At 46.6% G+C, this 57,671-nt stretch carries 52 protein-coding genes (2 of these 52 only partly in view); 23 read left to right on the forward strand and 29 right to left on the reverse strand.

The window, feature by feature from the left end; all coding sequences use genetic code 11:
- A protein-coding gene (locus LAJLEIBI_RS10135; RefSeq protein WP_040434628.1) for a phosphoribosylformylglycinamidine synthase crosses the window boundary here: on the reverse strand, positions 1 to 2,442 show its 5' portion. Its footprint begins 1,356 nt before the window's first position; 2,442 of the gene's 3,798 nt are visible here — the first part of the coding sequence; the start codon lies at positions 2,440 to 2,442; its stop codon lies off the left edge, out of view.
- Between the two features lie 99 nt (positions 2,443 to 2,541).
- Positions 2,542 to 3,252, reverse strand: coding sequence for a TIGR01906 family membrane protein (locus tag LAJLEIBI_RS10140; RefSeq protein WP_006441740.1), 711 nt, complete (start codon positions 3,250 to 3,252; stop codon positions 2,542 to 2,544).
- 96 nt (positions 3,253 to 3,348) lie between these two features.
- On the opposite strand from LAJLEIBI_RS10140, the gene LAJLEIBI_RS10145 reads away from it, so the two are divergent.
- Positions 3,349 to 4,245, forward strand: coding sequence for a LysR family transcriptional regulator (locus tag LAJLEIBI_RS10145; protein WP_006441741.1), 897 nt, complete (start codon positions 3,349 to 3,351; stop codon positions 4,243 to 4,245).
- A 7-nt stretch (positions 4,246 to 4,252) separates the two neighbouring features.
- On the opposite strand, the gene LAJLEIBI_RS10150 is transcribed toward LAJLEIBI_RS10145, so the two are convergent.
- From LAJLEIBI_RS10150 to LAJLEIBI_RS10160, 3 genes are read right to left on the reverse strand one after another with little or no spacing between them, the layout of a single operon-like run.
- Positions 4,253 to 6,607 (reverse strand): ATP-dependent DNA helicase, encoded by a 2,355-nt coding sequence (locus LAJLEIBI_RS10150; RefSeq protein ID WP_040434629.1) that lies wholly within the window; start codon positions 6,605 to 6,607, stop codon positions 4,253 to 4,255.
- A 26-nt stretch (positions 6,608 to 6,633) separates the two neighbouring features.
- Complete coding sequence (locus tag LAJLEIBI_RS10155) at positions 6,634 to 7,401, reverse strand: TIGR03915 family putative DNA repair protein (protein WP_149301914.1); 768 nt, start codon at positions 7,399 to 7,401, stop codon at positions 6,634 to 6,636.
- Positions 7,402 to 7,424: 23 nt separating this feature from the next.
- Positions 7,425 to 8,759 (reverse strand): putative DNA modification/repair radical SAM protein, encoded by a 1,335-nt coding sequence (locus LAJLEIBI_RS10160; RefSeq protein ID WP_006441744.1) that lies wholly within the window; start codon positions 8,757 to 8,759, stop codon positions 7,425 to 7,427.
- A 202-nt stretch (positions 8,760 to 8,961) separates the two neighbouring features.
- On the opposite strand from LAJLEIBI_RS10160, the gene LAJLEIBI_RS10165 reads away from it, so the two are divergent.
- The 9 genes from LAJLEIBI_RS10165 (at position 8,962) to LAJLEIBI_RS18225 (ending at position 16,332) form a co-directional block, all read left to right on the forward strand.
- Complete coding sequence (locus LAJLEIBI_RS10165; RefSeq protein WP_040434630.1) at positions 8,962 to 9,369, forward strand: hypothetical protein; 408 nt, start codon at positions 8,962 to 8,964, stop codon at positions 9,367 to 9,369.
- A 21-nt stretch (positions 9,370 to 9,390) separates the two neighbouring features.
- Complete coding sequence (locus LAJLEIBI_RS10170; RefSeq protein ID WP_006441746.1) at positions 9,391 to 12,129, forward strand: RNA dependent RNA polymerase; 2,739 nt, start codon at positions 9,391 to 9,393, stop codon at positions 12,127 to 12,129.
- A 255-nt stretch (positions 12,130 to 12,384) separates the two neighbouring features.
- Positions 12,385 to 12,648 carry a phage holin gene (locus tag LAJLEIBI_RS10175; RefSeq protein WP_006441748.1) on the forward strand — a complete coding sequence of 88 codons (264 nt, stop codon included), beginning with the start codon at positions 12,385 to 12,387 and terminating at the stop codon, positions 12,646 to 12,648.
- 29 nt (positions 12,649 to 12,677) lie between these two features.
- Complete coding sequence (locus LAJLEIBI_RS10180; RefSeq protein ID WP_006441749.1) at positions 12,678 to 13,226, forward strand: hypothetical protein; 549 nt, start codon at positions 12,678 to 12,680, stop codon at positions 13,224 to 13,226.
- Entirely contained in the window at positions 13,226 to 14,017 is a 792-nt protein-coding gene (locus LAJLEIBI_RS10185; RefSeq protein WP_006441750.1) for a hypothetical protein, read from the forward strand. The genes LAJLEIBI_RS10180 and LAJLEIBI_RS10185 overlap by 1 nt, the downstream gene beginning before the upstream one ends.
- A gap of 46 nt (positions 14,018 to 14,063) precedes the next feature.
- Positions 14,064 to 14,795 carry a hypothetical protein gene (locus LAJLEIBI_RS10190; protein ID WP_006441751.1) on the forward strand — a complete coding sequence of 244 codons (732 nt, stop codon included), beginning with the start codon at positions 14,064 to 14,066 and terminating at the stop codon, positions 14,793 to 14,795.
- 431 nt (positions 14,796 to 15,226) lie between these two features.
- The gene (locus tag LAJLEIBI_RS10195) at positions 15,227 to 15,766 is read left to right on the forward strand and encodes a hypothetical protein (RefSeq protein ID WP_006441753.1); all 540 of its coding nucleotides are present in this window, start codon (positions 15,227 to 15,229) and stop codon (positions 15,764 to 15,766) included.
- A 60-nt stretch (positions 15,767 to 15,826) separates the two neighbouring features.
- Positions 15,827 to 16,024 (forward strand): hypothetical protein, encoded by a 198-nt coding sequence (locus LAJLEIBI_RS10200; protein ID WP_006441754.1) that lies wholly within the window; start codon positions 15,827 to 15,829, stop codon positions 16,022 to 16,024.
- Positions 16,025 to 16,041: 17 nt separating this feature from the next.
- On the forward strand, positions 16,042 to 16,332 hold the full coding sequence (locus LAJLEIBI_RS18225) for a hypothetical protein (RefSeq protein WP_006441755.1): 291 nt from the start codon (positions 16,042 to 16,044) through the stop codon (positions 16,330 to 16,332).
- A 580-nt stretch (positions 16,333 to 16,912) separates the two neighbouring features.
- Here LAJLEIBI_RS18225 and LAJLEIBI_RS10210 read toward each other — a convergent pair.
- The 12 genes from LAJLEIBI_RS10210 to LAJLEIBI_RS10265 all read right to left on the reverse strand — a co-directional run bounded on the left by LAJLEIBI_RS10210 (position 16,913) and on the right by LAJLEIBI_RS10265 (position 24,511).
- Positions 16,913 to 17,290 (reverse strand): hypothetical protein, encoded by a 378-nt coding sequence (locus tag LAJLEIBI_RS10210; protein ID WP_147570421.1) that lies wholly within the window; start codon positions 17,288 to 17,290, stop codon positions 16,913 to 16,915.
- Positions 17,291 to 17,549: 259 nt separating this feature from the next.
- Positions 17,550 to 18,185 (reverse strand): hypothetical protein, encoded by a 636-nt coding sequence (locus tag LAJLEIBI_RS10215; protein ID WP_040434632.1) that lies wholly within the window; start codon positions 18,183 to 18,185, stop codon positions 17,550 to 17,552.
- Positions 18,186 to 18,316: 131 nt separating this feature from the next.
- The gene (locus LAJLEIBI_RS19775) at positions 18,317 to 18,670 is read right to left on the reverse strand and encodes a hypothetical protein (RefSeq protein WP_006441762.1); all 354 of its coding nucleotides are present in this window, start codon (positions 18,668 to 18,670) and stop codon (positions 18,317 to 18,319) included.
- A gap of 143 nt (positions 18,671 to 18,813) precedes the next feature.
- Positions 18,814 to 19,194: a hypothetical protein gene (locus tag LAJLEIBI_RS10225; protein WP_006441763.1), complete on the reverse strand. Its 381-nt coding sequence runs from the start codon at positions 19,192 to 19,194 to the stop codon at positions 18,814 to 18,816.
- 111 nt (positions 19,195 to 19,305) lie between these two features.
- The gene (locus tag LAJLEIBI_RS10230) at positions 19,306 to 19,710 is read right to left on the reverse strand and encodes a hypothetical protein (protein WP_006441764.1); all 405 of its coding nucleotides are present in this window, start codon (positions 19,708 to 19,710) and stop codon (positions 19,306 to 19,308) included.
- A gap of 192 nt (positions 19,711 to 19,902) precedes the next feature.
- Entirely contained in the window at positions 19,903 to 20,298 is a 396-nt protein-coding gene (locus LAJLEIBI_RS10235; protein ID WP_006441766.1) for a hypothetical protein, read from the reverse strand.
- A 270-nt stretch (positions 20,299 to 20,568) separates the two neighbouring features.
- Positions 20,569 to 21,174: a zinc ribbon domain-containing protein gene (locus tag LAJLEIBI_RS10240; protein WP_149301915.1), complete on the reverse strand. Its 606-nt coding sequence runs from the start codon at positions 21,172 to 21,174 to the stop codon at positions 20,569 to 20,571.
- 152 nt (positions 21,175 to 21,326) lie between these two features.
- Positions 21,327 to 21,929 carry a hypothetical protein gene (locus tag LAJLEIBI_RS10245; RefSeq protein WP_040434635.1) on the reverse strand — a complete coding sequence of 201 codons (603 nt, stop codon included), beginning with the start codon at positions 21,927 to 21,929 and terminating at the stop codon, positions 21,327 to 21,329.
- 151 nt (positions 21,930 to 22,080) lie between these two features.
- Entirely contained in the window at positions 22,081 to 22,440 is a 360-nt protein-coding gene (locus LAJLEIBI_RS10250; RefSeq protein WP_147570422.1) for a hypothetical protein, read from the reverse strand.
- A 149-nt stretch (positions 22,441 to 22,589) separates the two neighbouring features.
- The gene (locus LAJLEIBI_RS10255) at positions 22,590 to 22,991 is read right to left on the reverse strand and encodes a hypothetical protein (RefSeq protein WP_006441759.1); all 402 of its coding nucleotides are present in this window, start codon (positions 22,989 to 22,991) and stop codon (positions 22,590 to 22,592) included.
- A 275-nt stretch (positions 22,992 to 23,266) separates the two neighbouring features.
- Positions 23,267 to 23,653, reverse strand: coding sequence for a PaaD family protein (locus LAJLEIBI_RS10260; RefSeq protein WP_147570423.1), 387 nt, complete (start codon positions 23,651 to 23,653; stop codon positions 23,267 to 23,269).
- A gap of 252 nt (positions 23,654 to 23,905) precedes the next feature.
- Entirely contained in the window at positions 23,906 to 24,511 is a 606-nt protein-coding gene (locus LAJLEIBI_RS10265; protein ID WP_149301916.1) for a hypothetical protein, read from the reverse strand.
- Between the two features lie 673 nt (positions 24,512 to 25,184).
- On the opposite strand from LAJLEIBI_RS10265, the gene LAJLEIBI_RS10270 reads away from it, so the two are divergent.
- Together LAJLEIBI_RS10270 and LAJLEIBI_RS18230 are read left to right on the forward strand one after the other, a co-directional pair.
- On the forward strand, positions 25,185 to 25,565 hold the full coding sequence (locus LAJLEIBI_RS10270) for a hypothetical protein (protein ID WP_006441770.1): 381 nt from the start codon (positions 25,185 to 25,187) through the stop codon (positions 25,563 to 25,565).
- 370 nt (positions 25,566 to 25,935) lie between these two features.
- On the forward strand, positions 25,936 to 26,226 hold the full coding sequence (locus tag LAJLEIBI_RS18230) for a hypothetical protein (RefSeq protein WP_040434637.1): 291 nt from the start codon (positions 25,936 to 25,938) through the stop codon (positions 26,224 to 26,226).
- 698 nt (positions 26,227 to 26,924) lie between these two features.
- Here the strand turns inward: LAJLEIBI_RS18230 and LAJLEIBI_RS10280 are convergent.
- A complete protein-coding gene (locus tag LAJLEIBI_RS10280; RefSeq protein WP_006441772.1) occupies positions 26,925 to 27,494 on the reverse strand; it encodes a zinc ribbon domain-containing protein in 570 nt (189 codons plus the stop codon).
- Between the two features lie 524 nt (positions 27,495 to 28,018).
- On the opposite strand from LAJLEIBI_RS10280, the gene LAJLEIBI_RS10285 reads away from it, so the two are divergent.
- The 4 genes from LAJLEIBI_RS10285 to LAJLEIBI_RS10300 all read left to right on the forward strand — a co-directional run bounded on the left by LAJLEIBI_RS10285 (position 28,019) and on the right by LAJLEIBI_RS10300 (position 41,453).
- Positions 28,019 to 33,436, forward strand: coding sequence for an Ig-like domain-containing protein (locus LAJLEIBI_RS10285; protein WP_170254063.1), 5,418 nt, complete (start codon positions 28,019 to 28,021; stop codon positions 33,434 to 33,436).
- A 66-nt stretch (positions 33,437 to 33,502) separates the two neighbouring features.
- A complete protein-coding gene (locus LAJLEIBI_RS10290; RefSeq protein WP_006441775.1) occupies positions 33,503 to 34,603 on the forward strand; it encodes a phage tail domain-containing protein in 1,101 nt (366 codons plus the stop codon).
- 2 nt (positions 34,604 to 34,605) lie between these two features.
- Complete coding sequence (locus tag LAJLEIBI_RS10295) at positions 34,606 to 39,207, forward strand: discoidin domain-containing protein (RefSeq protein WP_006441776.1); 4,602 nt, start codon at positions 34,606 to 34,608, stop codon at positions 39,205 to 39,207.
- Positions 39,208 to 39,269: 62 nt separating this feature from the next.
- The gene (locus LAJLEIBI_RS10300) at positions 39,270 to 41,453 is read left to right on the forward strand and encodes a DUF859 family phage minor structural protein (protein ID WP_149301917.1); all 2,184 of its coding nucleotides are present in this window, start codon (positions 39,270 to 39,272) and stop codon (positions 41,451 to 41,453) included.
- Here LAJLEIBI_RS10300 and LAJLEIBI_RS10305 read toward each other — a convergent pair whose 3' ends face one another.
- The 3 genes from LAJLEIBI_RS10305 to LAJLEIBI_RS19910 all read right to left on the reverse strand — a co-directional run bounded on the left by LAJLEIBI_RS10305 (position 41,454) and on the right by LAJLEIBI_RS19910 (position 43,469).
- On the reverse strand, positions 41,454 to 41,738 hold the full coding sequence (locus LAJLEIBI_RS10305) for a hypothetical protein (protein WP_149301918.1): 285 nt from the start codon (positions 41,736 to 41,738) through the stop codon (positions 41,454 to 41,456).
- Between the two features lie 65 nt (positions 41,739 to 41,803).
- Positions 41,804 to 42,796, reverse strand: coding sequence for a tyrosine-type recombinase/integrase (locus LAJLEIBI_RS10310; protein WP_006441780.1), 993 nt, complete (start codon positions 42,794 to 42,796; stop codon positions 41,804 to 41,806).
- Positions 42,797 to 43,187: 391 nt separating this feature from the next.
- Entirely contained in the window at positions 43,188 to 43,469 is a 282-nt protein-coding gene (locus tag LAJLEIBI_RS19910) for a gp53-like domain-containing protein (protein WP_465244890.1), read from the reverse strand.
- 211 nt (positions 43,470 to 43,680) lie between these two features.
- On the opposite strand from LAJLEIBI_RS19910, the gene LAJLEIBI_RS10315 reads away from it, so the two are divergent.
- The 6 genes from LAJLEIBI_RS10315 to LAJLEIBI_RS10340 all read left to right on the forward strand — a co-directional run bounded on the left by LAJLEIBI_RS10315 (position 43,681) and on the right by LAJLEIBI_RS10340 (position 49,467).
- Entirely contained in the window at positions 43,681 to 44,139 is a 459-nt protein-coding gene (locus LAJLEIBI_RS10315) for a hypothetical protein (RefSeq protein WP_006441781.1), read from the forward strand.
- A 4-nt stretch (positions 44,140 to 44,143) separates the two neighbouring features.
- Entirely contained in the window at positions 44,144 to 44,947 is an 804-nt protein-coding gene (locus LAJLEIBI_RS10320; protein ID WP_006441782.1) for a peptidoglycan recognition protein family protein, read from the forward strand.
- 224 nt (positions 44,948 to 45,171) lie between these two features.
- Positions 45,172 to 45,870, forward strand: coding sequence for a response regulator transcription factor (locus tag LAJLEIBI_RS10325; RefSeq protein WP_006441784.1), 699 nt, complete (start codon positions 45,172 to 45,174; stop codon positions 45,868 to 45,870).
- Positions 45,867 to 46,904 carry a sensor histidine kinase gene (locus tag LAJLEIBI_RS10330; RefSeq protein ID WP_006441785.1) on the forward strand — a complete coding sequence of 346 codons (1,038 nt, stop codon included), beginning with the start codon at positions 45,867 to 45,869 and terminating at the stop codon, positions 46,902 to 46,904. The genes LAJLEIBI_RS10325 and LAJLEIBI_RS10330 overlap by 4 nt, the downstream gene beginning before the upstream one ends.
- A gap of 71 nt (positions 46,905 to 46,975) precedes the next feature.
- Entirely contained in the window at positions 46,976 to 47,659 is a 684-nt protein-coding gene (locus LAJLEIBI_RS10335; RefSeq protein ID WP_006441786.1) for an ABC transporter ATP-binding protein, read from the forward strand.
- Positions 47,656 to 49,467, forward strand: coding sequence for an ABC transporter permease (locus tag LAJLEIBI_RS10340; protein ID WP_006441787.1), 1,812 nt, complete (start codon positions 47,656 to 47,658; stop codon positions 49,465 to 49,467). Before LAJLEIBI_RS10335 ends, LAJLEIBI_RS10340 begins: the two co-directional genes overlap by 4 nt.
- Positions 49,468 to 49,546: 79 nt before the next feature.
- On the opposite strand, the gene LAJLEIBI_RS10345 is transcribed toward LAJLEIBI_RS10340, so the two are convergent.
- Both LAJLEIBI_RS10345 and LAJLEIBI_RS10350 read right to left on the reverse strand, forming a co-directional pair.
- Positions 49,547 to 49,792, reverse strand: a complete 246-nt coding sequence (locus tag LAJLEIBI_RS10345; protein ID WP_006441788.1) for a hypothetical protein — start codon at positions 49,790 to 49,792, stop codon at positions 49,547 to 49,549.
- 30 nt (positions 49,793 to 49,822) lie between these two features.
- Positions 49,823 to 50,752 (reverse strand): phage lytic cycle repressor MrpR family protein, encoded by a 930-nt coding sequence (locus LAJLEIBI_RS10350; RefSeq protein ID WP_006441789.1) that lies wholly within the window; start codon positions 50,750 to 50,752, stop codon positions 49,823 to 49,825.
- 323 nt (positions 50,753 to 51,075) lie between these two features.
- Here LAJLEIBI_RS10350 and LAJLEIBI_RS10355 point away from each other — a divergent pair, with 323 nt between their 5' ends.
- Positions 51,076 to 51,591, forward strand: coding sequence for a hypothetical protein (locus LAJLEIBI_RS10355; RefSeq protein ID WP_006441791.1), 516 nt, complete (start codon positions 51,076 to 51,078; stop codon positions 51,589 to 51,591).
- Between the two features lie 21 nt (positions 51,592 to 51,612).
- On the opposite strand, the gene LAJLEIBI_RS10360 is transcribed toward LAJLEIBI_RS10355, so the two are convergent.
- The 6 genes from LAJLEIBI_RS10360 to LAJLEIBI_RS10385 form a co-directional block, all read right to left on the reverse strand.
- Positions 51,613 to 52,443, reverse strand: coding sequence for an Mrp/NBP35 family ATP-binding protein (locus LAJLEIBI_RS10360; protein ID WP_138262085.1), 831 nt, complete (start codon positions 52,441 to 52,443; stop codon positions 51,613 to 51,615).
- Between the two features lie 143 nt (positions 52,444 to 52,586).
- Positions 52,587 to 52,961 carry a RidA family protein gene (locus LAJLEIBI_RS10365; RefSeq protein WP_006441989.1) on the reverse strand — a complete coding sequence of 125 codons (375 nt, stop codon included), beginning with the start codon at positions 52,959 to 52,961 and terminating at the stop codon, positions 52,587 to 52,589.
- 3 nt (positions 52,962 to 52,964) lie between these two features.
- Complete coding sequence (locus LAJLEIBI_RS10370) at positions 52,965 to 53,915, reverse strand: ornithine cyclodeaminase family protein (protein ID WP_006441990.1); 951 nt, start codon at positions 53,913 to 53,915, stop codon at positions 52,965 to 52,967.
- Positions 53,916 to 53,919: 4 nt separating this feature from the next.
- Entirely contained in the window at positions 53,920 to 55,323 is a 1,404-nt protein-coding gene (locus LAJLEIBI_RS10375) for an MATE family efflux transporter (protein WP_149301919.1), read from the reverse strand.
- Entirely contained in the window at positions 55,292 to 56,476 is a 1,185-nt protein-coding gene (locus tag LAJLEIBI_RS10380) for an iron-containing alcohol dehydrogenase (RefSeq protein WP_147570429.1), read from the reverse strand. The genes LAJLEIBI_RS10375 and LAJLEIBI_RS10380 overlap by 32 nt, the downstream gene beginning before the upstream one ends.
- A gap of 143 nt (positions 56,477 to 56,619) precedes the next feature.
- On the reverse strand, positions 56,620 to 57,671 hold the 3' portion of the coding sequence (locus LAJLEIBI_RS10385) for an ABC transporter permease (protein ID WP_006441993.1). Its footprint extends 103 nt past the window's final position; 1,052 of the gene's 1,155 nt are visible here — the last part of the coding sequence; its start codon lies beyond the right edge, outside the window — the gene reads right to left on this strand; the stop codon is at positions 56,620 to 56,622.

Here is a 57,671-nt window from a genome sequence, read left to right on the forward strand (position 1 = left end):
GATGATATCTTTTTCTGAAGCCACATCTACTGCAAACGACACGAGGGTCGGCGGAACATCGATCTCCTCAAATGTCCCTGACATACTGTCCTTGCCCCCGATAGACGGCAGTCCGAACCCAAGCTGGGCGTTATAAGCGCCGAGAAGCGCTGCAAAAGGCTGGCTCCATCTGTGCGGATCCTCTGTCATGCGGCGGAAATACTCCTGGAACGTAAAACGGATCTTGCTGTGGTCCCCGCCGGCCGCCACGATCTTTGCAACAGATTCGGTCACCGCATAGACTGCTCCGTGGAAGGGGCTCCACGTAGAGAGATACGGGTCAAATCCATAACTCATCATCGTCACTGTGTCGCAGTCCCCGGTGAGTACAGGAAGCCTGGCCACCATGGCCTGTGTCTCCGTCATCTGATACTTTCCGCCGTGGGGCATGAACACGGAAGAGGCTCCGATGGAACCGTCGAACATCTCCACAAGACCTTTCTGTGAACACACATTCAAGTCTCTCAGCGTATCAAGCCACTTTGCCCTCACATCCTTCACTTCTTCCCGTACGAGAACCGTATCTTCACGGTTCGGTATATCGACGCTCACTGCAGTCTCCTGGTGGGCGCCGTTCGTGTCAAGGAAGGCGCGGGAAAGATTGACGATCTCCTTTCCTCTCCAGGACAGTACAAGCCTCGGCTCTTCGGTCACGACCGCAACCTTTGTGGCCTCCAGATTCTCTTCTTTGGCGTACGCCATGAATTCCTCTACATCTTTCGGATCCACGACAACTGCCATACGCTCCTGGGATTCAGAGATGGCGATCTCCGTGCCGTCCAGACCCGCGTATTTCTTCGGCACCTTGTCGAGATCCACTCTGAGGCCGTCGGCCAGCTCTCCGATCGCCACCGACACACCGCCGGCCCCGAAGTCGTTACATTTCTTGATGAGCCTGCTCACCTCTTCCCGTCTGAACAGACGCTGGATCTTCCGCTCCGTCGGCGGATTTCCCTTCTGTACTTCTGCGCCGCACGTCTCGATCGACTCTTCTGTGTGCACCTTGGAGGAACCGGTGGCGCCGCCGCATCCGTCGCGGCCTGTACGGCCGCCGAGCAGGATGATGATATCGCCCGGATCGGACGTCTCACGGATGACCGCACGTCTCGGAGCCGCGCCGAGCACAGCGCCGATCTCCATACGCTTTGCCACATAGTTCGGGTGATAGATCTCCTTGACCGCGCCGGTCGCCAGACCGATCTGGTTGCCGTAAGAACTGTAGCCGTGAGCGGCCTCCCGCACAAGCTTCTTCTGCGGAAGCTTGCCCTTCATCGTATCCTTCACGGATACGGTCGGGTCTGCGGCCCCGGTGACACGCATCGCCTGATACACGTAAGTACGGCCTGACAGCGGGTCACGGATCGCGCCGCCAAGACACGTAGCGGCGCCTCCGAACGGTTCTATCTCTGTCGGATGGTTATGCGTCTCATTCTTAAAGTTGACGAGCCACTCTTCTTCCACCCCGTCGACCGTTACCGGCACAACGATACTGCACGCATTGATCTCGTCCGACTCTTCCTGGTCTTCAAGCTTCCCTTCCCTTTTCAGCTTTCTCATGGCCATCAGCGCAAGGTCCATAAGGCAGACGAACTTGTCCTCGCGGCCTTTGAATATCTCGCTGTGGTCTGCGATGTACTGCTTATATGCCGCTTCGATCGGTTCCCTGTAATCGCCTTCCCCGAACGTGATATCCTTAAGTTCGGTGGAGAAGGTCGTATGACGGCAGTGGTCCGACCAGTATGTATCCAGCACGCGGATCTCCGTCATGGACGGGTCTCTGCTTTCCTCTGCCCTGAAATAATCCTGAATGTGCCGGAAGTCTTTAAATGTCATGGCAAGGCCGAGGGAACGGTACAGCTCCATAAGCTCATCCTCCGCCATCTCTTTGAACCCGTCAAATATGATCACATCGTCAGGCTCTTCAAACGCCGTAACGAGCGTCTCCGGCTTGTCCATCCCTGTCTCTCTCGAGTCTACGGGGTTGATGCAGTGTTCCTTGACCGCCGCAAACTCCTCGTCTGTAATGCTGCCTTCGATCACATAAGTCGTGGCAGTGCGGATGACCGGCTGCTCGTCCGCCTTGATAAACTGCACGCACTGTACGGCAGAATCCGCCCGCTGGTCAAACTGTCCCGGAAGAAACTCCACAGAGAAGATCCTGCTTCCTTCCTTCACCGGAAATTCTTCTTTATATAAAGTATCCACCGGCGGTTCCGAGAAAATCCCGTTCAGAGCCCTCTCAAATATATCCTCAGAGATATTCTCCACATCGTAACGGATAAGCACACGCACATCCTCTATCCCGCCGATGCCGAGATAACTTTTCACTTCATGCCTAAGGTCTTCTGCCTGTACGGCAAAGCCTGGTTTTTTCTCTACATACACTCGTTTTACACTGCTCATAAATCTTCCTCCGTTCATGAATTCTATGATTCCCTTGTTCCATCATAACATACTTATTGTTATTAGTGTAATTAATATAACTTAACATTTTTATAAGTATTACTTATTTTTATTCTCAGCTCTTTTTGATATGGCGAAGCGCCATATACCCATTAGAAGCCCGATGACGGCAAGGCTCCCTACGAACACGAGCCCGATACGAAGCGTCATGTCGGAAAAGAAGCCTTCCGGCAGCATGCGTATCATATAGTCTGTGGCAGGGTCAAAGAGCCAGAGGTCGTTTGTAAAAAATATCTCATGGAATATGGTAAAGTATTTCGTAAAGTCAGACGCGAACAGCAGTCCCAGCAGCAGCACGATGATGAGAAACAGCCCCAGTCCCGCAAAATAAGCTCCCGGAATGAGCCGCTTCAAGTCCGCTTTCATGACTGCGAGAAGAAGCAGCAGCAGAAGGAATACAACGAGGCAGACCGTCCGCACTTTGAGCCCTCCCAGAAAAAGATTCTTCACATCCGCCATGTGCGCCCTGTCCTGTTCATTAAAGAAGTCCTGCCGCTCCCCGTCCACATCCGTGATCACAGACAGCTCCTCCTCTTCCCCGATCAGGTAGGCCATCATATGCTTTGTGACTGCCATGACCTCCGGCATCTCCATGCCGAGATCTTCCGTCACGTTATACCTGGCATATTCCTTCTCATAAAACTTATAGTCTGGATCTCCGTACGCGGCAAACTGGAAACTCGTGATCAAAATGGCTGTGATCAGAAACAGCATCGCCGCTGCAGCAATAATTTTGTGTGCTTTTTTCATCTCTTACCTCCTCCGTATTCATCTTACCATACTGCATATTGTAATTCATCCTTTTTTGACTTATAATACTCAGTATATTTATAAGGAGGACTTATAATGGATATCAATTATGAACTGTACAAAGTATTTTATTATGTGGCAACGACTCTGAGCTTCTCCGAAGCTTCCAAACAGCTCTTTATCTCCCAGTCCGCGGTGAGCCAGTCCATCAAGGCGCTTGAGAAGAAGCTGAATGAGACGCTCTTTATCCGGAGCACAAAAAAAGTCCGGCTCACGCCGGAGGGGGAGATACTTCTGCGCCATATAGAACCTGCCATCAACCTGATAAAGCGGGGAGAGACACAGATCATGGACGCCGCCTCACACGGCGGACAGATCCGCATCGGCGCCAGCGACACCATCTGCCGCTATTTTCTTGTTCCTTATCTCGAGAAATTCCACAAGTCCTTCCCGGGCGCCCACATCAAAGTGACAAACGCCACCTCCATCCGCTGCGCGGAACTTCTGGAGAGCGGCCAGGTGGATCTCATTGTCGTCAACTATCCGAACTCTTACCTCGGCAATGCCGCTTCTGTGAAGACGATCAAGACATTCCGGGACGTGTTCATCGCCAATGCATCCTTCTCCGCCCTGAAAGGGCGGGCGCTCTCCTTCCGGGAACTGCTGGAATATCCGATCCTCATGCTCGATAAGAAGAGCACGACCAGCGAATTCCTCCACGCCCTGTTCCAGCAGCACCAGCTGGACCTTGTCCCGGAGATCGAGCTGAGCAGCAACGACCTGCTCATAGACCTGGCGAGCATCGGTCTCGGGATCGCTTTCATCCCGGACTACTGTATCCCCCACAAATCCACGGACCTCTTTACCGTGCAGACGAAGGAGAAGCTGCCGAGGCGGGAACTGGCTGTCGCCTACAATGAACACATGCCTGTGTCAAAAGCAGTAGAAGAATTCCTGCGCGGTCTTACCGGGCCGGAAGATACGCAGGCATAACGCGGTGTCAATCATCCTGTTCCCAGAACGCGCGCATGAGCGCTTCTACATTTCTCAGGCTGCAGTACCACATGGACGTCCATTCCCGCGGAAAGGTCTCTCTGTATCTTGTATCCCGGAAACGCTCGTCCAGAAGCAGGATGACGCCTCTGTCCTCGTCCGTCCTTATGACGCGCCCCGCGGACTGCAGCACCTTGTTCATTCCCGGATACAGATAGGCATAGTCAAAGCCTCTGTATCCCTTCCCGTCAAAATAAGTCTTTAAGAGCTCTCTCTCCCTGCACACCTGGGGAAGGCCCGTCCCTACGATGACCGCCCCGATGAGCTTATCCTGCGCAAGGTCGATCCCCTCCGAGAAGATGCCTCCCATGACACAGAATCCCATGAGGCTCCTCGACCGTTCTTCCTCAAAGTTCTCAAGAAAAATCTCCCGCGCTTCCTCCGACATGTACTGCGACTGAATGACATATTCCATATCTTCACAGTCCTGCGTCAGAGCGGCAAATGCTTCGTATACCTGCTCCATAAACTGATAGGACGGGAAAAACGCGATATAATTCCCCTTTTTTGTCTGCGCCACCAGCTTTAAGTACCCCGCATAGCGCTCATACATGTCCGCCCCCCGCCTCGTATACTTCGTGCTTACGTCCGTACCGAGCAGAAGCAGCCGGTGCTCTTCCGCAAAGGGCGACTCGGCATAGACTGCATAATCGTCGCTCTGCGTGCTGAGCAGCTCCTTGTAATAATGAATGGGCAGAAGGGTGGCGGAAAAAAATATGGTACTGTTCCCCTTGTCGAGAAATTCTTTCAGATTGCCGGCGGGATTCACACAGAACAGACGGACCTTAAACCTTCCGGAGTTCTCAAGTTCCGCGTATATGAGATAGTTCTCATCCAGCCTGTCATATATGCCAAGAAACATACGCACGGCAAAATACAGATCCAGCACCTTCTTCCGCTTCTCTTCCTCCGTGCATTCCTCCAGATACCGCTCCAGTTCCGCCATGAGATTCATAAGCTTCAAATAGATGTGCGACACACTGTCCAGCACCTCATACGTCTCACACTCCCGCTTGAGCGCCAGCATCTGTTTATTGCATTCCTCAAGCCGCCCCGCCAGCTTCGCGTCCTCCTGCTTTACGAGCCTTTTGACCTCCAGCAGATCCTCCTTGTACAGAGCGGCGCTGTACATCTCCCTTCCCCGCTCCACGAGATTGTGCGCCTCATCGATGAGGAACAGATATTCGCCGCTCACGCCGTCTCCGAAAAAGCGCTTCAAATGCGCGTTCGGGTCAAATACGTAATTGTAATCACAGATGACCGCATCCACCCAGAGCGACACATCAAGCCCCATCTCAAACGGGCAGACGTTCCATCTGCGCGCCTGCTCCTCGATAACGTCCCTGCTCATGTCGTCGGAGGTGGTGATGAGTTCATACACCGCATCATTCACCCTGTCGTAATGCCCTTTCGCATACGGACAGTAGTCCGGGTTGCAGTTGGCCTCTTCACAGAAGCAGATCTTCTCTTTTGCGGTGAGCGTTATGACCTTGAGCCGCAGCGCCTGTTCCTTCAGCGTCTCAAACGCCTGCTGCGCCACAGTTCTTGTGATCGTCTTGGCCGTCAGGTAAAATATCTTCTCCCCAAGCCCCTCCCCCACTGCCTTTACAGCCGGGAACACAGTCGCCATCGTCTTGCCCACCCCGGTAGGCGCCTGTATGAACAGCTTCTTTTTCCTCAGAATCGTCCGGTAGACAGAAGATACAAGTTCTTTCTGCCCCTCTCTGTAGCTGAATGGAAATTCCACGCCCTTTATGGACGCGTTCCGCTTTTCCTTCCACTTAAGCTCATACCTGGCCCATTTCTCATACTGTCCTGCCACTTCATAAAACCACGTCTCAAGCTCCTCTGCCCCGTATACAAACTGGAACCGCTTGATCTCTTCTGTCTCCATATTACAGTATGTCATCTGGACGCCGATCTCTTTAAGGCTGTTCTGCTTCGCATAGATGAACGCATAACACTTTGCCTGGGCGAGATGTACTTCCACCGGTTCGCCCAGCGTGTGAAGTTCCTTGAACACGCCTTTGATTTCGTCCACCACAACCTTGCCGTCCTCTTCTATAATGCCGTCCGCCCGTCCTTCGATCTGCAGGTCAAAGCCGCGGCAGCCGACCACATACTTTAGGCCCACCTCCGCGCGGTAACCGGCTCCCATACGCCGCTGTATCTTCCGGTGGATCTTACCTCCAAGCAGCATGGCGTCTTTATCCGCCCCCGCTGTCCGGTTATCTATGTCCCCGCCCTGCAGGATAAACTCCACGAGCCTGCGCACGGATATTCTTATTAACGGCTGTTCCATATGCTCTCTTCCTTCTTCCGCGATAGTCACTGCTTAAATTCTACCATATTTTTCTGAAACCGCAATGGCAAATGCTGTAACTGTCTGCTCCGGCTCTCTCTTGACTGTATGGAGATCGTACGGAAGAAGCCCTGCCAGAGGCGTGCATATTCCCGTTCCCTGTCCGATATATTGTGGATCATCTCTATATTGAGCTGCTCATTCAGCCCGAGCACCCACTTTTTCCCCGCCTCGTGTACGACGAACGTCTTGTGCGCATTGTCGTAGATCATCCAGTTCTCCCGCGGAAGCCGGTCCGCAAAATGAGGCGCCAGACAGGTGAGCACATGATTCTTCGGCGTGATCTCGGCAAAAAGCACTCCGTTCACCAGCTCCCTGAACCGCAAAAATCCCTTGAATGCATGCGCCTCCCCACCGACAGTGCGGCTCAGCTCAAACACCTTCTCCACCGCAGGATGGCTCAGATGTTCCATGATCCTCCGGCTCTCCTTTATTCTTCTGGCCGCCAGCATCGTGCCAAGGATCGCGTCCCCCTTGCCTGCATCCGCCGCCAGCGCGGCATGGTAGATATCCCAGTAGGCGGGCATGCCGAGATGCTTCTGGATCATGGCCTCCACAACGACCGCTTTGTGCTCCGTCTCTTTCGTCTCCACATATTCACAGAAGAGCTGCTGCTCCAGCGTCCCTCTCAGCGCGATCCCGCACGTGTCCTCTTCCCCCTCTGCCTTCCATGCATCGTATATACCAGAAAATATGCCGGTTACCGTATCCGTACAGATATAGATCGTCTTCATTGTCCCTCTCCCCGCATTGTTATTTATGATCTTCCGAAGCGAAGACTGACCGCTCCTGCTGTCCCAAACTTCATATCGTCAAAGAGGGAGAGCTGCCGGTAAGTCATCCCCGAAGCTCCTTCCGGAAGTTTTTCCTTCGTGTCCAGAAGGTTCCGCATGATAAAGTCTTCCTCTATCTTAACCGGATACATCATCCTGCCGCTGCATGTGATAAAATACAGCGCCCGCTTCAGCACGACGCCGATTTTCTTCAAGTCGTGAAAGTCCAGTGTCCCGAGCCGTCTCGCCTTCACGATGCGCACGGCGGACTTGTAACCGATGCCCGGAACGCGCAGCAGCATCTTATAGTCCGCGCGGTTGATCTCAACCGGAAACTGTTCAAGATGGCTGAGCGCCCAGTTACACTTCGGGTCCAGCAGTACATTAAAGTTCGGATTCTCCTCCGACAGAAGCTCCGACGCCTCAAAATGGTAATACCGCAGCAGCCAGTCCGCCTGGTAGAGCCGGTGTTCCCTCAAAAGCGGCGGACCCTCGTCCGTCCGGGCCGGAAGGGTCGCATCGTCATTTACGTGGATAAACGCCGAGTAGAATACCCGCTTCAGATCAAACTTTTTATACAGCGATTCCGCCACCTGCATGATCTGAAAGTCGCTCTCCGGCGTAGCCCCGATGATCATCTGTGTACTCTGTCCCGCCGGCACGAACCGCGGCGCGCTCCGGTACGTCTGTATCTCGTATTTGTTCTCCGCCATACCGTTCTGCACGAGCCGCATGGGGGCCAGTATATTCTTTCTCGTCTTATGAGGCGCCAGCAGCCTGAGGCTCTCCGCCGTCGGCAGTTCCAGATTCACGCTCATCCTGTCCGCCAGAAAACCTACCCTGCGCACAAGTTCCCCATCTGCGCCCGGAATGGCCTTCACATGGATATAGCCCTGAAAATTACATTCTCTGCGAAGCTTGAACAGCGTGGCATAGATCAGTTCCATCGTATGATTCGGACTCTTCAGTATCCCGGAGCTCAAAAACAGCCCTTCGATATAGTTCCGCCTGTAAAACTCCATCGTCAGCGTGCAGACTTCCTCCGGCGTAAAAGACGTCCGCGGCACGTCGTTGTTCCTCCGGTTGATACAGTACCTGCAGTCATAGATACATTCATTCGTAAAAAGTATCTTCAGAAGAGAGATACATCTTCCGTCCGCCCCGAAGCTGTGGCAGATGCCAGTCTGCTCACAGCTTCCCATCCCGGTCCCGTCGCCGCTTCTGGACGTTCCGCTGGACGTGCATGCCACGTCATATTTCGCCGCGTCGGACAGAATATTCAGTTTGTCGTACATGGACATCGTCTCCTGGATCCTCATTCTCCGCCTCCGTAAATAATTTATTTTACCCAAAAGCAATGGGAACATGTGTTTGATTATATTTTACAAACACATGTTCTTTTTGTCAACACATTTTTGTGCCTTGACACGAACTTATGTTCGATGCTATATTGTTTTCAACAGAATGACTGTATCATTGGAATTTCGCACAATACATATTTTTACGAAGGAGGTGAACACAGTGACCATACAGGAACTGAAAGACACCATGTACGTATATACGAGCCCCCATTCCGCGGCCCCGTCCGCCCACATGACAGACGCCCAGTGGCAGGAGAAATTCCGCCTCATGAAGCAGACGGTCCGTCCTTCCGGGCTGCGGCGCATGCCAGGCAGCCATATATGTGAGACTGCATACCGTCCGGACGGATGGCACGACACATACGACGGGATCACAAACTGGCAGATGTACGCAATGTACATCAACGATACCCTGTCGCAGCTGCGCCTCGGCGAGACGGCGTACGCCTGGTTCACATACCAGATCTGCGACCTGCTGCGGTTTGAACACGAACGGCTCTGCTCCCGCTACTGTCCCCGTGACCGGATGTGGACACTCTGGCTAAGTGGCAGGCCGGCTCAAAAATAATGTGAAGAAGGAGGAAATATCATGAAAAAGAAAAGCAACGGCGCATTGTCTAGACAAGTACATATCTTTTCCCTTGAGACCGGCTGTTTTTATACAGAGAAAGAAGAACAGCTCCACCGCAGGATGGCCCGCTACATGAAGCATAAAAGCACGCTCAGATCTGCGGACAGAGACGGATATGACGCCCCCTGCACGGAAAAGTACAAGGCGCTCTGTTCACATGTAAACAAAAAAATCAAAGACTACAAAGCGCTGCTGAGCGAAGAGCTCGTCTCGGACCCGTCCATCGTCCGCACACTGCCAAAGGAAAAGCTGACAGACACAAGGATCATCTCTGTCTTTGAATCCGCCCTCACCCGTGCGGCCGATATGAAGACCGGCGAACTTACAACAGACATTATGGTCGTACAGACTTATTTTTACAATGTGATAAAGCAGCTTATCACAAACGGCTATTATCATAACGGGGAAAAATACGTCTATTTCACATCCTCCGCCGGCCAGATACGGACCAAAAAGACCGTATTTATTAAAGAACGGCTCTTAAACAAGATAGAACCGTCGCTCGTCTGCGGACTCTCCAGGCAGATGATCAACGAAGGCGGCGGCATAAACGCCAACAAATACCTGGCTTATCTCGCCCTGTCAAATTCGGCCACAGAGCCGTGGACAGACTTTGATATAAGGAAATGTATCGTCGTCCCGGACTTCGAGACGTCTGTCCGCTGCAGCGTAGACTTTATCCACGACGATACTTACAAGATCGAGCGGAAGGAGATGGACGTCCCCATCCCGCACACGGACGGGTGCGGCATGATACTTCCCAGGCTGTCCCGGAAGAATTTCATGGTGCGCCTTCCGTGGATGAAAGGGCTGCTCGCCTCCTTTGACTTTGTCCGGTTCATCCGGGAACACGACGCCTCCCCTGTCGTCACAGATATCTACGGAAAGCAGTGGAACATCCTCACGGACCGCATCCAGGTGATCTTCACCGAAAGCCAGTTCAAGATGAGCCGGTTTTACACTTCATGGGAGCAGTATCAGCGATCCTTTGAAGCGTGCGGCTGCCAGGCCGGCATCTGCAACATGGAAGAAGATTATTTTCCCGACGCCACGATCAATTACCAGATGCTCCAGACACTCACCGACATCACAGAGGAAGAGGCCGCGTACCTTATCCGTCCTTCCCTTCATACACTGGAGAAGCTCTCCTCCGACAAGAAGACCATACTGCGCGTCTTCGGAGCCGTCCCCGGCAACCCGGACAAGACATGGCTCCAGCAGGCGCTTCTTCTCTACCCGGAGATGATCACCGACGAGTACATCCGGGCAAGGCTGCGGGAGATAAAGAAAAGCCTTGTGAAGGAATACCGCTCCGGGAAGCTTGAGATCTATGGCAAATACACGTTTATCGTGCCGGATCTGTACGCTTTCTGCGAGCGTCTGTTCCTCGGAATCCGTGAACCAGAAGGGCTGCTCGGAAACGGGGACGTGTGCTGCCGCCTGTTCCCCGGCGGCAGGAAGCTGGACTGTCTGAGAAGCCCCCACCTGTACCGGGAACACGCAGTCCGTCTCAATGCCAGAAATGAGGCCTGCGCCCGCTGGTTTACGACCAATGCCCTCTATACGAGCAGCCACGACCCCATCTCTAAAATGCTGCAGTTCGACGTGGACGGCGACCGCTCTCTCGTGGTGGCCGACCCTGTATTTGTAGAGATCGCGGAGCGCAACATGCACATGGATGACATCGTTCCCCTCTATTATGAGATGAAGAAAGCCCGGCCCGCCCCGCTGACCCCGGAACTGCTGTACGAGGGCATAAACGCCGCGTACAGAGGCGGGAACATCGGCCGCTACAGCAACAGTATTTCCAAGATATTCAATTTTGTGGACTGGAGCCGCGCTTCAAAGGAAAAAAAGCAGGAGGCGCTCAACGTCATCAAACTGCTCTGCATGGAGAACAACTTCTGCATCGACATGGCGAAGACTCAGTATATGCCTGACCGGCCCCGGGAGATCGACGCGCTCATCCGCACCTATACGAGCCAAAAGCTTCCCCACTTCTTCCTGTACGCCAAGGACAAGACAGAAAGCCAGGTGGAGCCGGGCGGCGGAAGCTTCGTGGACCGTCTGGAGACCTGCATCCGCTACCGTCCGATCCGCCTTGCCGGAAAAAACTTCGGGAAATTTACTTATACAAAGCTCATGTGCCGCCCGCGCATCCAGATCGACGAACAAGTCATCGCGGCATACAGCCGCCTGAACCGGAAGTATCACTTCCGCCTGAACCCGGGCAGCGCGGAAAATGTGGACTACATCATCGGCTCGGTAAGACAGGAACTGCTCGGCTTAAACTACAGCGAGACAGAAGTGTGCGACATGCTCGTAAAGCATCTGTACCGCAAAAAGACGCCCCACAAAGAGCTGCTCTGGCAGTGCTTCGGACATGTCATAGTCGATAACCTGAAGCACAACCTGCCCGAAGGCAGTATCCAGTGCGAAATCTGCGGCGCACGCTTCGTCCCGGCGTCACCGAACCAGAAATACTGCCTTGACTGCCGTACGATACGCCCCGCCGACACGAAGACAATAACGTGCGTGGACTGCGGATGTGCGGTGGAGGTGGACGCAAAGGACACGAAGACGTGCCGCTGCAGCCTGCACCGCGCGGAACACCAGAAAAAGCTCCGGCAGGAGCAGAACCGGCGCGCTTATGAAAAGCGCAGACAGATTCAGCAGGCAGCAAGCGCAGTTACATAATCCCGCAGCCCCCGTAAATTCGTTGTTTGCTCCATTTTTACAGAACATATGTTCTATTCCAGAGAGGCCCGGACGCCAGTATTTACAAGGCGTGGCACCATATTTTTCCAATTCGCCTACAAGGGAATGATACCCGCACACTTCTTTTCATATTCTTTTCTCCGGAAGGAGGGCTGGTCTGCAGCAGGCCGGCTCTCTTTCCTTCTCTCAGGAATACAGATGCATCTGAACAAATTATGAAGGAGGAGGATGTCTATGAACATCAACTGGAAACTGCGTCTCGGCAACAAAATAACGCTGACCGCGGTCATCATGGCGATCATCTCACTCGTCTACCAGATTCTCGGTATGGCGCGTATCGTTCCCCCAATATCTGAATCCCAGATGATAGAGACCGCAGGAATGGTCATCAATCTGCTCGTATTGCTCGGCATCGTCACGGACCCGACTACAGAAGGAGTCTCGGACAGCCCGAAAGCCCTGACTTATGATCAGCCAAAGCAGAAAGAACAGCCATAACACCTGTGGTATTTTAAGGAGGTGAAATAATGGAAAGAAGTAAAAACCCATTGGAAAATCTGGGGAAAATAAAGGACACACTCTCAGACCTTTTCCTGGAAGACGAACTCGTGCAGAAGCTGATCATGCCCGTCCCCGGCGACAGTCAGCTCTCTCTTAAGGAAAACTGGGCAAACCACTGCTTTGACACTGCGGTGCCGCCCGCTTCCGCCGGGGAAAACCAGGCCTTCCTCTGTCTTGAGACAGACGCCCCGCTGACGGCGGAAGCCGCGCTCCAGGTGCGTATCACTGTCAATGTATATGCCTGCGGCAGCATGCTTCATATGTCAGACGCCGAAAAGCAGGAATACGCCGCGGTTCACGGACTGGCCGGCAACCGGATCGACATGGCTCTGGCCGCCATTCACCGGGCGGTCACAGCAGATGAGACGCTCCTTCGCACATTCGGCACCGGCCGGATGCAGCTTGCGGAGGAAAAGCCTGTCACTTCTCTTTTGCAGGATGAACGCTTCTATGGGAAATCTCTGTGCTACACCATTTACCAGATGCCTGTCAGGCCGAAACGGCAGGTGGTGTGATGAAGCTGGATTATTATGACCTCATAAGCCCCTCCCCCTTTACCATACAGGGTGTGGGCAGCATCCGTCCGCTCACGCTCAGGGAAGTCTCCAGACTGACCGGCCGGATCTACTCCACTTATCTCGCACTTCTTAACATATCCCCGGAAAAATACTGCACTGAAGTAAATGAAAGTCTGAAACCCTGGTACGAGAACTTAAATGAAGAACAATTATCGTGCCTTACCATGTATGATATCGCCGTGAGCAGCGCCGCGCTGCAGCAGTCCTTCTCCGCCATATTTGACTTCTTCTTTGCGGAACGCGTCATGTACGACAGGGCAAAGGATGCTTTTCTCGTCTTTTCTCCTGTCAAGGATGAAGAAGGAAATGACAGTATCCGTGTCACAGGAACGATCCACAAGGGCAATTACCTGGAAGTCTGTGACACCATCCTGCAGTTCGGACACATCGACACAAAGGATACCGTGGACCCTGCCAGGGTGAAAAACAAAAAGGGTCTAGCCCGGTATCAGGAAATGCAGAAGCGTAAGAAAAAGAACCGCATAAAGCCCAAGACGGATACTGACCTTGAGCTTGCCAACATTATCTCTGCCGTCTGTGCCATGCACAACAGCATTAATTATACAAACGTGTGGGATATGACTGTCTATCAACTCTGGGATACATTTGCCCGGCTGCGCAACAATGAGATATACGCATCCGGCAGAACGTCCGTCTCCGTGTGGGGAGACAAAGAAAATAAGTTTGACTATAACTTATGGTTTAAAAACATTACAACTACAAACTGACCCGGTCCATGTGAGAACCGGCAGAAAAAACAGGAGGATTTTTATTATGGGATTAAATTCAAAAATGGCTAACAGAGAAGTTCAGAAACTGATTTTCAAGGATTACACATCCAAGAAACCATTCCTGAACCTTGACTTTGCAAACACATCTACAACAGAGCTTACAGGCGAGACTATGTTCGCTTACGGCGGACAGGGACACCCAAAGAGAGTGTCCTTTGCCGGCGAAAAGGGCGGAACGCTCACGATCGAGACACAGATGCAGTCTGTAAAGCTGTGGGAACTGATCACAGGCGGTGATGTGTCCAAATCAGCAAAATACACAAAAAGAGTTGTCCTTCCGGTAGCAGAAGGCAAGGTTACGCTTCCTGAAGCTCCGGCGGAAGGATTCGCTCCTAACTTCTACGCAGAAGATGACGACTGCGGCAAAGAAATCAGCGCTTCCATGACAGGCGCATCCGCTACTCTGGCTGATGCCGACGGCATCACATCTGTAGTTGCATACTACGTAAAAGAAGTCACAGACAAAGTGGAACGGATCAACATCAAATCCACAAGCTTCCCGAAAGCATTTATCGTGGAAGGCGAGACATACATGAAGACAGAGGATGACGATATCCTTCCGGCAAGAATGATCGCCTACAAGTGCGTTCCTCAGTCAACCATGTCACTTGCATTTGCCAACAACGGAGATCCGGGCGCCGTTACGATCACCTGCGACCTTCTGGCAGACAAGGACAACAACATCCTCGACCTTATCGTGGAGGAAGAAGCATAATTCCAGTTTTATCAGTATTGTAGTTTAGCCTCACCGCTGCCCCGCGCAGCCCTGAGGCGGGCAGCGGGCGTCCTCTGTGCGCCTGCCGCCTCCCCATCAAGGGCAGAAAATACAATACGGTATTTTCTGCCCTATTTTTTACACACCAGTTATCTCAACAGAAGAAAGAAGGGAATCATCATAGGCAGATTAAGATTTGACACATTAAAAGAAGCCTTTGCATGCTACGGAGAAAGCAGCCTTGTGCCCATCGACACGCTGCCCCAGATACTCATGTATGCGAAGTCCGGCTGCCAGCCGGTTCATATATGCGAATCCGAGCGGCCGGACAAAAAAGGCAAGATCGTATGCTGGTACTTAAAATCCGAAACACAGTACGCATACAGAAAATGGAAAGAAAGTAAACCCAATAAAGGAGGAGACAATTTAAAATGAGAAAAGAAAACCCATCGATCAAAACCACCCTGTCCATGGAGGACAGAATACTCATGCCCCAGGAACTGGCAGAAGGATACTTTACAAAAGACGGCGAAGGCCGCGTAAGTTACACGCCTTACTACGCCGATATGATGCTGATCAACGTATTCTTCCTACACTGCGTCGACGGAATCGCCTTTGAAGTAAAAGAGGCCGAAAACGGAGGAACTGAGATTGCAGAAAATATCTACGAGGCCGTCACGGCAGACGAAGGACTCATGAAGCTCTACGACGAGTTCTTTGAACAGGACAAGGATTCCATTCCTTCCTGCCCGTACAAAGAGACCGTCATACAGATGTACGGCATTCTCTCCGACACGGAGAAGATGGTAGAGTTCCGAAAGCAGCAGATCATCCACGAAAAGGAAGATGCGCTCACTGCTCTTCTTTCTGCCGCCGCAAAAAAAATAGAGGCCGCGGACCCGGATATGCTGAACCTCAGGGAAGCTCTGGAATACGTAAAGGCCGCATACTCTCCGGTAAAGGCCGGGTAAAGGCATGGAACCTGTAACAAAGAAACAGATGATATCGTGTAATGCGCGGAGGTATTAAATATGAATAACAGTGATTATGTGAAAGTCCTCGGTGTCACGTTCGATGCCCTGGAAGGTCTGACCGTAGTTGCCGAGAGCAATGTAAAAGATTTAGAAGACGCGGGACGGTACGCGGCAGAACATGACGATGGCGCTGCTATCTGGATATGCGTCCCGTGCAGATGCGATTTTTATAGAATCTTTCAAAAAATCAAATAAAAGAAGGGAGGATTCCATTGAGTGAACAATATAACATAAACGTACAGCCTGTATTAAATACAGATGCACTGTACGAACAACTCAATAATCAAAAATATAAATTAAACGTAGAGGTTGACGGCGCTGCACTGAGCAGTCAGCTGCAGTCTGCAGTGAACAGCGTGACTAGCGGAGCAGCGCCCGCGAAAGTGCCGGTGGAGTTTGATGTTGATTCCCTTATCAAAGGTATGAACGTAATAAATACAACTACAACTGCCTTTGAAAACATACAGAAAGGAGCTGCTCTTGCAAAAAGGAACCTGGATTAACCCATAAATCACAGGGTTACACATTTTAGTGAGTCCACTTCACAATTAGGAAATGGCGAATATGGTGTCATCGACAAATTGTGTTAATAGGGGTTCTTTAAATATACCTAAAGGAGTATTGGAGGTTTGGTAATCCCTCTTTGCTGGAACGGAAAGTGATATGAAACCGAAACAGAACTGGCGACAGTATATGGTATGGTTTGAAAATTCATATGGCAAACGATGTAATTTGATACATAAATGTCCCAATCAGCAGTACACTCATCTGACGATAGTTGAATCATATAATCTGGTAAAACAGGATAAAGATTCTTAACAGTGAGGATATTCAACGACTACCCATCCTTGTAGTTGACATGACCTTATATTGTCAATTATTAATGTATAGTCTCAAGTGTGATGCTTGGAATTTTAAGCATATAAATATTACCCGTCAACAATGGTGCTTCTCTCTCACTATTGTTTACGTTTGTCATTAGAGAGCTAACAATATCTATAATTTAATCACTCTTTTTTTGCCATTTGAGAGTATTATTATTTTTATTAATTACAGAAATTCTTAAACAGGTGTACGAAAAATTTAACTACATCTGTTACATTTATTATGCTTTCTGTATACTCCCCAATCAGAATTGATAAGACCTTTTCGTCTTATATCTGTACTTCCACATCTTGGACAACGGGGCTTCGGCGGACTTTTGGATAGACTGGCTTGATTATAATCTTGCATTCTCTTTAATGCTTCATTATAATCTGCCGGTATCTCATTATTAAATGTGATCACTGAATCCAACATCGTATTTGTTGATAAATGATACTCTTCTACTGCAGCTACATAAATCTTTGCTATATTTGGGTATTTTGGTTTTTCGTTTATTATATCCTGGATTTTTTTGAGATTATATATTTTTCCATATATTTTACAGTAATATTTGTTTTTCCCATTTAATCTTACCATCTAATATATTTTCTTGTTTTTTTAATTTTTGTTCTGTATACGGAAAGATAAAACGAAATTATATAGCATCGAATTATAATTAGCAAAGGACAGTAATGAATGATATTTACTTTCTTAGGTAAAGAGTATTTTATAACTACCCTTCAAATCTACAGCTTACACATTAATCATTTTTCATAACACTATCAAAGGCATACATCCTGTACAACTGACAGATTGTGTACTATTTACATAAACTCAACAGCAGGAATGTAAACTTTCATCTGGGTCTTTTGAACTTATTCATACAATTGTAGCATATATAATATTTTTCATATAAACCTATATCTGAATTTATGACTCTATGATTTCGTTTTATATCAGTACTTCCACATCTTGGGCAACGGGGCTTTTGGGATTCTATTTCTCTTTGTTTTTGTTCTTTTTCTTGTTTTATCTGTGCATTTCTGCTCTCAAATGCAGTTAAATTAAAGTTTCCAGGAAACTGTTCCTTCAAGAAAAGAGCGTATGGGTTGCCCCCTTTAATTCTTGCCATCTCATCTTGTATTCTTGGGTCTCGCCTGCGTATCATATCCTGATATTCTCGTTCGCTGATTCCCATGCTATCCATAACTTTCAGTGAAACACCTTCCAAAGACTCGTTATACAGAATTGCAAACTCCCGTATACCATATCCTGTCTGCACCATTGGTATATTACAGTATTCACATTTAATTTTTACTGCACCCATTAATCCATTTCCCTCTTGACCACATCTGGTGCATAAAATTTTTTTCTTCAGATCATCTATGCCATTTTCCTGTAAGTATTTCTGCAATAAGAAACCACAATACGGGCATTCTACTTCATAGGAACGTATCTTTCTTTGGCAATCCGGACATATTATATCTGGCATATCTGTATTCCCCCTTGTTATAATAGATTTGGTACTCTAATTATTAGATTTAAGGAATTCGTTAATACATGTCAATTAGATAGCAACTCCTATACCATTTTACATATATAAACAGGTTTTTTATTTCAGAACTACCACCATGTATAACCACAGTGGTTACATGCACTATGCGCAAACCATGGACGATGTCCACGTATATTTGTGCTCCCACACCTTGGACAACAGGGCTTCGGTGGGCTTTTGGGTAAACTGGCTTGATTATATTCCTGCCATCTTCTTAATGCCTCATTATAATCAGATGGTATTTCATTATCATAAAACCTTAATACGCTTTCAAATGTATTTGCACTTACTATATCCATCCCGTGTTCCTCATTCATTATCAAGACGATGTTCCGTTCGGATTTACCACTCAATACTTCCTGTACATCTGACAGGTTATGCACTACCCCATCTATTTTGCAGTAATATTTGTTTTTCCCCAATTTGAATATCCTTCTAATATTTTCTTAATGTTTGTCTTTCATATGGTAATATAAGGTAATATTATAAAACATAGGATTATATAAGTAAATGGCAGTTATAAATATTATTTTATATTTTTCCTTAAATGAATAAAAATTAACAACTACCATTTAAATCCACAATTTCCACACTTATTATCTTTCAAAACGCTATCTGAGACTGGTTCCTGCCCTTGTGCTGCCATCCAAGACGCAAACTCTAAATTATATTTGATATTTGTACTGCCACACCTAGGACAACGAGATAAACTCGCCTGATTATATTCCTGCCACCTTCTTAATGCTTCATTATAATCGGATGGTATCTCATTATTATGAAACCTTAATACACTCTCAAATGTATTTGCACTCACTATATCCATTCCGTGTTCCTCATACATTATCAAGATGATGTTCCGTTCAGATTTACCGTCCAGTACTTCCTGTACATCTGACAGGTTATGTACTACTCCATCTATTTTACAATAATATTTGTTTTTACCCATAATAATCTCCTTACATAATCTTGTACACTATAATTGGTTTATTCTTCGTAACATCATAATATCTATAATTTAATCACTCTTTATTTTATCATTTGCGAGTACTATATTTTGTTACCAAGTATATCTACAGTTATTGCATCTATAACTTTTAAAGGGTACAAAATCAACACTGCCTACTAATCCCGTTGTCACCATATCAGGGTCTACAAATCTTCGTAATTTCTTAATATTTATACTTCCGCATCTTGGGCAATGGGGCTTCGGCGGACTTTTGGGCATTCTAGCCTGATTATATTCCTGCCACCTTCTTAATGCCTCATTATAATCGGATGGTATCTCATTATTATGAAACCTTAATACACTCTCAAATGTATTTGCACTCACTATATCCATCCCGTGTTCCTCATTCATTATCAAGGTGATGTTCCGTTCGGATTTACCGTCCAGTACTTCCTGTACATCTGACAGATTATGTACTACTCCGTCTATCTTACAGTAATATTTATTTTTTCCCATTTCCTATCCTTTTACAACACTTTATTTACGTTAGGGTATACGTGTTCCTTGCTCATTATCAGCGTAATATTTCGCTCTATCGTACCGTCTAATACATCATTTTTAATTGGCAAGTTGTGTACTATTCTGTCTTTCGTACAATGATTTTGGTTGTCATTCACTTATTCTACTCCTGACTGTATAGGGAAGAGGTTAGCACTTAAACATATTTTTCATCCATGTCTTACGGCATTGCTGACAAGTATAATATGGCACATACAGATTGCTTTCTGGTCCTACATACATTTGCCTCTCTTTTAGATCAGTACTTCCGCATCTTGGGCAACGAGGCTTCGGTGGGCTTTTTGGTAAACTGGCTTGATTATATTCCTGCCACCTCCTTAATGCCTCATTATAATCGGATGGTATCTCATTATTATGAAACCTTAATACGCTCTCAAATGTATTTGCACTCACTATATCCATCCCGTGTTCTTCATACATTATCAAGACGATATTCCGTTCAGATTTACCGTCCAGTACTTCCTGTACATCTGACAGGTTATGTATTACTCCGTCTATCTTACAGTAATATTTATTTTTTCCCATTTAATCTTACCTTCTAAATATATTTTCTTGTTTTTTTATTTTTGTTCCGTATGCGGAAAGATAAAACAAAATAATATAGCATCGGATTATAATTAGCAAAGGGCAGTAGTAAATGATATTACTTTCTTAGGTAAAGAGCATTTAATAACTAACCTTCAAATCTACAGCTTACACATTAATTAATCTACAAACCACTATCCGAAATGTGCATCCAATATAACTTACAGATAGTATACTATTACAAAAACTCAACAGCAGAAATGTAAATTTTCATCTGGGTCTTCCGAACGTATTCATACAACTATAACAAATATAATACTCTTCAAATAAATTAGTACCTACGAGTCCTTGCCTTCGTCTTATATCTGTACTCCCACACCTGGGACAACGGGGCAACCTTGCTTCGGCTTCTTGTTTTTCCTGTTCTTCTCTTTTTTTTAGTTCATTCTGATCAAAGGTATTAGGAAACTGCTCCTTCAAAAACAATTCATATGGATTACCACCTTTTATTTGAATCATCTCTTCAAGTATCTTGGTGTCTCCACTTTGAATCATTTTTTCTAATTCAAACATACCAATGCTCAAATTTTCCATAATCTTTTCTGGCACACCTTTTAGGGTATCATTATACTTATTTGCAAACTCTTGGACACTATACTTTGTTTGAACCATTGGAATACCACAAAATTCGCATTTTACTTCCAACGCGCCCGATAATTCTCCTTCCTTACCACATCTGGGACATAAGATTTTTTTATTCAAATCATTAATGCCATTATCTTGTAAGTATTTCTGCAGAAGGAAACCACACTGTGGACATTCTATCTCATATGAACGTATCTTTCTTTGGCAATCCGGACATATTATATCTGGCATATCTGTATTCCCCCTTGTTATAAAAATTTTTAATTGCTCATAATAGATTTAGTACTCTAATTATTGGTATCAAAGGAATTCGTTAATACATGTCAATTAGATAGCAACTCATACGTCATTTTACATTTATAAACAGGTTTTTTATCTCAGAACTACCACCATGTATAACCACAGTGATTACATGCACTATGCGCAGACCATGGACGATGTCCACGTATATTTGTGCTCCCACACCTTGGGCAACGGAGCTTTTGGGATTCAATTTCTCTTTGTTTCTGTTCTTTTTCTTGTTTTATCTGCGCATTTCTGCTCTCAAATGCAGTTAAGTTAAAGTTTCCAGGAAACTGTTCCTTCAAGAAAAGAGCGTATGGGTTGCCCCCTTTAATTCTCGCCACCTCATCTTGTATTCTGGGGTCTCGCCTGCATACCATATCCTGATATTCTCGTTCGCTGATTCCCATGCTATCCATGACTTTCTCTGGAACTCCTTCCAAAGACTCGTTATATAGGATCGCAAACTCCCGTATACCATATCTCGTCTGCACCATTGGTATATTACAGCATTCACATTTAATTTTTACTGCACCCATTAATCCATTTCCCTCTTGACCGCATTTGGTACATAGGATTTTTTTCTTCAGATCATCTATGCCATTCTCCTGTAAGTATTTTTGCAATAAGAAACCACAATGAGGACATTCTACTTCATAGGAACGTATCTTTCTTTGGCACTCCGGACATATTATATCTGGCATACCTATATCCCCCCTTGTTATAATAATTTATAATTGCTCATAATAGATTTAGTACTCTAATTATTAGATTAAAGGAATTCGTTAATACATGTCAATTAGATAGCAACTCCTACGCCATTTTACATATATAAACAGTTTTTTTATTTCCGAACTACCACCATGTATAACCACAGTGATTACATGCACTATGCGCAGACCATGGACGATGCCCACGTATATTTGTGCTCCCACACCTTGGACAACAGGGCTTCAGTGGGCTTTTGGGTAAACTGGCTTGATTGTATTCTTGCATTCTCTTTAATGCTTCATTATAATCTGCCGGTATCTCATTATTATTAAATGTGATTACTGAATCCAACATCGTATTTGTTGACAAATGATACTCTTCTACTGCTGCTATATAGATTTTTGCTATATCTGGATGTTCTGGATTTTCGTCTATTATATCCTGGATTTTTTTGAGGTTATATATCTTTCCATCTATTTTACAGTAATATTTGTTTTTTTCCATAATAATCCTTACATAATTTTCTACATAATCTTCTTTTAGAGGCATTATACAAAACTGTAGTCCCTTGGACATATTCTTTGTAACATCATAATTTTTTTAATTTAATCACTTTTTATTTTATCATTTGAGAGTATTATTATGGTTTTCCATCAATATTTTTTAACTGGCATACGAAAAATATAATGACAATTGTTACATTTATAATACTTTCTGTATACTCCCCAATCAGAATTGACAAGACCTTTTTTTCGTCTTATATCAGTACTTCCGCATCTTGGGCAACGGGGCTTCGGTGGGCTTTTTGGTAAACTGGCTTGATTATATTCTTGCATTCTCTTTAACGCTTCATTATAATCTGCCGGTATCTCATTATTATTAAATGTGATTACTGAATCCAACATCGTATTTGTTGGCAAATGATATTCTTCCACTGCTGCTATATAGATTTTTGCTATATCTGGGTGCTCTGGATTCTCGTCTATTATATCCTGGATTTTTTTGAGGTTATATATCTTTCCATCTATTTTACAGTAATATTTGTTATTTCCCATTTACTTTTCCCCCTAATATATGTTCTTGCTTTTTTAATTTTTTTCGTATACGGAAAGATAAAGTGAAATTATGTAGCATCAAATTAAAAATGGCAAAGAACAGGAATGAATGATATTTGATATTTTCTTTCTTAGATAAAGAGTATTTAATAACTACCTTTCAAATCTGCAGCTTACACATTAATTAATCTACAAACCACTATCCGAGATATGCATCCAGTACAACTTACAGATAGTATACTATTACAAAAATTCAACAGCAGAAATGTAAATTTTCATCTGGGTCTTCTAAACGTATTCATACAACTATAACAAATATAATACTCCTCAAATAAATTAGTACCTACGAGTCCTTGCCTTCGTATTATATCTGTACTCCCACACCTTGGGCAACAGAGCTTCGGTGGGCTTTTGGGTAAACTGGCTTGATTATATTCTTGCATTCTCTTTAATGCTTCATTATAATCTGCCGGTATCTCATTATTATTAAATGTGATTACTGAGTCCAACATCGTATTTGTTGGCAAATGATATTCTTCTACTGCTGCTATATAGATTTTTGCTATATCCGGGTGTTCTGGATTTTCATCTATTATGTCCTGGATTTTTTTTAGATTATATATCTTTCCATCAATTTTGCAGTAATATTTGTTTTTTCCCATATCCTTTTCTATAATCCTCTATTTGTATTAAGGTATATTAACATTACCCTTAGCACGGAACTACGCCTGTTGCTATACTATCGTTTGTCATTTGAAGTATAAAATAAATTATAGTAATTATTACATCTATAAACATACTCAAGTGATACCTGATTTTCTGGAAGTAAAAAGTGTTAATTATACCAACCGTCAGTATAGTTGAAACCTTTCTGCTATATTTACGTCTGTAATTTGGATGAAATTATTTTTTTATCAATTCATCCAAGACTTACCACATTTTTCACAACTCCATCGCGTTACATAACTCCCACTATCAATATCTATAGGGGCATACCATCGTCTTATATCTGTACTCCCACACCTGGGACAACGGGGCAACCTTGCTTCGGTTTCTTGTTTTTCCTGTTCTTCTCTTTTTTTTAGTTCATTCTGATCAAAGGTATTAGGAAACTGCTCCTTCAAAAACAATTCATATGGATTACCACCTTTTATTTGAATCATCTCTTCAAGTATCTTGGTGTCTCCTCTTTGAATCATTTTTTCTAATTCAAACATACCAATGCTCAAATTTTCCATAATCTTTTCTGGCACACCTTTTAGGGTATCATTATACTTATTTGCAAACTCTTGGACACTATACTTTGTTTGAACCATTGGAATACCACAAAATTCGCATTTTACTTCCAACGCGCCCGATAATTCTCCTTCCTTACCACATCTGGGACATAAGATTTTTTTATTCAAATCATTAATGCCATTATCTTGTAAGTATTTCTGCAGAAGGAAACCACACTGTGAACATTCTATCTCATATGAACGTATTCTCCTTTTACATTCTGGACATATAATATCTTTCATACCTGTACTCCTTGTAATAAAGATTTATTTTTAATATTAACTTATTTATATTTAACTTCTCGATGCTATGCAAACCCATAGGGAACGGTAACCTATATACCTATATGATAAGGATTGAAGAATTACTCTGCTTAAAACGATATATAGGAATTCTCTGCTTATTAATTAGACCATCATAGCACATGTCCGCAAACTCTTGGGCATTATGCACACTACAACACCTAAATTTTTTCACTACAACTACCACTTATTCTTCCTAACCCAATCCACATCTTGTACAGATCATATCTGTTACCTATTGTCTATATTATATAATTTGGAAAATGAAATGACAATTATTTTCTAAAGTTACACTCGTCACTTAATAAACATGTTTTAGCTGCAACAGGTAATGATATAGCGTCAAGTATGGGGGATTTTACAAAAATAAGTACAACTGCTATAGTACAAGTATGCTCAAACAAAGAGAGCATTACTGCCTATAAATTCGGAACTTTCATCTGTACAAGCAAGGATTGAAGAATTACAGTCTAAAAGTAAATTATCATTTACAGAACAGGCCGAACTAACCAACCTGCAGGCACAAAATGATGCTCTGGAACAACGCTCTGCTCTTTTAACCAAACTAAGTGATGCTCAAAAGTATTCTTCTGCTCAAGACGCCGCCAATTCAATGCAAAAGAAATCGGACAGTATTATATATGAAACAAGCGGCGAAACTGATGCGTTGATCGCTTCTTATGGCGGAGGGCAAAATGAAGCAAAGGAAATGCATAAGGTTACAGATACCAAAGGCATCAAGGAAGACGTAGATGTAATTAAAGCATACGAATTGGAAATAATTAAGCTTAAGAAAGGACAAGAAGGGTTAAGTAAAAATGATAAGGGTTACAAAGACAAACAAGATGACATTGATAAATTTAGAAAAAAGATAAGCGAAGCCTTAGAATATCTAAATGAAAGATACGCTAATGTATCAGAATGGTACTCTTCTATGGTTAATGATGTTACAGGTAACTTCTTCCTGGATTTGAACAGCAGGTTCAAGAACTAAATTTTGAAAGCGGCACACCTTTAGGTGATATCGAAAGCTTCTTTACCAGCTCTAATTCCTCTGGTATCAAAAATTATTTGACATTGTTTGCAAAAGCTGGCAAGTTTTCCGATGATATTAAAGCAACAACTCACTAATCTCTTTCAGAAATTCAGGAACGTTTATCATAATTTAATGGTGAAGATAAGATAGACATGTAAGAGCAAATGAACAGCCTTTATGGCATTCAAAATGGCCTGCTTGAAGCATTTGCCTTTTAGAAATTCTAGACAGGACATAAAATATTAATTAATACCTTATCATAAATTTACTCCACTTATAATAACGGGGTAATTTTCAAGAAATCATGCAAAAAGAAAGGAGGATTCCATTGAGTGAACAATATAACATAAACGTACAACCCGAATTAAATACAGACGCACTGTACGAACAACTCAATAATCAAAAATACAAAATAAACGTAGAGGTTGACGGCGCTGCACTGAACAGTCAGCTGCAGTCTGCTGTGAACAGCGTGACTGGCGGGGCAGCACCCGCGAAAGTGCCGGTGGAGTTTGAGACGGGTGGACTAAAAAATACTTTGTCCACTTTTAATACATTCTTTGCAGCTGGTAAAAATATCGGTGACCTCTTAAAAAAAACACCATTGAGCCCGGATTAACCCATAAATCACAGGGTTACACATTTTAGTGGGTCCACTTCACAATTAGAAAATGACGAAAATGGTGTCATTGACAAGTTGTGTTAATGGGGGTTCTTTAAATATACCCAAAGGAGTATTGGAGGTTCGGTAATCCCTCTTTGCTGGAACGGAAAGTGATACGAAACCAAAACAGAACTGGCGACAGTAAATGGCATGGTTTAAAAATTCATATCGCGAATTATGTACTTAAAACATAAATGTCCCAATCAGCAGTACACTCTCTGACACACGTCTGGTCTACATAAACCAATAATATGGTATAAAATTCCTTAACAGAGAGAATATTCAACGACTACCCATCCTTGTAGCTGGCATGACCTTATATTGCCAACTATTAATGTATAGTCTTAAGTGTGATGCTTAAGCATATAAATATTACCCGTTAGTAACAGTGTACGTCTCCTGCTGTTATTTACGTTTGCTATGATGGAGACATAACATCCATTTATCCACAACTTACATTTACATCTACATTTCACTAATTAAATATACTCTAATTCAGACTCTAGATCAGATATTCTTATTTAAATTTAGATATACTTAACAACCTAAATATCATCCTCTCAATTACAGATTAATAAACTGACTATAAGTTTTCTGTTACACAATGAACCTACTGCTAATAATCATCTCTATACAATATAATTTCGTTTATTCTATCGCTTTCCAGGTTTCCACTTATGTCCACAATGCTGACACACATTCATAGGCTCTCCCCAACTAAATGCAGTAGATACAGCAACCGTTTCTATAGATTTAGAACGACATCGAGGACAGAAAATAAAATCATTAACATCTTGCTTTGGTATTTTGTAATTTATTGCTTTTATACCCAGTTTGTTTTTATTAGGTCCTAATGTTGTACTTTGTGTCGAATAATTATCCGGTTCAATGGCGACGCTTATATTTTTCTCGGCAAATACATCTTTAAGCTTTTCTGCGTCTTCCATACTTAAGCCATCTATGATAATCGGACTATAATTCTGCTCAATAAGTTTAGATGCTTCTATTATATTAATACCAGTAATTAAACTGGTAAGAACACTTACTTCATCCACATCATTATGTGAATCTATCCACCGTAACTTAAAATATAAGGATTGTGATAAATCTGGTTCAGTATTGTTAATATTTCTTAACTTTGCTAACGGATAACCACAATGGATACATACCTCTGCCTGGTCTGAGACTTGTTTTTTACATTCTGGACATATAATTAATGCCATAATTCACCCCTCCTTTGGTATGATTATAACACTGTGTATTATAAATAGCAATATAATACTCAGTACACACTATGTCACTTAAAATATATTTAAATAAACTAAAAAAAGCGTATGCTGGTGGTGGGCTATCTGATGTTACAAAAACTGCTGGCACAATTGTTTCGGAAGACTTATCTAAAATTCTGGATTCCTTCGCAGGAAAAGCAACTCTGGCTGTAGGGGCTACTGCCCTTCTTTATACATCTCTCAACAAACTGTCAGATGCTTATAATTTATCCTATGATTCAGCACTTAAAAATACCCAGGCAAATCTAAATAATTTTAATGGCACAAAGGCTGAATTAGACACTTTAAACTCTCAGGCGGAGTCATATAAAGAAACCTTGGCTTCCATAGCAGAAGCTAACAATATAAAGATAAAACCCAATGACTCCATAGATGACTTATACACAAAATTAAACGCTGCAGATTTATCCGTAGACGACAAGTCTCAAGTTCAGAAAATTAAATTAGCCAATGATGAAGTGAAACGGCAGACTGCCGTAAGAGAAAAGCTTGCAGAACAGCAGCATTTATTATCCGCATCAGACGCCAGCGACGCTTTAAACAAAGGCAAGCAGTCGGTTGCTCAGCAGGTCGCACAGAACGTGCCAGGCGGCAAAAAGACTTATCAGGGCCTTGTAGAGAACGTAAATGTTGTAGACGCCGCCCAGGAGAATGTCTCAGCTATCAAAGAATACGAAAAAGCTATCGCCGGTTTGGAGAGCAAACAGGCGGACTATGATCCCGGCAGTTCTGAATGGAAAGAAGCAGAAAATGACATCAACAGCTATCGTGCTGCCATAGAGACATTATCCTCCGACTTAGACGTAAAGCAAAATGATCTGTCTGCACTTCTGGCCAGCTTTTCTAAAAATGGTGAAGGACTTGTAGCCGAAACCGGTTATGAAGAACAGTTTAAAGCAGTTAAAAAGGCACTTAACTCTGTAAATAATATGGATCTGGCTCCCGAAGAGCAATGGCAGCAGTCAATCAATGATTTCTTTGACGGCACCAGCGGAAAGAATTTTATAAAGGACCGGCTGCTAGAGGCCGCAAAATCCGGAGAAGACGTCGTAGATGTTTTACATAATATGGGCCTTACCCTGGGCGATCTTGGCATGACGGGGAAAGGCAAAGGAGATGCCTTCAGAAATTATTTTGACGGCTTGAAAAAATCCGCGGAAGAAGCGGAAGAAACTGTGAGTGGTATAGATGGCTCTTTTGAAGGAGTTAACGCCGCGTTCTCTTCCCAAAATGCCGGTGATAAATGGAACAGCATGGCAGGATATATTGAACAGGCCCAGCAGTTGTATGAGGATGGGAAAATCGGCACCGATGACTTTCAGTCTGTTGCGCAGTGGATGGCCCCTCAAAAGATAAATACGGAAGGCTATAGTACAGATGCCGAAGCCTATAAGGCTGCATGGGAAAAGAGCTACAATCAGGTTAAGAATTGGTTTGATACAAGTAATCCTTATGAAAGTATGCACAACTTCGCCAGAGACCTTGAAGCTACAGAGAATGATGTGGGAAAAAATCTCATTGATATCAACGAAGAAACAGGTAAAATTGTTCCCAAATTTGAATCGACTGCTGAAGCCGCAAAAGCTCTCGGCGTAAACACTGATGTTGTTGATACTATTCTTCATAATATGGAAGATTACGGCTATGAATTTGACGGTATTATGTTCAGCGGTGAAGGTTTGAAAGAATATGAAACGTCGCTGGATGGTATCAAAGAAATTTATGATACTATGAATGACAGCGCTTCTAAAGACCGGCTCGGGAAGCTGATCGAAGGGTGGGATGAGGAGTACGACAAGTATGAAGAGGATTTATCCACTCTGACAGAAGAACAAATTGTCCATATAAAATTTGAATACGACCAGGCTTCTATACAAGCACAGATCGAGGAACTGGAGGTTCTCCAGAAGGCCGAGGGCGGAAAGAACTCGGAGACCAATGCTGGTATCATTGCAGGATATGAAAGCTATATAGAAAACGCCAAGGAAGGGCTCGGCCTGAATGAAGAAGGGGTCGAACTGCCTATATATTTCAAAACGTCAGAGGATACTGTCAATAATCTTTACCAACAACTTAAAGATGCCAAAAAAGGTTCCGATGAGTATTTTGAAATACAGGCCAAAATACAGAATCAGGAAGAGCTGCAGCAGGCTATGTATGATGAATTTTCCGAAGAAAATCCTGATATTAATAACGAAAGCGATCCCAGTGAAATTACTGCGGCGTGGGAAAACTTCTTCTCTCAGCCCCGCTCTCTTGAGGTCGATGCTCATTTAGGAGAAGAAGAAGTCTTAGCGCAGCTTGACCAGTTAAGCAACGGAAGTACCATTACATTTTCAGCTGATGTAAATGGAGTTGAGCAGTCTGTCACAGCCATAAAAGATAAAGATGGTATCATTACATATACTACAGAAATTAATGGTGAAACTACTCAAGTCCAGTTAAACAAAAATGGAACTGTAACTTATAATGTTAACGCTAATGCTGTTAATGGCTTTAAACCAACGGATAAAGATGGAAAAGCCAACTTTACTCCTGAAACCTCCGCAGTTGATACATGGAATCCTCCGCAGTTACCCGGAGATATCAATTATAAAGGTACCTTTGGAAATGTAGGATCCCCTCCTGTTTTAAGCGGAGTTATCAGCTATGCAGTTAGTTCTGTTTCTACTGGAATCGGCACAATAATTAATGGTTTTAAAAAAAAAGGAAAGAAAGTCAACGGCACCGCCCACTCCCGCGGCACCGCCCTCTGGCAGTACCGCACTTCCGGCACCCACGCCTACGGAAGCGGAAGCTGGGGGCTTCCCCACAGCGAACGCGCTCTGATCAACGAGCTGGGCAGTGAGATCATTGTCCGGGGCGGCAGGTGGTTTACGCTGAACAACGGTTATCCTACCATGGCCAACTTAAAGGCCGGAGATATCGTGTTCAACCACAAACAGACCGAGGCGCTTTTGAACAACGGTTATGTTACCGGTTCTCACGCCCGGCTTGTGGGCAGTTCTTTCGCTGAAGGCAGCCTTGGGCATATATCCGGACGGGCATATGCAAGCGGCACGGAGTTCAAGCAGGAATTTGACCAGCTTGAGATACTCATCGACCGGATGGAATCCGCATTTAAGAGGATTTCTGATTCGGTTGAGACACTTTCCTACAATCTCACCGCACAGAACCGGCAGATGGACAGCGCCATCGCCAAGGCAAAAAGCAATCTCTCCGTCTACCAGAAGGCATATGACACTTACATGAGCAAGGCCAATGCCGTCGGCCTGTCCGGCTCATGGGTAAGTGCGGTGCAGAACGGAAGTTATGACGTCAGCAACATCACAGACGAAGATTTAAAGGACAAAATCGACGATTATAAGAAATACTATGAAAAGGCGCTCGGACTGCAGAAAGACATTGCCGACTTGCAGAAAGATCTCGTCGACCTTGCCATGAAGAAATTGAGCAACATTGACAACTACTTCAGCAACCGGTTTGACTACAACGACGATTTCGGTTATGCCAATCAGATTTCCGAGCTCAACTCGGCGCTCTCCCAGTATCAGAACGAACTGGCGAAGCAGGTATCCTCCGGCACGATCAAGCAGTATTCGGACGAATGGTATGACGCCCAGAAAAAGATCGCCGACTATACCCAGAAGATACTGGACGCGACGTGGAAGAAGTTTGAGGATACCCTCGACCACATGGACAGGGTCAGCGATAATCTGAAAGATTTTCTCAGTCTTAAGGAAGCCAAAGGCGAACCTTTGACCGAGGCGGATTATCAGAAACAGATTGATTTAAACAATGCTTCCATACAAAAAAGCTATGATCTGAGACAGCAGCTCGTGAAAAAGCAGGCCGTCTATGACGTAGGCTCCAAGCTGTACGACAGTCTTGCCAAAGAGATCGCCGGGCTGGATTCTGACATTTACGACTTGATGGAGAACAATGAGAAACTGAAAAAATCCATCTGGGAGACCCGGTTTACCAATCCGTTTGAGGAAATCATCGACGGCCTGGACGCGACGATCTCCAGTTCAAAGAACCTCCGCTCTCTCCTCGATAAAGATTCCTTCTTTGATGAGAGCGGCGCCCTCACAGACAACGGTCTTGCCAATCTGGCGCTGCTCGGCCAGGAGATGGCCGCGTCCAAGCAGAAGGTTGCCGAATACACGGCGGCGCTCAAGAAGCTGGATGAAGCGTACCAGAACGGCATACTGAGTCAGAAAGACTATGACAAGAGCCAGAAAAACATGCTCAAGGATATTCAGGACGCCGCCGGGGATGTGCAGGACTACAAAGATAAGATCATTGACTTGTACAAAGACCAGATGAAGGCTGAGATCGACTACATGGACGATTACTATGACAAACGGCAGAAAGCGCTGGATCTGGACAAGAAATATTATGACTTTTCCAAGAAGATGAACGCCCAGACAAAGTCTGTCAATCAGCTGAAAGCCCAGATATCTGCGCTCCAGGGCGTCAACAATGCATCGGCCCAGGCAGAACTGCGGCGGCTCGAACAGGAACTTGCCGAGAAGGAAGAAGACCTCTCCGAGCTTAAGAAAGACCACGCTGATGACATGATCGACCGCGGATACGACAAACTATCCTCCGGATTAAAGGACAGTCTCAACTCCACAATGGATGAACTGACCTACAACGCAGATATGCAGGAGCAGGTCGTGGCCGACATGCTCGGCAAAGTCGTGGCCATGTACGGCCAGGCATACGGCAAGATCAATGAGATCATTGCCAATACGGGATTTGCAGGAAGTTCCGGCTTTAACCAGAACATCGCGAACCTTGGCACCCAGGCCGGCGCCGCTGGCCAGGCAGTCGCAGGAAGCGCTGCGCAGGGCAGTATCCAGGCTTCCGGCGCCGTCTCAGACGTGAACACCGGCGCGATCAACCAGAATCCATCCCACGGCGCCATCCTAGACGAGATCAGTAAAGAGACGGATATCAACAACCGGCCAGTGGCTGAACTGACCTTGAGCACCTCTTCTCTTTCGCTCAACGAAGGAAAATCTGCCGTCGTCACCGCCAGGATCCGCCCAACGGATGCAGCCAATAAGACGCTTCGCTGGACTTCTTCCAACACGAAAGCTGCCACCGTAAGCGGCGGCACCATCAAAGGCGTAAAGGCCGGAAGTGCAGTCATCACCTGCTCCACGACCGACGGAAGCGGCATCTCTGCCTCTGTATCCGTATCCGTCACACCGGCTCCGGCAAAGCCGGCACCGTCTCAGAACGCCCCGTCTTACGGCGGAATTCCGTTCCGTTATAAAAAGGACTACTATCCGAAGAATAAGCTGAATGTCAACAGCTCCATCGTTGACCGGCTGAAGTCCCACGACTTCGATTCTTCCATGTCCGCCTGCCGGGAGCTTTACAACTACTGGGGCGGCGGCGGATATTACTCCGGCACCTATTCCCAGAACGTCTGGCTGCTGAACAAGATGCGCTCCGCCGGTTACCGGAGAGGGACCCGCTCCGTTCCGATAAGCGGACCGGATTTCATACACGACGGCGAGCTCGTCATCCGCAAGTCCGACGGCGGCATCCTCGTCCCCCTTCAGCGCGGCGACGGGGTCATCCCTTCCGGACTCACCGAGAACTTGTGGGACCTGGCAGAGAGAGCGCCCCAGCTCCTCTCCGACGCCGGTCTGTATCTCCCGCTTCCGGCCGCGGCAACGCATGCGTCACGGGAACATACATTGAATGCACAATTCAGCTTCGGCACCCTGCTCAATATAGAAGGGAACGCCGACAAGGATATCGTGGACGAATTGAAGTCTGCACTGCCGGCTCTTGGGAAAGAACTGACAAAGATAGTATCATCCGAATTATCTGACGACTACCGTAAATTGAAGTAAATTTTGAAAGGGGTCAGACCCCTGGCGCAGCCGGGGTCTGACCCCTATGAAAAAAGGAGGAATTGTATGGCAAAATCATTTAATGATTTCATATTTTTAGACAAAAGGCTGTCCGACCTGGACAGTCATTATATTGCGGTTGATTTTGACCAGGACCCGGATCCGTCTTTTGCCTTCGCGAAGGATATCGAGTACGGGGACACCAACCGCTACCGCAGTGAACCTGGTTCTGTGCGGACCAGACCCGGCGATAAGTTAAAGTTCGAACTCCATATCATCAAAGACCCGGACGCATATCCGGCCCAGGCCGACCGGATCATCACCCCTGCCGATATCAGAGAGCTGGCCCGGTGGCTTACCTCCACCGTATCTTCTGAATTACTGGCCTTTGAATATGGCAGCGGACAGGAGGATGCGCCCCGGTTTTTCTACGGACAGTTCTCCGATATCCAGTCCTTCCATGTGGCCGGCGATGTATATGGCCTGCGGCTTATGTTCGACTGTTCCTCCCCTTACGGGTATACAGACGACATCGTCCACACCGCTGCCTGCACAGGCGAAACGGTCAGTTATACGATCACAAGCCACGACGACCGACTGGATGAGTATTGTTATCCGGTCATACGCATGGCCTCCGCGGTCACCGGACAGGCTTATTTTCTGAATCTCTCGGACTGCTGCATCTACGACCAGGGGACGCTCGTTCCCGCAGCGTCAAATGCCCGGCTCATGGAACAGTTGCAGGAGAAGGTGTCTGCTTACGGCCTCGCCCACGGCTATGCGCCGGAATTCCAGCTGACGGAGGACGGGCAGCATATCGTGACCGCCGGTAATGACACAGCTGTCTGCTTTCTCTATCGGGACGTGTACGGGCAGGAACATAAATGCATTGCATGCTATGTAGCATCTACATATGAATACTACATTGTACGGGGCGGCTTTCTCTGCTTTGACCTGTACCGGGAGCTTCCTGTTACGATCGACGGGAACAGCCTGTTTATTTTTGACGATATCGGCCGTATGGTGAAGCTGTCCGACCTTGGCGTCACGGACACCGACTATATGTACTGGCCAAGGCTCGTAAACGGCGAAAATACGCTCCTGTTCTGGGCGGAGGACTGCACCTTCACCATCACCTACAGAGAGACCCGGAAGGCAGGTGCGTGACTATGAATATAAAGTTTAACAACAATCGGCAGGCAGACCCGCCTCATTTTTATCTCGGAACACCGGATCACGAACTGCTCTGCCCGCTCAACGGCATACGCGCCGATTCCGTAAATCTTACGCTCAGTCTGAACGATACGTCAGAGCTGTCCTTTACCTGTGACAAATACATTTCCGCACCCGGACAAAAGCAAAGCGGGCAGGTCATGTCCTCCGGATACGACCTGCTCAACGACTTTATGTGTATCTATGCGGAGCGTATCGGGTGGTTCATCATGTCAGCCCCGCAGGTGTCCAATGACGGAGATGAGGAATACAAAAAGGTATCCGCACAGTCCGCAGAGATCGGTCTGACGAACAACGACCTGCTCGGCTTTAAAGTGAACTGTGGAACAACGGACTCCATTGAAATGCTCCCTCCCGACAATGTGGAATACATCGGCGATGTCCCATTTGCAAAAAAACAGGTGACCTTCTGCAACAAGGAGCAGCCGGAACTGAGCCTGCTTCACATGGCGCTCTCATTTGCCGGTATCGAAGGATGGAGCATCGGCTACATCGACGAGACTCCAAAGGTATACCGCTCTTATAAGGACGGACAGCTTGTGGAAAAGGTCGTACAGCTCAAAGATGAGATCGGCACCTTTGACGTAGATTCTAAAAGTGTCTATTCCTTTCTCACACAGGACGTCGAACAATTTTTTGAATGCCTGATCCTCTTTGACACCGAACATATGACCATCAATGCCTGCCGCCCGGAGAATCTCGGTAAAGACACAAACGTGACCATCGGTTTCCGCAATCTTCAGAATTCCAATGATATCTCGGTGGATAAGAACAGCATTTACACCCGCTACCGCGTAGAAGGCGACGATAATCTCGGCATTGAATACGTGAATTTCGGCAGCAATATGATCGAGAATCTCTCCTCTTTTCTCAACGAAAACTATATGAGTGAGACTCTTATAAGCAAATACAACGCATGGCTGTCAGATACCGAATCGAAGAGATATGAATACATGGAACTGAGCCGCCGCTACAACAGCCAGCTCAACGTTATGTCGGAACTGATGGACCGTCTTCCTCTGGACGACTGCTCCACAGAATGGAACAAGTTCAGCGACGATAATCTCCGCAAGGCGAAAGACAATTACGAAGCACAGCTCAAGGGCTATGAGACTTACTACGCAGATGAAAACGGCGACTTTGACGAGGAGAAGCTTCAAAATTCCCCGGATGCCAATGACTACTATCAGATACGCGACGTCATACTGCCAAGCATCTCCATTGAAATCGCAAACCGCGAGCTGCCCACCTCAGAAGGTGAACTGCCCTATATCGACTCTTACAAGACAGACTGGAAGTTATACGGTATCGATGAACTGCTCGTCAACATCGATTTCTACCAGTCGCAGAAGAAGTCTCTTGAAGACGCGCACTACGACATCCCGTACGTGGATTACGAACAGAACTCCGGGGACGACGAAGAGAATTACCCGCCGCACACGAGAGACATGCACGAGGAAATGTATTCGCAATATCTGGATGTCGTCATGCAGCTGGACGAAACGGTCTTCGGCTCCTGTGCCAATGCCCTCGCCGAACGCACGGCGGAGTACGAGGCGGCGGAAGCCGCGGCAGAGACCGTGCAGCAGCAGCGGGCGCTTCTTGCGGCCTCCGTGGATAAGAAGAACTGGAAGGCAGACGGCGCCGAGCCGTTTACCTGGAAGGAACTGCGCACACTCTCCCGCCTTTACAGGGATACGGATTACACGAACAACAATATGTTCCTCACCAGCTCCGACGACCAGGTGACAGCCATCGACGAACAGCTCAAACTGTACGACGCCGCGGTAGAGGACCTGGAGATATCCAGCCAGCCGCAGTACATCTATTCCACAGACCTTGAGAACTTTCTCACCATGTACAGATACAAGCAGTACACTGATCATCTGGAGCTTGGCGACTTCCTCTATCTCGGCACGCAGGACGATTACGTCGTCAAGCTGCGGCTCATTTCCCTGAGCTATAACCCCCTCTCCATGGACAACGACCTGCGCATCGAATTTTCCAATATGGTAAAGACAGGCTCCAGGCGTTACGATACAACCTACCTCCTCGGACTCGGGGGAAATACATCCAAGAACCGTATCTCCGGTTCTGCGGGAGGTTCAGGCAAAAATGAAGGGGTGACGCTCACAGCGGGCCTCATACAGAAGATCCTTTCATCCACGGTATTCAACAACAAAGTGACCAATGCCATCAACCAGCATTTCCAGGCGCTCACCGGACAGATGATCGTCGCAAAGAATCTGGAGGCCGAGATGATACGCGTCTCAGATATCCGTGCGGAAAACGGATTTTTCCAGTATCTGCAGTCGCAGCTCATTGCCGCCGATAAAATCGTATCTGACAGCGCCGTCATAAAACAGCTCGACACACTCGTCGCCAATATAAGAAATGCCATTGTCGGCAGTTCCTCCACGGAGACCGGCATTGTCGTCAATCTCTCCGCGGACAACGCCAGGATCGAGGAGGCCTTTTTAAAAGATGTGGTCGCCCGGTATATTTCCGTAAATGACCTGAAGGCCGGAACGATCAACACGGACCAGATAAATATTCTCTCTGAGGACGGCTCTCTGTCCATCATCGGCAATACCCAGACCTTTAAAGATAAAAATGGAAATGTACGGCTTCAGCTCGGAGAGGACGCAGAAGGCGGCTTCAGCTTTATCGTGTACGACACTTCCGGCACCGGCGTTATCATGGACCAGAACGGGATCCGGGAATCTGCCGTCTCGGACGGTTTGATCAAAAATAATATGATAGCCCCCTCCACGGTAGGCAAAGATAAGATCAACTGGAAGGAGGCGGGCGCCGTCCTTGACAAGGACGGTAATCCGGTATGGAACTCCGCTCAGATCACTTTGAACGGACAGGGGCTTGACATACAGTTTGCTTCTGTCATTGACGACATCTCCCGGCTCGGTACGACGATGGAAGGTGTAGAGACCTCACTGGACGCGGTGGAGAAGTCCATTACCGACAAGGTATGGCGGACGGATATGGTGGAGATCACCGACGAGACCGGCAGCACAGTCAGCAAGTCCATCGTGGACCTGCTCGTCCAGCATAATATAAGCTTAAGCGGCATCACAGACACGGTAAAGGAAATACAGTCTGACACCGGTACACTGACAGAACGGTTCACCAAGGCCGAGCAGGATGCCTCTTCCTTCCGCCAGACCGTCACAGAGACATACGCCACAAAAGAACAGGTCAATACCGCCCAGTCGGAGCTTACACAGCGGGCCGGTGAAATCGAGGCGTCCGTAACGGATCTGAGCGGTAATGTCAGCACACTCACCACAGATATGACCGGGATCACACAGAGAGTACAGGACGCGGAAAAAAATATCACCTCTGTAAAGGCGGCCGCGGACGGAGTACAGACCGAGATCACCAATGCAAAAGGTGACAAGACTACTTTGAAGGAAAAAATAGACGGTATCTCAGCATCCGTAGAGACCGTGGACGGCAAGATCGCGGAAGTGGAACTTACGGCCGACAGGCTGTCGTCAACCGTAGCGCGAAAACAGGACGCTCCTCCCACCGCCATCCGCTATATCCGGGACTGGCTGAACGGCAATTCCGTAAACGCCCTGAACCACTGGGTGGAATGCCAGGTGCTGACGGACAACTCCAATATCGCGTTCAGCCTCACTCCCGAGGCATATGACCAGAACGGCAACCATATAGAGGCCGACAACCTGAAGACATATACCGACGATATTCTTATAACATTTGATGAAAATGAGAACCCGGTGAGCAGCTCTTACATTACGGCTGACTCCGGTAAAAAATGTATGCAGCTTGACCTTGGCGAGGTATATACAGATATCGACAAAATCACAGTCTGGCACTATTATCTGGACGGCAGGATCTACAATCATAAGCTGGAAGTATCGGCAGACGGACACGATTGGCACACGCTTTACGACAGCGATTTTTCCGGCGGATATGCGGAGAAAGAGGAAGGACGTGTCTACTATATCTCCGACAATACCGTTGACTCCAAGCTTTCCAGCATAACCCAGAATATAGACAAGATAAGTCTGGCCGTGGAAGGCACAGGCGATTCTCTCGGTAATCTGTCAGATAACATGGAGTCTCTCTCCGATGACATCCGGAAAAATAAGTCCGAGATACAGGTGGCGTTGGAGGGCATCTTGAACAGGGTCACTTCCGTAGAAGGAAAGACCGCAGAGACAGAACTGACCGCCAACGGCTGGAAAGCGCTGTTCGCGCAGATAGGCATGTATGATTACCCTGATATCGTCACGAACGTGCTCATGTCAGTCAACGGCCTGGAGGTCTCCAATCCGGATACGGGAATGAAGACTGTCATGACAACAGAAGAATTTGCCGGCTACTACAATAACGACGAAATGTTCCGGCTGGAAAAGGACTTGACAAAAACGGAGCGTATAGAAGTGCGCAACGGTATCGATACGACCGCCATCAAAATGGTCCCGAAAACATATACGATCGACGGCGTGACCTTTAACGCTCTGCCCTTCGTCAAATCCGGCGGCACAAGTTAATTATCATCCGAAGGAGGCGTCTGCGGACGTCTCCTTCACAATAAGAAAGGAGAAACTAAAATATGGCAAGTGGTTCATGGAACTTCAGTACAAACAATCAATATATCACCGGCCGCATACGCTGGTCTTCCACCTCAAACGGCTCTAAAGCAAATACTTCCACCGTGACCGCATATCTGGACTATATGAAATCATCCAGCTCAACTGCGGCGACATACGGTACATTCAACGGTGCGATCAGTATAAACGGCTCATCCGGGGCCGTCTCCAAATATATCACCTTAAGCGCCAACAACAGCTGGGTCAATGTAGGGAGCCGGGCAGTCACAGTCGGCCATAATAACGACGGAAGCAAATCCACTACCATCGCTGCAAGCGGCGGTATCAGCGGCACTTCCTTCAGCAGCTCCAGCACCTCCAAAAGCGTAGCCCTCGACAAGATCCCCCGTTACGCAAACATCACAACCTGGAAGAATACGGCAGTGACACAGACGAGCGCCACCTTCCAGTGGGGCGCAGACGCCTCCTGCAGCGCGGTCTACTATATGATAGGAAATGGCTCGTGGGCCGCAACGTCCGGCTCCACTTTCACGATAAACAATCTGGCACCCAACACTTCCTACTCCGTAAAGCTGAAGGTAAGACGTTCTGACTCCGGCCTTGAGACGACGTCCGGCGCTATCACAGTAAAGACCAAACCAATCGCGTCCATCTCCAACAGCAGCCTCAGCTTTGACATAGGCGGGGATCTGGAACTGACGCTCGCCAACTACGCTCTGAATGCATCCACATTCAAATTCAATGTAGAGCGCGACGACGGCACATGGACAACCAGCCTGCTCGAAGCCAGCTCAGATCAAAACATTCCCGGTATTACACTTCCCCTCTCCGGCATAACTGACGCTCTATACAGCTGCTGCGCGACGAAAAATGAAATGAATTTTAAAATATCGTGCGGCACGACAATAAACGGCACCTTTTATGAAAACATTTCTTATGGTACAGCCCGCGTCACAGACAGTGATCCGGTCTTTACCGATTACTCGCACGGCAACACCGATACCGCCACATCTTCCGTTCTGCAAAATGCAGCTTACCTCATCCAGAATTACGGAAACATGCAGGCTCAGATATCTGCCGCCAACCGGGCGGTTCCGAAAAACCATGCCGCCGTAACCGAATACATAGTCGAAGTCACGGATTCAAAAGACGAAGTCAAAAAGCAGCTCAATGCTGAATATTCAGACAGCGAAGTGCTCATAAACCTGGGCACACTGTCCGAACCCGGGGACTATAACATCAGGATCTATGCCCGGGATTCCAGGGGAAACATTTCCGGCACCGTAACAAAGACATTCTACGTTCTGCCATACAGCCGGCCTGCATCAAAGGTTGCTCTGGCAAGAATCAATGAATTTGAAAAAGAAATAACCATTGATTTTTCATCCGTATACTCCAGGCTTAAAATCGGAACTGCCAGCAAAAACAATGCATTCGCCGTAAAGTACCGCTATGCAGAAGTCGGAACATCATATGAAAGCACTTATACCACAATCACAGGGATAACCAGCGCAGACATCCCCGGCTCCCCCAACGAACTTAAGGCCACCTACCTAAAAGACTCCGGGGACGACCCGTTTATCACACTGGATATTGAAAAATCATATAACTTTGAGTTTGTAGTCTCCGACAGAATCACAACAACGACAGAAACTACGATGGTCGACAAGGGAATACCTATCTTTATGCCTTGCGATAACGGAAAAGTCACTGTCGGCATGCTGCCGGATTTTGACAGCAGCGCGGATTTTCAGGTTGGGACAGATATTATGGCTACAGATTCAGACGGGACACAGCGGCTGATCCTGGATGAGATTAAAAAGACAAATACCGATTTAGACAATAAATTTAATGAATTAAATCACAATTTAGGGTTTGAATATGGTGTTGATGACAATAGATATTATAAAAAATATAACAATGGTCTTTTGGAAATGTGGGGAAGCGTCGTAATTGATAAATCATCGGGATATGGAACCATCACATTTCCTATGGATTATGCTAATAAAGCGTTCAGAGTTTTTGCTACTCAATGTTATAATTCATCAGCAGTACCGGTTATGATTTGCAGCGCTCAGCAACAGTCAACCTCAACCTGCATTATCTATGGACGAACTCATGATGGGAAAACACCTTCAGTAAACACCACCGTTTGGTGGAATTCAATAGGGTATTGGAAAGTTTGATTACAGTTTTGGAATATATGTAACCTCAATATTATCAACTTTACCAGTCACAACAGAAAAGTCAGTGACTGTACGTATTTTTATAATCCATGTAAGACTGTTTGAGGAGACATATGGTATTGCAACCATCCCATCTTTTTTGGCTGCAATCACAGTATAATTTTTTGAATCTATTTTCGTATCTACATTACCGTATCCGCTGCCATCACCGCTTATAATAATTGTCGTTGGTAAATTGTGATTTAATTCAGCATTTTTCTTATATTTAATATAATTAAATATCACGAATATGAGCACACAAAAAACACCGGACACCGCCCAGTGTAAATGAAGTGATTCATTTTCGTTTATTAAGCACTCAAATATTTTTGATGATGATATTTGACGCCAGCCTGGTCAACACTGCAGTATACCATAGTGGTCTCCAACTTTGCGTGTCCAAGCAGTTGGGCTACTTCCTGTACTGGCATACCTCTATTCAGGGCATTTGTTGCGGCCGTCCTCCGGAATCTATGTGGGTACGCCCTTTCTACTCCAGCTATCTGACCGGTGCGCCGGATAATATCCTCTATCCCTGTCTTTCCTAGACGACCATGTGGTTTCTTCAAAGATACAAATAATGCCTGATTACTGTCTGTCCGGCTTTCAAGGTATTCTTTCATATACATATTTGTACGATCATTAAGATATACTGTCCTTTCTTTATTACCTTTTCCCATCACAATTAAGTCCTTGCTAACAAAATGCACATCTTCACGGTTAAGAGCTGCCAACTCACTTACTCTAACAGCCGTAGAGTAAAAGAACTCCATCATAGCCTTATCCCGGAGTGTTTTACAGCTACGCAGGAGTAGTTCCCGCTCTTCATCTGTGTAGGGTTTACGTATTTTCTGTTCTACCTTTATAGCTTCTACAAGAGCCATAGGATTTTTCCGGATCCTGTCCCGATCCCGAAGCCATATAAAAAAACTGCTATATACGGCCCTAACATTCTTGAGCGTTTGGTTGGTCACCTGTCGAATCGCCTTATACGTTCGCATATAGCCGGATATGTTGCCATCTGTTATATCTTTTACATTTTTATTGATATAAGACAACAACCTATATAGTTCATATCTATAACGTTTAACCGTGCCTGGAGACTTTCCTTCAAGTGCTTTCGACATGAGAAATTCTTCAAGGTCAACCAACCAACTCCTGTCAGTCACTCTAAGTTCCTGTTTTTCTTGAGTAATACTACAATTTGACAGCACTACCTGTAATACTACCTGCAATTCTTTTAATTGTCCCTCCTGAAGACTGTCCTGCATACGCCGCAACACCTCCATAATCTTTTGTTCCATTCGCCACACTCCTTTTTGTTTTTATCATAACAAAAAATAGTGCACTAGACTGAATTAAATCACAATTTAAGTGATTCTGGTTGGGTCACTCCAAATCTGCCGGCTGGCTATAAAAATAGGGCGACCATATACTGCAAAAAAAATGGGACAGTAAACGTAAAGATAGCAGTTACCGCTACAAGTAGCGTGACATCACATATGCTATTTACACTTCCTGAAGACATGCGTCCCTTGAATACAGTATATGGAATTGTTGTTAATGGAACCTCTAAAGCTATATATATGGCAATAGTTTTGCCAAATGGTAACGTCTTGTTACAAGACCTCGTAGGCAATATATACAAACCCACATCCGGTGACATCAACGGGTATTTTGTCTTTACTCCATAAACTATAATTTTGCAGCTCCAATGGCAAGCCAAGTAAAAGTTGACGTATAACTGCTAGTCGTTCTGACCATATAGACTCCAAAACTGGTAGTTGTCCTAGCGTCGTTTGATGCGGCGTCTGTTATTGAGCTTTTTGTTACTAAACTGGCATTACGTATCCAACTATGAGTCACAAAATAGGAAGTATTCCCAAATTCTTCCTTTAATTTTATAGTTGTTACCGCATTTGTGTTTGCTGTTGAGTATGATCCCCATTGTAGTAGTGTATTTCCTAATCGAATCACTCCATTTTGTGTTACATCTAAGTTGTGATTTAATTCAGCAAAGTTTACATATCGGACATGGTGCAAAAAAACAGGGACCAGTCAGACGATGGACCATTTCGCAACGACTTCAAGTATTATTTTATACCATTAACAACCATTATTTGTAACACGAATCTTCCAACCATAAATTCTTCTTCAATCAATAACTTTTACCGAAAGGAATGGTGCAATGAACATATTAAAGTACCTTATGGGAATCAGTCCTCCCCTTACTTTCTCCTCCTTTTTCATATATCTGCTCGGGCTGATTTTTTTATGTAAAGAACTTTTTTTAGCCGCAGACTGGCTTTTGAATTATTTTGGGATCACTTCAAGGAGGGTGATCAAACGAGAACAGGACAGAAAACAAATATCCAATATTAATTACCGTCTGGATGCACAGGCAGAAAATATTATCAAGCTCTGTGCCGCGAACCGGGTCATTCTGTCTGACAGAATCAATCAGAAATATAAAGTCTATCTCAGCAAAGGCTATATCCCGGAAGACGAATATGAGGAATTTGTAACACTCCACAAAGTATATAACGAAATTGGCGGTAATCATACCGGGGATGAGAAATTCAGAAAATGTATCAAACAGCTTCCGATCAAGCCGGAAGACACACAGACCAACACATATAAGGAGTGATAATATGAACATAAATATTAAAGAAACCAACTTATCCTTCGGCTCACTGAGCCGGAGGAGCACTACAACGCGTATTATACTGCATCACGCCGAGGCTTCCTCCTGCGATGCATCAGTCATCCATAATTGGCATAAAGCCAATGGCTGGGCCGGTATCGGCTACCATTTTGTCGTGAGAAAGAATGGTCTTATCGAGAGAGGCCGACCCGAATGGGCAGTCGGCACCCATGCATCCGGCAGCAATTCCAATTCTCTGGGCGTCTGTTTTGAAGGCGCTTATATGAAAGAGACAATGCCGGCCGCACAAAAAAATGCCGGTAAAGACCTGGTTGCATACCTCAAAAGAAAGTATGGCATTACAAAAGTTCAGAGACACAGTGACGTTTGTGCAACTTCATGTCCCGGCATAAATTTCCCGTTTTCGGAAATCGCGGGTGCGTCTGTCTCCGGTACTGTCACTGTTTCCTCTGCCGGGCAAAGCGCGGGGCAAAATTCCAGTTCCTCCTGGATATCCCGCCTGCAGAGTGAATGCAACCGCCAGGGGTTCAGCCGCCAGGCGGTGGACGGAATCGCCGGACGAAATACGCTCGCCGGCTGTCCGATGCTCTCTCCGGGGGCGTCCGGGGGTATCACAAAGCTTTTGCAGGAAAAGTTGATTTCTCTCGGATATTCCTGTGGTTCCTCCGGAGCTGACGGAATACTCGGACAAGACACACAGCGGGCCGTTAAAGCATACCAGAAAGACCACGGGCTCGCCGCAGATGGCATTGTCGGCCCTGCAACATGGAAAAAGCTGCTGGATCTTTAATGGAGACAGAACCCAATCGGCTTTTGGGGACAGGCCCCGGCAGCTATTTACTCTGCAAAACTGATGACTTTTTTATGAGTATGTGCTATTATTGATTCTAAATAATTTCACAGTATGGGCCGGAAACCTGGTTGCAGCTTCCCGGCTCTTTCAATTTCCCGGCGGCAATCTCCGCTTTGACGGAGACAGCGGAACCGGAGCAAATTTAAGGATGGTATAAAAGTATGAAGCGTATTTTCTTAGTTGAAGATGATCTGAGTTTAATCAATGGTTTATCTTTTGCCCTCAAAAAGCAGGGATACGAAACAGATATTGCCCGTACGAGCCTTGAGGCGCAGAATCTGTGGGGAAATGAGGACTATGATCTAGTTATCTTAGATGTGTCGCTCCCCGACGGCTCTGGTTATGAACTATGTAAAATAATCCGCAGAACATCGAAAGTCCCCATCATATTCCTGACGGCGGCAGATGAAGAAACGGATATTATAATGGGGCTTGATATCGGCGGCGACGATTACATCACTAAGCCTTTTAAGTTAGCTATACTTCTCTCCCGGATAAATGCCCTCCTCCGCAGAAGTGATAATTTTAATGAGACTACTACAGAACTGAATTCTAACGGTATCAAAGTAAAGCTTCTGAAGGGAGAAGTCTATAAGAATGAATCACAACTTGACTTAACTGCAAGCGAGTATAAATTACTCTGTTTATTTATGGAAAACCCGGACATTGTTCTCTCCCCGGAACAGATACTGAGTAAGCTCTGGGATTGTGACGAAAAATATATAGACAGCAGCACCCTTACTGTATATATCCGGAGACTTCGCACAAAAATCGAAGACACCCCCGGACAGCCGCAGAAAATACTGACGGTACGGGGTATGGGATATAAATGGAATGCTGCTGATCGAGGTGCGCTATGAAAATACTCGTAAATAGAAAGGTCAAACTACTCTTCTGCCTTGTAATACTGTCCATAATTCTGTCTTCCCTGCTCTCTATTGTCTTTATAAGACTGAACCCGGAACATGCAGCGTTATATGTACTGGCGTCTTTTCTGTGCGCAGGGATCCTTATATTGGCAGTTACGTATCTGTATTTTAAGGAACAGAACAGTATTATGGAAAATGCTGTAGAGCAGATCAAAGAATATATTTCAGGAAATCAAAACGCGCGCATCGAGTGTGACGATGAAGGCGAACTATACAGGCTGTTCCATGAAGTGAATTCTTTAGTCTCCATTTTGAACGCTCACGCCGAAAACGAGGAAAAGGCTAAAAAGTTTTTAAAAGACACCATATCGGATATCTCCCACCAGCTAAAAACTCCCCTTGCCGCTCTCAGTGTTTATAATGGAATTATGCAGGAAGAAGCAAAGGATCTGCCGGCTGTGAGGGAATTTACTGTCCTTTCCGAACAGGAACTGGACCGTATTGAAATACTCGTGCAGAACCTCCTGAAAATAACGAAGCTTGACGCGGGGACGATCGTGATAGAAAAAACGGATGAAAATATGTCGGAAATGATGGGAAGCATAGAAAGACACTTTTTGTATCGTGCCGGACAGGAGGGGAAAAACTTCTGTCTTTGCGGCGATGATACAGTCATGCTGTCGTGTGACCGCAGCTGGATGCTTGAAGCGCTCAGCAACATTGTCAAAAATGCCTTTGACCATACGGAACAAGGTGATACTGTCTCGATCGAATGGAAGCAGTTTGCTTCCGCTGTACAGATCACGGTTAAAGATAACGGAAGCGGTATCCACCCGGAGGATCTATACTATATTTTCAAAAGATTTTACCGCAGCCGTTTTTCAAAAGACAGACAGGGCCTTGGACTTGGACTTTCACTTGCAAAGGCTGTCATTGAAGCACATGGAGGGACGATAGAAGTTGACAGTGAACTTGGCGCCGGAACGACTTTTACCGTCAGTTTTTTAATTCCTACAAAATTGTAGGCTGTATGTCATCTTACAGTAGTGTGGGCGTGATAATCTTTCTATACCAACAAAGAAAGAGGTGCTTATTTATGGATCTGTTAGAAGTTAGATCGATCTCCAAAACTTACGGCAGCGGTGAGGCCGCTGTCCACGCGTTAAAAAACGTTACCTTCTCTGTTTCAAAAGGGGAATTTGTTGCCGTCGTCGGCGAGTCCGGCTCTGGGAAAAGTACACTTTTGAATATGATAGGTGCGCTCGATACCCCAACCCACGGCAGGATATTTATTGACAGCAAAGATACTTTTGCAATGAAAGAAAGCAGCTTGACAGTCTTCCGGCGCAGAAATATTGGATTTATTTTTCAAAACTTTAACCTGATACCGGAGCTCTCTGTCGAGCAGAACATCGTATTTCCTCTGTTGCTTGATTATCAGAAACCTCGTAAAAAACAGCTGGAAGAATTACTCTCGGTATTAAATCTGAAAGAACGGCGCCACCATCTGCCCAGCCAATTATCCGGCGGACAGCAGCAGCGTGTGGCGATAGGCCGCGCGCTCATCACAAGGCCGGCGCTTATCCTCGCAGACGAGCCGACGGGGAATCTGGACAGTCAAAACAGCCGCGAAGTAATTGCGCTGCTAAAAGAAGCGGCAAAGAATTATGAACAGACGATCATAATGATCACTCACAGCCGGAGTATTGCGCAGACAGCCGACCGGATACTGCAGGTATACGACGGTGTACTGACCGACCTTGGGAGGTGCCGCGAATGAAAAGCTATCTCAGCCTGATCCCGATTTCTGCCAAAGTGCACAGACGGCAAAACCGGATGACATTGTTATGTATCATCTTCGCCGTATTTTTGGTAACAGCTGTTTTCAGTATGGCAGAGATGGGCGTTAGAATGGAACAGACAAGACTGATGGACAAACATGATAATCTTTCGCTTCATGACTTGGCCGGCAGCGCAATGGGACAGTCTCTCTATCTCATAGCCGCGGTATTATTCGTGCTCATCCTGACGGCGGGTGTTCTGATGATCTCAAGCAGTATAAACACCAATGTAGCCCAAAGGACCAACTTTTTTGGAATGATGCGCTGTATCGGAATGAGCAAGCGGCAAATTGTACGTTTTGTAAGGCTGGAAGCGCTTAACTGGTGCAAGATCGCGGTTCCCGCAGGCGTTGTACTGGGAATGGTAACCACATGGGGATTGTGTGCCGCGCTGCGGCTCCTTGTGGGCGGGGAATTTTCCCATATCCCTCTCTTTGGCATCAGCATAACCGGCATTGCCGGCGGAATTGCCGTGGGCATTGTTACGGTATTGATCGCTGCAAGATCCCCGGCAAAACGGGCGGCAAAAGTATCTCCTGCCGCAGCAGTTTCAGGAAATACAGAAAGTACGGGAAATGTACGCAATGCAGTCAATACACGTGTTGGAAGGATCGAGACGGCCCTTGGCGTCCACCACGCAGTATCGGCAAAGAAAAACCTCATACTTATGACAGGCTCCTTTGCTCTCAGCATTATTCTCTTTTTATGTTTCTCCGTTCTGATAGATTTTATCGGATACCTTATGCCCCAGTCCTCCGCCACTTCTGATATCAATATATCAAGTGAGAGCAGTTCACGCTTGATAGACAGCAGACTTATAGGCAGATTTAAAGGTATGGAAGGTGTAAAACAAGTATATGGCCGAAGAAGCAGCTTTGATGTTCCGGCAAAAATAAATAACGGTAAGATACGTTCCAATAAGATCGATATTATTTCTTATGATGATTTTGATCTGGATTGCCTTACAAAAGATGATGTGCTGAAAAAGGGCAGTGATATTTCTAAAGTGTACGGAAACAGCAATTATGTACTTGCCACCTGGGATAAAGACAGTCCCCTGAAAATTGGCGATAAGATACAGACAGGCGGTGAACAGCTGGAGATCGCCGGTTTCTTAAACTATGATCCTTTTAACAGCGACGGCACTACAAACGGGAAAATAACGATCATCACTTCCGGAGATACTTATATACGGCTTACCGGAGTATCGGATTATTCGCTTGTTATGATACAGACAACAAACGATGCAACCAATAAAGATGTGGAAGCGATCCGGCAGGCGGCGGGCAGCGGTTACACATTCAGCGACAGGCGCAGTGAGCGCACGACAGGCACATATATGGCATTTGTCTTCTGTGTCTATGGTTTTCTGGCGATCATCGCACTGGTCACGGTCCTGAATATCATCAACAGCATTTCTATGAGTGTGTCTGCGAGAATAAAGCAATACGGAGCGATGCGGGCCGTTGGAATGGATGAGCGCCAGATCACAAAAATGATAGCTGCCGAAGCGCTTACTTATGCCCTGTCCGGCTGTATTGTCGGATGTACAGCCGGTCTGCTGCTCAGTAAACTGCTGTATGACACTCTCATTGCCGCTCATTTCAGCTACGCTGTATGGAATGTGCCAGTCACACTTCTGCTCATGATACTTTTGTTTGTCTTTCTTGCAGCTTTTGCTGCAATTTATGCCCCGGCAAAACGGATAAGGAACATCTCCGTAACAGAAACCATTAATGAATTATAGACAGGCATATTGTCTCATGCCTGCAAAACGGCGGCTTTCGCTTCTAAGCCGCCGTTTTATCATTCTGCCGCCCGCTTTCTTATCCGGCCTCCATCAGCACTCTTGCCAGCCTGGCATCGCGGTCTTCCCTGTAATATATATCATATCGTTCCAGCAGATCATCCTGATAGCATCTTATCTCCGTACTTGTCCGCACGATCTCCAGCAGGCGCCGCCTGTTTATCAGCTCTGCGTCCCCTGTATCTATTTCCATATCTGCAATGCACAAAGGCCTGCATTGACCTACCATATCGACAAATGTCTTTGATGAAACGACCTTATACATACCATCCTCCACAATGAAAAGAGCGCGGTTCTATATCTGGTTTAAATATGACTGGAAGGAACGGATAAATTTTCTCATATCCATATTCCATCCTGAGTCTTCAAAGTATCTGCCGTAAGACTGATTCTCCCTGACCCCTTCCTTATCCGTACCCAGCTTCAGACTGCGGATATCTGTGCCGTCCGCAAGAACCTCGTAATAAATTCTGTTGAAATATCCGCTGCGCTCAATTGAAGTTTTTGAGATCCGCTTTTCCCCAAGGATCTTCTTCATTTCTTCTAAAAGATATACAAACTTCCTCTGTACTTTGGAGTAGGATACAGTCTCGTTGTTCCGTATCTTCCAGACCGAGTCCGGATAAAGCGAAGAGACGTAATGGACTGTTTTTTCATTCCTGATTTTCTTCACTTCTGCTGTGGCAAGAAGCATTCCGGCAAGTTCCGGTGATAAGATTCTCTCTGTGCCGTCCGGCAGCTGGGTGAGCCCGCCCTGCCTTCCGATATGGCTGCTCCTGAGATTGACAAGGTTATAGAATCCTTTTCCTGAGATTCCTTCATAAATACTGGCAAATACGGACGCAATATACACTCCGTAGCCGGAATCGAGCAGGCGCTCTAAATATTGTGTGTACAACTCTGCTGATATATAGAACTCCTCCTTGGCCGCCAGAAAAATATCCTTCAGTTCCCTGTTCGGCACAACCTTGACAGAGATCCAGTTAAACGCCGCATATCCCTTTATTACGCACCATTCCACGTAATTGGAAAGCTGCCGCCTCTTGTCTTCAAACGTCCGGTAACCGTCATACCGGATGAGGAAGTGAAGCAGCTCTGACGTCCCCATCTCACACAGATCTTGACCGAGCTCTTCCTCATATGCTCCCGAATCCTGGAACAAATGCCTCAGGTAATCCTGCTTCTTATACTCCAAATACTCTTTTTTTCTTTCTTCATTATACATAGACCTTACACCTCTATGTGACAGCATAGCATACAGGAAGAATCAACGTCAATTTCATTTCCCAATGTTATTACAAAAGACATTACCCCCGGCGGCAGAGACATGGACCTCTCCTGCCGTCCGGGGGTAAAATAGGATGCGCGTCTATGTTCTGTATTTTTATTATAGAACATATGTTCCCACAAGTCAATTGTATATAACTCACAATATTTGTCCGCATGAAACGAAACCGCGGTAATTACTAAGAAAAAGATAAGGTTTTCTTTCGTCCCTCTGATTTTTTATATGGTATTATAATACTAACTTTTAAGGAGGCCGCTGTTATGACAAAAAGACGCTTCATTCCCATAATCGTGCTTGGCTTAACCTTTTTCCTTCGCTCAACTTCATACGCTGACTCCTCCTGGTATTGGATATCCACGACGCGCCCTTACGATGTCCTCCCTTATGTGGCGGCAGTCACGCTTGCCGTCGAGACTCTGGCCGTCAACTGGATCTGCCGCATACATCGCCCTCTGAAGGTTTTCCTTGTCATGCTTCTGGGCAACCTCATTTCTTTCAGCCTTCCCTATATAGGGGCTTCTTTTGATCCCGTGTTTCATATTCCGGGACATCCCTGGCATTCCGTTTCGATGTACGCGGAGTCTCTGCCTTTTTATACGGTGGGAGCATTCTATCTGCTGCTCACCATTGCCGCGGAACTGCCTGTTGAGTACTGCATGCTCCGTAGATCCGCGCCGGATTCCAGAAGACTGCTGTATACGATCGTCGGCGCCAATACCGCGACCACCATATTTGTGGCTGTAACAGAGCGTCTTTTCTGCCGCGGGCACTGGTGATCCAGCCGCTTTGACACCGGATCAGATCTTATTTACCGCAGCGCTCAGATATTCGTTGCTCACTTCGGCAAATTTCTCATTTTCCACTGCCCCGGCAAGTTCTGCGTCTACAGGCATCTTGCCGAGCACCGGAATGTCAAGCTCCGCCGCTATCTCATCAATATGGCTCTCGCCGAACACGGAGATTTTCTTTCCACAGTCCGGGCAGGTCAGATAACTGTAATTCTCAACGATCCCAAGTACCGGAATGTTCATCTGGCGCGCCATGTTATAAGCCTTCTTCACGATCATCTGCACCAGATCCTGCGGTGACGTGACGATCACCACCCCGTTCACCGGCAGTGACTGAAATACCGTGAGCGGCACATCGCCTGTTCCCGGCGGCATATCTACGAAGAGATAATCCAGTTCTCCCCACATGACGTCAGACCAGAACTGCGTCACAACACCTGCGATGACGGGGCCTCTCCATATAACCGGATCAGATTCATTTTCCAGCAGGAGATTGACGGACATGATCCTCGTGCCGTCTTTTGCTTCGCACGGAAACATACCTTCATCACTTCCCTTGGCACTCTCGTGTAATCCGTACATCTTTGGGATCGACGGGCCGGTGATATCCGCGTCCAGGATCCCCACTGAGAAGCCCTGCTCTCTCATCATCCTTGCCAGAGAGGCAGTCACCATGGACTTCCCCACACCTCCCTTGCCGCTCACTACGGCGATGACCTTCTTAACGTGTGAAAATGGATTTGCCGGCGCGCTTAGATCCTGCGGTTTGCTGCTGCAGGAATCTGCATGCGCGCAGCCGGCACAGTCTGACGGCGCACAGCCGTTTTGTTGTTCTGCCATAATATATTTCCTTCTTTCCATATTTGATTTGGGGTCAGACCCCTCCTGCGAAAGGGGTCTGACCCCATTCGTAAAACCCCATCCGCACATGATAATGGGGACAGACCTTTCCGGGGTCAGTCCCCTTTTATGCTTAACTGTATCTATTCAACTACTGCAATCACTTCTACTTCACAGAGCACATTTTTCGGAAGAGTCTTTACTGCCACACAGCTCCTTGCCGGTTTGGATGTGAAGTATTTTGCGTATACTTCATTGAATGCCGCAAAATCTCCCATGTCGGCAAGGAAACATGTTGTCTTGATCACATGGTCAAAATCTGTTCCGGCTGCTTTTAACACTTCGCCGACATTTTTGCACACCTGCTCTGTCTGGCCTTCGATCGTCGCTGCTTCCACATTGTCTACTTCCGGGTTGATACCGATCTGTCCTGCGGAGTAGAACATTCCGTTATGTACATACCCCTGTGAATATGGTCCTAATGCTTTTGGTGCCTTTTCTGTTGCTACTACTTTCATAATTTACCTCTCCTTTGCTTCTTCTAATATTTTTTGTGCTATACATACGTCGAAAAGCCCCATTCCCACTGATTTAAAATATGTGGTCTTTTCCGTATCTGCAGCTTCCTCTGCCTCTGATGCAAGATAATCGCTCATCAGCACGATCCGGTCTTTTGTCAGGCGTCCTTCCTCGATCGGCTGGCTCAAATCCCCGCACTCTTCACATGCGTAAGGGAGCTCTATGTATACCTTATCCACAAGGTCCCAGACTGCATCCGGAATTTCCCGCATCTTGGGCGTATAGGAACCGATGGCTATGATACACTTGCCCCGCAGCAGTTCTCTGTCGTTGGGCAGCACCGGTTCAGCAGAAGGTGTAGTCGTACAGATTATTTCGCTCTTGGCTGCAAGCTCTTCTACTGTCTTACATTGTACTACCTTTGTGCCCGGGTTATCAATAGCTTTTTCCAATCTGTCCATATATTCCGTCAGATCGCGGTCACTGTGGTTAAATACGTATACTGTATGAATGTCCCGCGCGGCACATGCGTAAACAGCCTGGTGGAAGCCCTGCACCCCTGCGCCGATGATTCCGGCTGTATGGCAGTCTTTTCGGGACAGGTGCCGTATGCCTACGCCGCCTACTGCACCGGTCCTCCACGCAGTGACCGACTGACCGTCCAGCACTGCCTCGGGCGCGCCTGTCACTGCATTGTTCAGCAGTATGATGCCGTCGATAGACGGAAGGCCGAGCCTGGCATTATCCGGAAAGATCGTCAGCATCTTTGTACCGATGATCTCTTTTGTATAACAGGGCATATACATAAGCGTCTTATTGTCGTGCTCTACCGACGGCCGGGGCGGCATATAATACTCCCCGGAGCCGAAAATGCGGTATGCCTCCTCGATCTGATCCATCATCTTATCCGGATCTGCAAGCTTTTCTATCTCCTCTTTGCTTAAGATAATCATTTCATTAAGCTCCTCTCAATTCTTCTTTTTCTCTAGTGACATCTTTCAGCCACTTATAACTTACGTACCTCTTTAATGTCAGCGGAATCTTTATGAGCTCGTCGCTCATGAGGATCACATAGACGACAGGCACGCTGGCGTGGAATACAAACGCCGCCACTGCTCCTATGATGATGGAGCACCCCCACATTGTGGAGACATCCATGATAAGTCCGAATTTCGTATCACCGCCGGAACGGAAGATACCTATGACCATTGTGCCGTTCAGTGACTGGGCCACTGTAAAATATGACATGACGAAGAACATAAACGTAAGATAACCTTTCGCCTGTCCTGTCAGCGCAAGACTCGCATTGGCGAGCGGGGCTGCAATGAGGATGACAGCTCCTCCGGCCGCACCGATAATGACGCTCAGCCAGATAAACCGTTTCGCATACGCTTTCGCGTATTCCAGCTTCCGCTCACCGATCGTCTTTCCAAGGTAGATGGCTGCTGCATGGGCTATGCCGAACACGACCACCGTTGCCAGCTGCCGCGCGACCTGCGCCACGGAATTTGCCGCCACCGCCGCGCTTCCGAGGTGACCGATAATGGCAGTATTGGCCGAACTGCCAAGCCCCCACATCACTTCGTTTAATACGACCGGCATCGCGTAAGTCATATAATCCCGGAACAGAACTTTGTCTATTCTTATCAGATCCCGGAAGCGTATTCTCACAAGCTTATTGTGTACAAACGCATAGAGCAGCACTATGAACATCTCTGTGATACGCGCGATCAATGTCCCGACAGCGGCTCCCCGTATGCCCATGGCCGGGAAGCCCATCAGTCCGAATATGAGCAGAGCGTTTACCGCGATATTGACAAGCAGTGATATGGAGTACACGAAGGTGGCGATAAGCACCCGTTCTATGCTGCGCATAATATTCAGGTACACCTGGGTCACTGCCATGAACAAGTAAGAGCTTCCTACGATCCTCAGATATTTTACTCCTTCCGCTATGACTTCCGGGTCCGAGCTGTATATGTGCATCAGCTGCTCCGGGATGAACAGCGCGGCGGCGGCAAACAGGACTGCCGTCACGATTCCGGCAGAGAGCCCCATTCCCAATACTTTCTCGATGGTCCTCGTATCCTTTTTCCCCCAATACTGGGCGGTCAGGACGGTAGCCCCCGACGTGATCCCCATGAACAGCAGCGTCATGATAAACTGTATCTGCCCCGCAAGGGAGGCTCCTGAGAGCACCTTTTCCCCTACCTTCCCAAGCATGATAACGTCCGCCGCAGTGACACCTACGTTTATCAGATTCTGTATCGCCATGGGAATAACGAGCGCGAAGACATTTCTGTAAAAACTCTTCCAATTTATATTCAGATTATCCGTGGTTTGCTTCTTTATATATTTCATACGCATCGTGCGCAGTCAGCTCTTTGAAGCTTCCAAGCCTTATCGTATCCCCTTTTGTCGCGTTCTGTGAAAGCTTCCGGAGCGTCTCGTCCGGGAGGACGCCTGTTTTAAGCTCCCCGATACATGTCGCGACATGGAGGGAGCGAAAGAACTCTTCCGTCTTCTCTATTGCCGCAAGCGCAGCCTCCTTCTCATCTTTATTTTCTATGCCCCACACCGCATACCCGTAGTGGGCAAATCTTGGCACATCCAGCCTGTACACATACCGCGCCCAGCTTCCCCATACTGCGGACAGTGTGGCTCCGTGCGTCTCATCAAACATGGCGCTCAGTTCGTGTCCCAGCTTATGGTTCGCAAAATCTCTCGGGCGGCCCAGTCCTGTGATGCCGTTGTGTGACAGACTTCCGCACCACATGATCTCACTCATGGCATCATAATCCGTCTGGTCCGCGTAAGCTTTCCGCCCGTACTCGATCACCGTCCGCAGAAGTCCTTCCGCGATCTCATCCGTCATACGGTTGCCAGGCACCGGAGTGAAATACCGCTCCAGCGTATGCATATAGATATCTACGATACCACATGCAAGCTGATACTTGGGCAGTGTATATGTAAGCTCCGGATTCATGACGGCAAACTTCGGCCGGTTCAAGTCTGAACTCACCCCGCATTTTCTTCCGGTCTCTTCGTTCGTCAGAACGGAAGAATCGCTCATCTCACTTCCTGCTGCCGATATCGTCAGCACGGCTCCGACCGGCATGGACCGCTCCACCGTCTGCCTTCCTTCCCAGAATTCCCATATATCCGTCTCCGGATTGGCCGCTCCGATGGCAACGGCCTTGGCGGTGTCGATCACACTTCCGCCTCCCACGGCCAGAATCAGATCCGCCCCGAGGCCGGCCGCCTTCCTGACACCCTCGCGCGCCAGACTGACACGCGGGTTCGGCTGCACTCCTCCCAGCTCGTCATACTGAATACCTTCCGCATCCAATTCCTTCTTTATCGTATCCAGAAGCCCGCTTTTCACGACACTGCCCCCGCCGTACACGATCAGCACACGCGCCGCGCCATATTTCTTCACCAGTCTTCCTGTCTCCCGCTCCGCATCTTTGCCGAACACAATTTCCGTCGGCGTATATTGAACAAAACTATGCATTTTTTATACCTCCTTTATCAAATGTCACCTAAAGACGATTGTATCATAACAAAAAGAATTCTACCATAGGGGACAGGGCAAATTTAATTGGGGACGGGGGAAATTTAAATTTCCCCCGTCCCCAATTAAATTTGACGTGTCCCTTACTCTTGTTCTTTGCTTTTGCTTAGGACGAGTCCTACGCAGAGGATAGCCGCAGCAAACAGCAGCTGGATGCCGAATCCTTTATAAATGACCTCTGACTGTGCCTTTGTAAACTCTGTATTCACCGACAGCACGCCGATGACTTTCTCGTACCAGTAGAGCGGAAGGAACTGCGCGAACATCCTAACACCTTTCCCAAGGACGTCCAGACTTACAAACACGCCGCAGGTGAAGCACATTCCAAGGGTTATCACATTGATGATCCCGTTCAGCGCCGCAATCTCCTGCACGACCACTCCGATCGTAAACGCGATGGACAGCCCGACGAGCACGCAGAGGAAGGAATTTATCATATAGTAGATATTGTTCGGATCGTTCAGAAACTGACCCGGGTACATGACCAGCGGCAGCAGCATGCAGATCCCCCAGAATCCTGCGCCGATCACGACAAAACCGGCCACCATCTGCATATTCTGTCTTCTGCCTGATATGGATGAGCAGAGCATCCGCTGCCGCACATCCTTCTTGCGGAACGCCATCATAATGTAACCGATCGTATAGCAAAGGACGGCAAGTATGATATATGGCATATACTGGAACAGAAATGAATGCGGCATGGCGAATCCGCCGTTCCCGTTCTTGTCGATCAGTTTGACATCAGACTCCGTTTTCCCTGCTTCCGCGGCGTCACTGACAGCCTCGTCTATACTGTAACCGGCACTTGTCAGTACCTTTACGGAGTTGAGGAATGTAGAGATCTGCTGGTCAACGTAAAACGCGCTCGTCGTATCTGGAAGCTTTGTCGTCTGAAGTTTTTCTCCTTCCTCCAGGCAGACCCGCTCAAAATGCTCAGGTATCGTCACGACATAATAGATGTCTCTGTAGAAGAGCTTTTCCTGGATCACATTCTTGTCATCTTTCACTTTCACGAGATCGTGCCTCTCTCCGAGGTACTCCGTAAGCCCTCTGGCCAGTTCCCCGTGGTCCCGGTCGATAACCGCAACCTTCAGCCTCTCCTCCTCAAAGTGCTCCATCCCCTTCCCCTTTGTCA

Source organism: [Clostridium] hylemonae DSM 15053, assembly GCF_008281175.1.
Taxonomy (GTDB): domain Bacteria; phylum Bacillota; class Clostridia; order Lachnospirales; family Lachnospiraceae; genus Extibacter; species Extibacter hylemonae.

Bases quoted from the DNA above. Each gene is read 5' to 3' on its own strand.
- LAJLEIBI_RS10140 (WP_006441740.1), bottom strand. From the start codon at position 3,252: ATGAAAAAAGCACACAAAATTATTGCTGCAGCGGCGATGCTGTTTCTG.
- LAJLEIBI_RS10145 (WP_006441741.1), top strand. From the start codon at position 3,349: ATGGATATCAATTATGAACTGTACAAAGTATTTTATTATGTGGCAACG.
- LAJLEIBI_RS10150 (WP_040434629.1), bottom strand. From the start codon at position 6,607: ATGGAACAGCCGTTAATAAGAATATCCGTGCGCAGGCTCGTGGAGTTT.
- LAJLEIBI_RS10155 (WP_149301914.1), bottom strand. From the start codon at position 7,401: ATGAAGACGATCTATATCTGTACGGATACGGTAACCGGCATATTTTCT.
- LAJLEIBI_RS10160 (WP_006441744.1), bottom strand. From the start codon at position 8,759: ATGAGGATCCAGGAGACGATGTCCATGTACGACAAACTGAATATTCTG.
- LAJLEIBI_RS10170 (WP_006441746.1), top strand. From the start codon at position 9,391: ATGAAAAAGAAAAGCAACGGCGCATTGTCTAGACAAGTACATATCTTT.
- LAJLEIBI_RS10175 (WP_006441748.1), top strand. From the start codon at position 12,385: ATGAACATCAACTGGAAACTGCGTCTCGGCAACAAAATAACGCTGACC.
- LAJLEIBI_RS10180 (WP_006441749.1), top strand. From the start codon at position 12,678: ATGGAAAGAAGTAAAAACCCATTGGAAAATCTGGGGAAAATAAAGGAC.
- LAJLEIBI_RS10185 (WP_006441750.1), top strand. From the start codon at position 13,226: ATGAAGCTGGATTATTATGACCTCATAAGCCCCTCCCCCTTTACCATA.
- LAJLEIBI_RS10190 (WP_006441751.1), top strand. From the start codon at position 14,064: ATGGGATTAAATTCAAAAATGGCTAACAGAGAAGTTCAGAAACTGATT.
- LAJLEIBI_RS10195 (WP_006441753.1), top strand. From the start codon at position 15,227: ATGAGAAAAGAAAACCCATCGATCAAAACCACCCTGTCCATGGAGGAC.
- LAJLEIBI_RS10200 (WP_006441754.1), top strand. From the start codon at position 15,827: ATGAATAACAGTGATTATGTGAAAGTCCTCGGTGTCACGTTCGATGCC.
- LAJLEIBI_RS10210 (WP_147570421.1), bottom strand. From the start codon at position 17,290: ATGGTAAGATTAAATGGGAAAAACAAATATTACTGTAAAATATATGGA.
- LAJLEIBI_RS10215 (WP_040434632.1), bottom strand. From the start codon at position 18,185: ATGCCAGATATAATATGTCCGGATTGCCAAAGAAAGATACGTTCCTAT.
- LAJLEIBI_RS10225 (WP_006441763.1), bottom strand. From the start codon at position 19,194: ATGGGTAAAAACAAATATTATTGTAAAATAGATGGAGTAGTACATAAC.
- LAJLEIBI_RS10230 (WP_006441764.1), bottom strand. From the start codon at position 19,710: ATGGGAAAAAATAAATATTACTGTAAGATAGACGGAGTAGTACATAAT.
- LAJLEIBI_RS10235 (WP_006441766.1), bottom strand. From the start codon at position 20,298: ATGGGAAAAAATAAATATTACTGTAAGATAGACGGAGTAATACATAAC.
- LAJLEIBI_RS10240 (WP_149301915.1), bottom strand. From the start codon at position 21,174: ATGCCAGATATAATATGTCCGGATTGCCAAAGAAAGATACGTTCATAT.
- LAJLEIBI_RS10245 (WP_040434635.1), bottom strand. From the start codon at position 21,929: ATGCCAGATATAATATGTCCGGAGTGCCAAAGAAAGATACGTTCCTAT.
- LAJLEIBI_RS10250 (WP_147570422.1), bottom strand. From the start codon at position 22,440: ATGGAAAAAAACAAATATTACTGTAAAATAGATGGAAAGATATATAAC.
- LAJLEIBI_RS10255 (WP_006441759.1), bottom strand. From the start codon at position 22,991: ATGGGAAATAACAAATATTACTGTAAAATAGATGGAAAGATATATAAC.
- LAJLEIBI_RS10260 (WP_147570423.1), bottom strand. From the start codon at position 23,653: ATGGGAAAAAACAAATATTACTGCAAAATTGATGGAAAGATATATAAT.
- LAJLEIBI_RS10265 (WP_149301916.1), bottom strand. From the start codon at position 24,511: ATGAAAGATATTATATGTCCAGAATGTAAAAGGAGAATACGTTCATAT.
- LAJLEIBI_RS10270 (WP_006441770.1), top strand. From the start codon at position 25,185: ATGCAAAAGAAATCGGACAGTATTATATATGAAACAAGCGGCGAAACT.
- LAJLEIBI_RS10280 (WP_006441772.1), bottom strand. From the start codon at position 27,494: ATGGCATTAATTATATGTCCAGAATGTAAAAAACAAGTCTCAGACCAG.
- LAJLEIBI_RS10290 (WP_006441775.1), top strand. From the start codon at position 33,503: ATGGCAAAATCATTTAATGATTTCATATTTTTAGACAAAAGGCTGTCC.
- LAJLEIBI_RS10295 (WP_006441776.1), top strand. From the start codon at position 34,606: ATGAATATAAAGTTTAACAACAATCGGCAGGCAGACCCGCCTCATTTT.
- LAJLEIBI_RS10300 (WP_149301917.1), top strand. From the start codon at position 39,270: ATGGCAAGTGGTTCATGGAACTTCAGTACAAACAATCAATATATCACC.
- LAJLEIBI_RS10310 (WP_006441780.1), bottom strand. From the start codon at position 42,796: ATGGAACAAAAGATTATGGAGGTGTTGCGGCGTATGCAGGACAGTCTT.
- LAJLEIBI_RS10315 (WP_006441781.1), top strand. From the start codon at position 43,681: ATGAACATATTAAAGTACCTTATGGGAATCAGTCCTCCCCTTACTTTC.
- LAJLEIBI_RS10320 (WP_006441782.1), top strand. From the start codon at position 44,144: ATGAACATAAATATTAAAGAAACCAACTTATCCTTCGGCTCACTGAGC.
- LAJLEIBI_RS10325 (WP_006441784.1), top strand. From the start codon at position 45,172: ATGAAGCGTATTTTCTTAGTTGAAGATGATCTGAGTTTAATCAATGGT.
- LAJLEIBI_RS10330 (WP_006441785.1), top strand. From the start codon at position 45,867: ATGAAAATACTCGTAAATAGAAAGGTCAAACTACTCTTCTGCCTTGTA.
- LAJLEIBI_RS10335 (WP_006441786.1), top strand. From the start codon at position 46,976: ATGGATCTGTTAGAAGTTAGATCGATCTCCAAAACTTACGGCAGCGGT.
- LAJLEIBI_RS10340 (WP_006441787.1), top strand. From the start codon at position 47,656: ATGAAAAGCTATCTCAGCCTGATCCCGATTTCTGCCAAAGTGCACAGA.
- LAJLEIBI_RS10345 (WP_006441788.1), bottom strand. From the start codon at position 49,792: ATGTATAAGGTCGTTTCATCAAAGACATTTGTCGATATGGTAGGTCAA.
- LAJLEIBI_RS10350 (WP_006441789.1), bottom strand. From the start codon at position 50,752: ATGTATAATGAAGAAAGAAAAAAAGAGTATTTGGAGTATAAGAAGCAG.
- LAJLEIBI_RS10355 (WP_006441791.1), top strand. From the start codon at position 51,076: ATGACAAAAAGACGCTTCATTCCCATAATCGTGCTTGGCTTAACCTTT.
- LAJLEIBI_RS10360 (WP_138262085.1), bottom strand. From the start codon at position 52,443: ATGGCAGAACAACAAAACGGCTGTGCGCCGTCAGACTGTGCCGGCTGC.
- LAJLEIBI_RS10365 (WP_006441989.1), bottom strand. From the start codon at position 52,961: ATGAAAGTAGTAGCAACAGAAAAGGCACCAAAAGCATTAGGACCATAT.
- LAJLEIBI_RS10370 (WP_006441990.1), bottom strand. From the start codon at position 53,915: ATGATTATCTTAAGCAAAGAGGAGATAGAAAAGCTTGCAGATCCGGAT.
- LAJLEIBI_RS10375 (WP_149301919.1), bottom strand. From the start codon at position 55,323: ATGAAATATATAAAGAAGCAAACCACGGATAATCTGAATATAAATTGG.
- LAJLEIBI_RS10380 (WP_147570429.1), bottom strand. From the start codon at position 56,476: ATGCATAGTTTTGTTCAATATACGCCGACGGAAATTGTGTTCGGCAAA.